The organism is Xaviernesmea rhizosphaerae, assembly GCF_001938945.1.
GTDB lineage: Bacteria > Pseudomonadota > Alphaproteobacteria > Rhizobiales > Rhizobiaceae > Xaviernesmea > Xaviernesmea rhizosphaerae.
On the sequence record NZ_MKIO01000039.1, the window covers coordinates 1 to 57671 of the forward strand.

The following is a 57671-nucleotide window of genomic DNA, read 5'->3' on the forward strand; positions in this document are numbered from 1 at the left end:
TGAAGGCTTTCAGCCCCCAAGAGTGCTCCAACTACCTCAGACATGCGGGGTACGGTTCAAACTAAAACTGACAGACTCTAGCCGATGGGCGAACCGCGAGAGAATTGGGCCGGAAAGTGGGACCCGGTTTTCGGAAACATCCGATGTCTGGAAACAGAAAGGGCGCGCCACCCGGCACGCCCTTTTTTTTGTCTTCACGAGGCGAGGAGGCGCTCAGGCGCCGCCCTTCACGCGGGCAAGCCCGGCGCGGGCCGGCTCGTATTTCGGGTCGAGCTGCAGCGCATGCGAATAGGAGCGCGCGGCCTTGGCCTTGTCGCCGCGCCGTTCATAGACCAGCGCCTGGTTCGCCCAGCTCTCGGCAATGTTGCCGTTGAGATTGATGGCGGTGTTGAAGTCGGAGAACGCGTTGTCGTCGTCGCCCAGCGCCAGATAGGAAATACCGCGGCCATTATAGGGCTCGGGCGAGGTGGAGGAGAGCGAGATCGCGGTCGAGAAATCCTCGATCGCCTGATTGTGCTGCTTGCGCGCCTGATAGATCAGGCCGCGATTGTGATAGGCGCGCGGATCGGTGGTCTCGTTCTGGATCGCCTGGTTGAAATCGGCGAAGGCCTGGTCGAGGCGGCCGGCTTGGCGATAGAGATTGCCGCGGCCGATATAGGCAACGTCATAGCGCGGATTGATTTGCAGCGCGGCGTTGTAATCCTTCAGCGCCGAGGCCTGATCGCCCATGTTGCGCTCCACCAAAGCGCGGTTGGCATAGGCCTGATAGAAGCGCGGGTTCAGCTCCAGCGCGCGGTTGAAGTCCGCCAGCGCGCGGCGGAATTCGCCGGCGCGGCCGTAAGCGGAGCCGCGGACGTTATAGCCTTCGGGATCGTTCGGATTGGCCGAGATGACCGAAGTCAGCGAGGCGATGTTCTGGTCCGAGCCCTGGGCACGGTCGACCTTCATCATGTCGCTTCCGGCGTCCGTCTGGCAGCCGGAGAGCAGGGCCGCGCCCAGAAGAAGAAGGCCGGCTGCTGCGGCTCTGGTCACGCGCGGTGCGCTGTCGCCCAGTCTACCGCCAAGAGTGCCGCTTCGGCCTGCAATGCCCACAATCGTCAAAGTCGATCCCTCGTGTCCGATCTTCCCGGCGCCGTCCTGCAGACGGTCGACCTCCACCCTGTCCTGTCCGATTGCGCCGCTTCGATCAAGCGTAAATCGCTCATGAACACGCGGCATCATCTCTTCACCGGCCCTGAACGCCTCAAGGCCCTGCGCCGGCTGGCCCGGATTGGTTCCGGCTCCGGCGAATGCGGCCAGTCATCCGGCCGCATCAGGCGATCGGTCCGACGCGCCGGCAGGCCGGGTTCTGGCCGGCTGGCGCCACGCGCGCACCCCTCATCAGGTCACGCGAAACGGACAGGCTCGTCGCCCGATCAGGCTCCAGGCGTCGATGCAGGAACAGCCTGCCGGCGAACCGGCACGTGCCATTCCCTTGCGAATCGCCTGTGACGCTTGCGGCGCAAAGGCGGCGAAATCCGGGCGGAGTGGCAGAATTCGCGAGCGCGACACCCTGAACGGCCAATCCTGCTGGCAAGGCCGCGCGGCGCACACCATTGCCGAATCGACAAATAAAAACGGCGACAAACGAAAACGGAGCGCCGCTGATGCACCTTTCGGTGCGCGGCGCTCCGTCATCAAAATGGCAATCGTGGCGCTTCAGCCGAAGCGCCCGACAGCGATCAACGGCTGCCCGGACGGCCGGCGCTGACGAGGCCCTCGCGCTGGGCGCGCTTGCGTGCCAGCTTGCGAACGCGGCGAACGGCTTCAGCCTTTTCGCGGGCGCGCTTCTGGGAGGGCTTTTCGTAGTAGTCCCGCATCTTCATTTCGCGGAAGATACCTTCGCGCTGCATCTTCTTCTTGAGAGCGCGGAGCGCCTGGTCAACATTGTTGTCGCGGACGAGTACCTGCACGAGAATCACGTTCCTTTAAAGTGGTTTGAATGGCCAAGGCCGAGTTCTGGCGTAAAGCAGCTCGCTCCGGCGATCTTCCCTGCCGTTCCGCCGCTGACGAAAACAAAAGAAAAGCGCTCGCGCGGGCACCTGCCTTGCGATTGGTGTGCGGAAATATCAGAACAGGTCGGCAGAGTCCAGACGCGATTAACCGGCTGATCCGAAAAAGCGCGCATTCCCGGGGCTTCCAGGGCGCATCGCCACGGGTTTTCGCGCGCGCGGGGTGCGTCGGGGCGAGTCCGGGCGCTTCCCCGCGTCAAGGAGCGGGCCGGGCAGACGGCTCGCCCTCCGTTTCCAGCGCCGCGATCGCTGCCTTCAGGGCGGCGCGGGCGCGGGCGCGCTCGCCGGGGTCGAGCCGGCTAAGATCGAGATGCAGGTCGAGGCCGTTCACATGCTCGCTGAGCACCCGGGTGGCCTCGCGCGCCTCGCTGAGGCCATCGACCGCATAGGGCACGACCTCCCGGGGAATGCCCTTCATGGTGATGGGCGCCAGCGGATGGGCGATGACGATGTCGGACACGAGCGAATAGGTCTCGTAGCTCATGACGATGCGCCCGCCCTCGGCAATCGCCTGAAGCCGTGCGGCCAGATTGGCCTCGGCGCCGATGATCGTATAGTCCATCCGGTCGTTCGAGCCGAAATTGCCGACATTGCAATAGCCGGTGTTGATGCCCATGCGCACCACGAAGGGCTGCTCCGTGCCGCGCCGGCGCCAGCGCTCCTTCAGCTCGCCGAGCCGCTGCTGCATGTCCACGGCCATGCGCAGGCAGGCCCTGGCGTCCTCCACCGGCCCGCGCGTCTCGGGGTCGCCAAAGAAGACCAGCATGGCGTCGCCGATGAACTTGTCCACCGTGCCGCCATGCTTGAGCGCGATGGCCGACATCTCGGTCAGATAGTCGTTCAGCATCTCCGTCAGCGCCTCGGGCTGCAGGCGCTCGGTGGTGGCGGTGAAGTCCTTGATGTCGGAAAAGAAGATGGTCAGCCGCTTGCGCTCGGTCTGCACCACCACATCCTTCTGGCCGGAAAAGATGCTCTTGTAGATCTGCGGCGAGAGGTAGCGGGAGATCTTCAGCGAGATCGCCGCCAGGAACTCGTTGGTGGTCTCGAGCTCGCGGTTGACGGCGCGGATCGTCGCGGTCTGGCGCTTCTGCAGGAAGACGACCGTGGCGCCGAAGGCGGCCATCAGCACGAAATAGCCGAGCAGGAATTTGAAGGCGAAGAGATTGGTGGCCAGCGGCTGGCGGATCACCACCTCCTGGATGCCGCGCACGTCGCCCACCTTCCAGTCGGTCTTCGGGCTTTCTGGATGGGTGTTGTGGCAGGCGACGCAGGCCGCACCCATGATGACGGGCGTGACGAAGCGCAGCGTGTTGGTCATGCCGCTGCGGGTCAGCTCCGTCGGCGTCTGCTTGGGATCGGCGCGCAAGGCGCGCAGTGCCTGATCCTCGAAGCCATCGAGATTGTGCGGTGCGCGGTTCTTGAACGGCAGGTCCGACACGAATCGGTAGGTGATGTTGGACTGCTGCTCGCGGATCACGTCGCCCAGTTCGAGCGACAGGGTGGCCGGGATCGGAATGGCGCCGGGGATCGCCGCGTAATTGTGGCTCAGCACCGTCTCCTGGCCGATGCCGCTTGCATGGGCGGCCTGGATGCGGCCGACGACATTGGTGGAATAATAGCCGCGGATGGAGCTGATCAGCGAGCTCATGTCGTGCGCCTGCCGGCTCAGGGCATTGCGGGACAGCGCGCTGATATCGAGCCAGACCGCGAGCGGCAGGCCCATGAGCAGCACCGTGACCATCAGGATCAGCAGACGCCCCTGTCGCCGGGCGACATGCGTGGTTTTCGGGTCGATCATCGTTTGGGCCTGTCCATGCCGAGACCACGCTGCGGCGACGCGGCGCAGTTCTCGCGTAGAGAGCATCTGACGTCGCCTCGGTCAATCGAACCGGGAGGATTCGTTCCGCGAACGGCTGTCTTGCCGGCCCTTATGTCGCCCTTGTCGAAACTTCGTCTTCGTCACGTCGCAAAAGAGACGGTGCGTCGCGAAAGGATCTGCGATGAGTAGCGTCAAGCAGCAGGCCGCGGGGTGCGCGCGCCGGCCGGCACAACAATCCTGCAGGATCAGCGAAGGAGATGGGGCGCATGCGCAAATATTCGGTTTTCGCCGTCGCGCGCGAGGCCATGCGGGCGCACAAGGGCTGGGAGGCGCAATGGACCTCTCCCGAGCCGCGCGCCCAGTATGATGTGATCATCATCGGCGGCGGCGCTCACGGCCTGGGTGCGGCCTATTATCTGGCCAAGGAGCACGGCATCACCAATGTTGCCGTGATCGAAAAGGGCTGGCTCGGCGGCGGCAATACCGGCCGCAACACCACCATCATCCGCTCCAACTATCTCTATGAAGAGAGCATGGACATCTATGAGCACTCGCTCAAGCTCTGGGAAGGGCTGAGCCAGGAGCTCAACTACAACGTCATGTATTCGCCGCGCGGCGTGATGATGCTGTCCCACAACATCCACGACCAGCAGGTGTTCAAGCGCCATATCCATGCCAACCGTCTCTATGGCATCGACAATGAATGGCTGACGCCCGAGCAGGCCAAGGAATTCTGCCCGCCGCTCGACATCTCGGCGAGCGCCCGCTACGCCATCAACGGCGCTGCACTGCAGCGCCGTGGCGGCACGGCGCGCCATGATGCGGTCGCCTGGGGCTATGCCCGCGCGGCCTCCGACCGTGGCGTCCACGTGATCCAGAATTGCGAGGTCAAGGGCATTCGTCGCGGGCCGGACGGTGCCGTCACCGGCGTCGAGACCACCAAGGGCTTCATCGGCGCCCGGAAGATCGGCGTGTCGGCCTCGGGTCATAATTCCATGGTGCTGGGCATGGCCGATGTCCGCCTGCCGCTCCATTCCGTGCCGCTGCAGGCGCTGGTCTCCGAGCCGCTGAAGCCGATCTTCCCCTGCGTGGTCATGTCCAACACGGTGCATGCCTATATCTCGCAGTCGGACAAGGGCGAGCTCGTCATCGGCGCCGGCACCGACCAGTACAATTCCTATTCCCAGACCGGCGGCCTGCAGATCATCACCCATACGCTGGATGCGATCTGCGAGCTGTTCCCGATCTTCCGCCGGGTCAAGATGATGCGGCAATGGGGCGGGATCACCGACAACACGCCGGACCGCTCGCCGATCCAGGGCGTGACGCCCGTGCCGAACCTGTTCGTCAATTGCGGCTGGGGCACCGGCGGCTTTAAGGCGACGCCCGGCTCGGCCCATCTCTTCGCCCATCTGATCGCGCGCGGCGAGCCGCATCGCCTGGCCGCCGGCCTGACGCTCGACCGTTTCCGCACCGGGCGGTTGATCGACGAAGCCGCCGCCGCCGCCGTGGCGCATTGACGAGACTGCTTCTGCCCCGCGCCGAAACGAATTGATCAGGATAAGCCCATGCTGTTGATCCACTGCCCCTATTGCGGCGAGGCGCGCGCGGAACTGGAGTTCCGCGCCGCCGGCGACGCCCATATCGACCGGCCGGCCAATATCGCCGCCATCTCGGATGAGGAATTCGCGGAATATTTCTTCCTGCGCGACAATCCCAAGGGCCTCATCTATGAGCGCTGGCGCCATATTCATGGCTGCGGCCGCTTCTTCAATGCGGTGCGCGACACGGTCAGCGACAAGTTCGTGATGACCTACAAGGCAGGCCAGCCCAAGCCGGACCTGAGCCCGGCGCCTGGCGCAGCGCCCGCGCTGCCGGCCGACAGCCGCCCCGTCGAAACCTATGAAGCCACGGAAGGAAGAGCAGAATGACGGGCGCCAACCGCATTGCCGGCGCGGGCCGGCTGACCCCCGCCAAGACCGCGCGGTTTCGCTTCGACGGCCGCGGCTTCACCGCACTTGCCGGCGACACCGTCGCCTCGGCGCTGCTCGCCAACGGCATTCACCTGATGGGCCGTTCGTTCAAGTATCACCGTCCGCGCGGCGTCGTGTCCGCCGGTCCGGAAGAGCCGAACGCGCTGATCAACGTCTCGCGTGACACTGCCCGCAGCCAGCCGAACGTGCGCGCCACGGTGCAGGAAGTGTTCGACGGCATGACGGTGGGGTCGCAGAACCGCTATCCCTCACTCGCCTTCGACCTCGGCGGCATCAACGATACGCTTTCGCCCTTCTTCGCGGCCGGCTTCTACTACAAGACCTTCATGTGGCCGAAGCAGGCCTGGGCCTCGATCTATGAGCCGCGTATCCGCGAGGCTGCCGGCCTTGGCGTGTCGCCCAAGGAAGAGGATCCGGATCATTATGCCTGCCGCTATGCCCATTGCGACGTGCTGGTGATCGGCGGCGGCGCGGCGGGTCTGGCCGCGGCCAAGGCTGCGGCGGCCACCGGCGCCACCGTCATCCTGGCCGACGAGCAGCCCGAGGTCGGCGGCGCCCTGCATTTCGACACCGGCGCCGAGATCGACGGGCAGAACGGCTATGCCTGGGCACAGGCCACGGCGGCCAGCCTCAAGGCCATGGACAATGTCACGCTGCTGACCCGCACGACGGCCTTCGGCTATTACGCGCAGAATTTCGTGGCCATGGCCGAGCGCGTCACCGACCACATCGACCGTCCGCAGGCCAATGCGCCGCGCGAACGGCTGTGGCAGGTCCGTGCCAAGCGGGTGGTGATCGCCACAGGCTCGATCGAGCGGCATATGGTCTTTGCCGACAACGACCGTCCGGGCATCCTGCTGGCCTCTGCCGCGCGCACCTATCTCAACCATTTCGGCGTGACGGTCGGCCGCAAGGTCGGCGTCTACACCGCCCATGATTCGGCTTACGAAGCCGCCTTCGACCTGAAGCGCGCCGGCGTCGAGATCGCCGCCATCGTCGACAGCCGCCTGCGCCCCGGCGACGGCCTGTTCGAAAAGGCCCGCTCGCTCGGCATCGAAGTGTTCACCGACCATGCTGTCATCGCCACGTCTGGCCGACTGCGCGTCGCCTCGATGACGGTGGTTCCGAATGGCGGCGGATCCAAGCGCAAGATCGCCGTCGACGCGCTGATCACCTCGTCGGGCTGGACGCCGTCGGTGCACATGTTCTCGCAGTCGCGCGGCAAGGTGGCCTATGATGCCGCCACCGGTCGCTTCCTGCCCGGCCACTACGTGCAGGACTGCGTCTCCGTCGGCACCTGCAACGGCACGGACGATCTCCAGGCGATCCTGGAAGAGGCAACCGCTGCCGGCGCGAAGCTGGCGGCGGAAGCCGGCCATGCCGAGGGTGCCGCACCAGTTCCGGCCGGCCGCAATGCCATTGCCTGGACCGGCGGCATGGCGGGTGCCGCGTATGGCGCCGGGCCCGACGACAGCGTCAAGGCCTTCGTCGACTTCCAGAACGATGTCTGCGCCAAGGACATCCGCCTGGCCGTTCGCGAAGGCATGCACTCGATTGAGCACATCAAGCGCTTCACCACCAATGGCATGGCGACCGACCAGGGCAAGCTTTCCAACCTGCATGGCCTGGCTATTGCAGCGGAAGCGTTGGGACGCGGCATTCCCGAGGTGGGGCTCACCACCTTCCGCGCGCCCTATACGCCGGTGACCTTCGGCACGCTGATCGGCCATGCCCGGGGCGATATTTTCGACCCGACCCGCAAGACGCCGATGCATGCGGTCGAAGAAGCCAATGGCGCCGCCTTCGAGGATGTCGGCCAGTGGAAGCGCGCCTGGTACTATGCGCGTCCCGGCGAGGACATGCATGCCGCCGTCAACCGCGAATGCCGCACGGTGCGCACCACGGCCGGCTATTTCAACGCCTCCACGCTCGGCAAGATCGAGGTGGTCGGCCCGGATGCGGCCGCCTTCCTCAATCTGATCTACACCAACAGCTGGGACACGCTGAAGCCCGGCCGCTGCCGCTACGGCATCATGCTGCGCGAGGACGGCTTTGTTTATGACGACGGCGTCGTCGGCCGCATCGCCGAGGACCGCTTCCACGTGACCACCACGACCGGCGGCGCGCCGCGCGTGATGCACCACATGGAAGACTATCTCCAGACCGAGTTCCCGCATCTCAACGTCTGGCTGACCTCGACGACCGAGCAATGGGCCGTCATCGCCGTGCAGGGTCCGAAGGCGCGCGAGATCATCGCGCCGCTGGTGGAAGGCGCCGACCTCTCCAACGAGGCACTGCCGCATATGAGCGTGGTGGAAGCCAAGGTCTGCGGCGTGCCGGCCCGTCTCTTCCGCGTCTCCTTCACCGGTGAACTCGGCTATGAAATCAACGTGCCGGCTGATTACGGCGCGGCGGTGTGGGAGGCAGTCGCCAAGGCGGCCGAACCCTTCGGCGCCTGCCCCTATGGCACCGAGACCATGCACGTCCTGCGCGCCGAGAAGGGCTATATCATCGTCGGCCAGGATACGGACGGCACGCTGACCCCTGATGATGCCGGCGTCGCCTGGGCCGTCGGCAAGAAGAAGCCCGATTTCGTCGGCATTCGCGGGCTGAAGCGGCCGGACCTGGTGCGCGAGGGCCGCAAGCAGCTGGTCGGCCTGCTGACCAAGGACCCGAAGGAGGTGCTGGAGGAAGGCGCGCAGATCGTCGCCGATCCGAACCAGCCCAAGCCGATGATCATGCTCGGCCATGTGACCTCCTCCTACTGGTCGGAGAATTGCGGCCGATCCATCGCCATGGCCGTGGTCGCCGGCGGCCGGGCCAAGGTTGGCCAGACGCTCTATGTGCCAATGCCTGACCGCACCATCGCGGTCGAGGTGACCGATACGGTGTTTTTCGACAAGGAAGGAGGCCGCATCCATGGCTGATCCGATCGCGATTGCCGCACGCCGCCCCGTGCTGGCCCCGCATGCCTCCGGCGCCGCGCGCGCCGCTCTCTCAGCCGCAGGGCCGGCGGCCCGCCTGTCGCTGCGCGCCAAGCCGGACGCCGTGGGGGCGCTCTCCGCCGCCCTCGGCCTGGACCTGCCGACTGCGCCGAAGCACGCCGCCCGCAACGGCGCGCGCCATGCGCTCTGGCTTGGCCCGGACGAATGGCTTGTCATCGACGAGGACGAGGCGGACCTGATGGCCGCCTTAAGCTCGGCCGGCGCGCTGCATTCGGCGGTGGACGTGTCCCACCGCAATGCCGGCATTCTCGTCACCGGCGCGGAGGCTGCAACTGTTATCAACAGCGGCTGCCCGCTCGATCTGTCGCTGACGGCCTTCCCGGTCGGCGCCTGCGCCCGCACGGTGCTGTCCAAGTCGGAGGTCGTGGTCTATCGCACGGCCGAGGATGCCTTCCGCGTGGAATGCTGGCGCTCCTTCGCGCCCTATGTGCTGGCCGTCCTTGCGGAAGCCGCTGCGGAGGCTTGAGCATCAGAGAGGGAGTCGGTAGGTGAAGCCCCCGTCATCTGCCTGCCGACATCCCGACCGGGGACGAGCCACGCGTCTCGTCCCGTCCTTCGGACCCCCGCTGGGGAGAAGGGACCCGCGGCGAGTGTGCTGGCCTCCACGCTGCCCAAAATTTGACTGCTGATGGCTGGGCGAGACAGAGGGCTGCGAATTGGGAGGAAGGGTCTGCCACTGGCCTCCTCTCCCCATCGGGGAGAGGGCAGGGTGAGGGGGCTGAGGCGAACCGCCCGTAATCCACACAGCAACGCCCGCCTGACGCTGCCTCACACCCCTTCCGGACGGTCCTTCGGGTCAAACTGGATGATCGTCTGCCAGAGCGCCGTCAGCGCCGGCTTCCTTTCGTTTTCGATCTCCACCGTTACGTCATAGGTGATCATCAGCATGCTCGCGCCGCGAAAGCGGGCCTGCGCCATGGTGAAGCGGCCGCGCACGCGCGCGCCGCTCTTGACCGGGGCGGCGAAGCGCACGGTGTCGAAGCCGTAATTGATGCCCATGGTCTGCTCGCGCACGCGCGGAAGACAATCGTAATTCATCGCCGACAAGAGCGATAGCGACAGGAAGCCGTGGGCAATCGTGCCGCCGAACGGCGTTTCGGCACGGGCGCGCTCGGGGTCCGTGTGGATGAACTGGTGATCGTTGGTCGCCTCGGCGAAGCGGTCGATCATCTCCTGCGAGACGGTGATCCAGTCGGACAGTCCGACCTCGGTGCCGACGAGGGCGGGCACGTCGGCAAGCCCGATCTCGCGCGGCAGGGTGCGCTTAGTGTTCATGCCGTCTCCACGAAAAAGCCGATGCTGCGGGCAGCCAGAAACGCTGGCGGCTCGCTCCCGCTCAAGCCATCCTGCCACTGGCCGGCAAGGCCGAGCGCGGTAGGGGCATGGGCGCGATTGATGGCGACTGCCAGGCGCGTGGCCCTGCCGGTGCGCGCATCTCGCGTCACCAGGATCATCACCAGCCCCTGCGTGCTGCCGCCGTCCCAGTCGGCGCCCGACATATCGCCGCCGTCGAGCCTTTTCCAGCTCACGTCACCATCCCCGGTGAGAAAGCCCGGGTCGCTCAGCGCCGGAAACCGGGCGCGCAGGGCGGAAAGCTCTTGCGCATGCGCCATGAGGACCGGATCGGCGGCCGACCAGTCCACCCAGGTGATGGCATTGTCCTGGGCATAGGCATTGTTGTTGCCCTGCTGCGAGCGGCCGAACTCGTCGCCCGCCGTCAGCATGATGGCGCCGCGGGTGGCGAAGAGGGTGGAGAGAAGCGCCATCAGGTCGCGCCGGCGCGCCTCCAGGATCGCCGGATCGCCGGTCGCGCCTTCCGCGCCATTGTTCCAGGAGTGATTGTCATTATGGCCATCGCGGTTGTTCTCGCCATTGGCCTCGTTATGCTTGCCATTATAGGCGACGAGGTCGGCCAGCGTGAAGCCGTCATGGGCGGCGATGAAGGTGACGCTGCGGGTCTCGCGCTCCCCATGCCGGGAGAAATGCGCCGACGAGCCGGACAGCGCCGCGGCCAGCGCGCCGATCTTGCCGGCATCGCCGCGCCAGAAGCAGCGGATGTCGTCGCGGGCCCGGTCGTTCCATTCAAGAAAAGCGGCAGGAAATTCGCCGAGCTGATAGCCGCCGGGGCCGATGTCCCAAGGCTCGGCGATCAGCAGCCGGTTCTTCAGCCAGGGGTCGGCGAGCATGGCCTTGAACAGCGGCGCCTCCCGGCGGAAACCGAACTGATCGCGACCGAGAATGCTGCCGAGATCGAAGCGGAAACCGTCAATGCCGGCGAAACGCACGAAATGGCGCAGGCTGTCGATGATCAGCCGCTCGACCACCGGATGGGCGCAGTCGATCGTATTGCCGCAGCCGGTGTCGTTGATCAGCGTCAGATCCGAAGCGTGGCGGTAATAGGTCAGATTGTCGAGGCCGCGCATGGAGAGCGTGGCGCCGAAGCGGTCGCTTTCGCCGGAATGGTTGAAGACGAGATCGAGAACCACGCCGATTCCCGCCTGATGCAGCGCCGCCACCGTCTCGCGCAGCTCGACGATGCCGCCGGGCACCAGCCGCGGATCGAGCGCCATCATGGCAACGGGATTGTAGCCCCAGCCATTGGTGAGGCCCAAAGGTCCGAGATGGCGCTCGTCGATCCAGGCGGTGATCGGCATCAGCTCGATGGCCGACACGCCGAGCGCCCGCAGATGGGCAATGATGGCGGGATGGGCGAGGGCGGCCACCGTGCCGCGCTGCGCCTCGGGCACTTGCGGATGCAGCATGGTGAAGGGGCGCACGGCCACCTCATAGAGCAGCCCGCCTTTGGTCCAGAAGGGCGGGGAGATCGGCACCTCCTCAAGCGCGGTGACGATGGCGCGCGGGACGAGGCCCGACGTGTCCACGCCATGGGCTGACAGCGCGGGGTCATAGTGGAAGGGGCGGTCCAGCGTCACCGCATAGGGATCGACCAGAAGCTTGGCGGGATCGAACCAGAGGCCGCGCTCCGGCGCGTAGATCCCGTCGGCGCGAAAGCCATAGGCGGTGCCCGCGGGTGCTTGCGTCCTGGTGCGCCAGACATGATCGGCGCCGCGCTGCATCGGTAGGCGGGTTTCGTGTCCGCCCTCGAACAGGCAGAGATCGACGCGGTCGGCATGGCGCGAGACCACGGAGAAGGCGGTGCCGTCGGCGGCGGGATGGGCACCTAGCGGGCTGTCGGTCATCGGATGCTCCAGGGGCAGGGGCGGGGGCGGGCGGTTTGCGCGGGGGCGGGCGGCGAGGCATCGACTATGCCGGCCAGGTCTTGACGCTTCGTTCCCTCCCGTTCACGCCGCATCCTTTGCGGGTCCCGAAGGGCTGCGATACAGTGGCGCAAAACGGCAAACCCGAGGAGGAGACGGCCATGCCCTACAGCATCACCCTGCATCGCGTTCTGCGCGCGCCGAGCGAGCGGGTCTATCGCGCCTTTCTCGAAGCGGATGCGCTGGTAAAATGGATGCCGCCCAACGGGTTCACGGCAACGGTCCATGCGCTGGACGCCAAGGTCGGCGGCGGCTTTCGCATGTCGTTCCGCAATTTCACAAGCGGGCAGTCGCATTCCTTTTCCGGCCGCTATCTCGAACTCCACCCGCATGAGCGCCTGCGCTACACCGACAGTTTCGACGATCCGGCACTGCCGGGCGAGATCGAGGTGGTGGTGACGTTGAAGGCGGTCTCGATCGGCACGGAGCTGACGGTAACGCAGAGCGGGCTTCCGGATGTGATCCCGGCCGAGGCGTGCCATCGCGGCTGGCAGGAATCGCTGGCGCTGCTCGCCGAACTGGTCGAGGCCGAAATACCGGGCTGAGCCGCCGAGCGAATTCAAAGGTCAGGAGGCCCGGCGCATCCAGGGAGGCGCCGGGCCTTGTCGTCCGATCAGGTAATGACGCTCGGCGTCTGGCGGCCGGTGCGTTCGCGGATGTCGGCGATTTCGTCGGCGGCCTGGATCAGGTCGGCCAGCGCCTCCTGCGTCTCGATGTCGTGGCGGGCCGCGTCGGGCTCGAAACGCTCGATATAGACGCGCAGCGTGGCGCCCGAGGTGCCGGTGCCCGACAGACGATAGACAACGCGCGAGCCGCCTTCGAACAGGATGCGGATGCCCTGATTGCTGCTGACCGAGTGGTCGACCGGATCGTGATAGGAGAAATCATCCGCCGTCGCGATGGTCAGGTCGCCGATCTTGGTGCCGGGGAAGGTAGCGAGCTTGTCGCGCAGCGCGCTCATCAGCCCGTTGGCAGCCGCGGAATCGACCTCTTCGTAATCATGGCGCGAATAATAGTTGCGGCCATAGATCATCCAGTGCTGGCGGGCGATCTCGACAACGCTTTCCTGGCGCACGGCGAGAATGTTCAGCCAGAGCAGAACGGCCCAGAGACCGTCCTTCTCGCGCACATGGTTGGAGCCGGTGCCGGCACTTTCCTCGCCGCAGATCGTGGCAAGCCCCGCGTCGAGCAGGTTGCCGAAAAACTTCCAGCCGGTCGGCGTCTCATAGATGCCGATGCCGAGCTTTTCCGCCACGCGGTCGGCCGCGCCCGAGGTGGGCATGGAACGGGCGATGCCGGCCAGCCCCTTGGCATAGCCGGGGGCCAGATGGGCATTGGCGGCCAGCATGGCCAGGCTGTCGGACGGGGTGACGAAGATGCCGCGGCCGATGATCAGGTTGCGGTCGCCGTCGCCGTCGGAGGCAGCGCCGAAATCGGGCGCGTCGTCGCCCATCATCTGGTCGTAGAGCGCCTTGGCATGGACGAGGTTCGGGTCGGGATGATGGCCGCCGAAGTCCGGCAGCGGCACGAAGTTCAGCACCGAACCCTTTGGCGCGCCGAGACGGTTTTCGAGGATTTCCTTGGCATAGGGTCCAGTCACGGCACTCATGGCGTCGAAGACGACGCGGAAGCCGTTCTGCAGCAGCGCGCGGATGGCGTTGAAGTCGAACAGCTCTTCCATCAGCGCGGCATAGTCGGCGACCGGATCGATCACGCTGACCTGCATGCCGGCGATCTCATGCGTGCCTTCGATGTCGAGATTGACGTCGGCCACATCGGCGATCTTGTAGGCGTCGATTACCTTGGTGCGGGCATAGATCGCATCGGTGATCTTCTCGGGCGCCGGGCCACCATTGCCGATATTGTACTTGATGCCGAAATCCTCGGTCGGGCCGCCGGGATTGTGGCTGGCCGACAGGACGATGCCGCCGAAGGCCTGGTATTTGCGGATGACGTTGGAGGCCGCCGGCGTGGAGAGAATGCCGCCCCGGCCGACCAGCACGCGGCCGAAGCCATTGGCGGCTGCCATCTTGATGGCGATCTGGATGACCTCGCGGTTGAAATAGCGGCCGTCGCCGCCGATCACCAGCGTCTTGCCCTGGAAGTCCTCCAGCGAGTCGAAGATCGACTGGATGAAGTTCTGCGCATAGTTTTCCTGCTGGAACACCGGCACCTTCTTGCGAAGGCCGGAGGTGCCGGGTTTCTGGTCACTATAAGGCGTTGTGGCAACGGTCTTGATCATCGGGTTCATTCAGCCTTTCGCGCAAAGTTGGGAATAGAGCGCGGCATAGCGGCCGGCGCTGGCATCCCAGGAAACATCCGTTTTCATGCCTTGTACCTGCAGGCGGGCCCACAGGCGCGGCTCATTGAACAGTTTGAAGGCCCGCTTGAGAGCCTGTTTGAAAGCATCCTCGCCGACCGGCGAGAACAGGAATCCCGTCGCGGCCTGCGCAAGCATCGCCGCCTCGTTGGCGTCGATGATGGTGTCCGCCAGGCCACCCGTGCGCGCCACGATCGGCACGCAACCGTAGCGCAGGCCATAAAGCTGCGTCAAACCGCAAGGCTCGAATCGGGAGGGGATAAGAATGGCATCGGCGCCGGCCTGCAACTGATGCGACAGGGGCTCGTCATAGCCTTTCACCAGGCCGACCCGGCCGGGATAGGCGAGCGCAGCCTCCTCGAACAGGGCTTCGAGCTCCGCATCGCCCGAGCCGAGCACGGCAAGCGAGCCGCCCTGCGCGATGATGTCGGGGATGACGGCGGCCAGAATGTCCATGCCCTTCTGCAGGGTCAGGCGGCTGATGACGCAAAAGAGCGGGCCTTCCGGCGCATCCAGCTTGAAGCGGTCGAGCAAGGGCTTGCGGTTGGCACGCCGCGCCTCCAGCCGGGCCGCGTCATAATGCGCGGCGATCATCGGATCTGTCGCGGGGTTCCACACCTCGGTGTCGATGCCGTTGACGATGCCGGAGAGCGCATTCTGGCGCGCCGCCAGCAGGCCCTCCAGCCCGAGGCCGAATTCCGGCGTCAGGATTTCCTCGGCATAGGAGGGGCTGACGGTGGTGATGGCATCGGCCGCGCGCATGCCGCCCTTGAGGAAGCCGAGATGGCCGTAATATTCGATCCAGTCCATATGCAAGGCCGCCCAGGGCAAGGCCAGTTCCTGGAAGATATCGGCAGAGAACTGCCCCTGGAAGGCGATGTTGTGGATGGTGAGGACGACAGGCGTTTCCGGCCGGCGGCCGAAGCGCAGATAGACCGGCGTCAGCGCCGCCTGCCAGTCATGCACATGGACGAGGTCGGGCACCCAGTCCTTGAGGCAGCCTTCCGCGATCAGGGCGGCGGCCAGCGAGAGCGCGGCGAAGCGGCGGAAATTGTCCGGATGATCCTTGCCGCTCGCATCGAGATAGGGGCCGCCCGGCCGGTCGAACAAAGCGGGGCAGTCGACCAGCAGCAGGTCAAGCCCGTGATGGCGCGCCGAAAGGATCCGGCCGGGATGGCCGAACAGCGTGTCGAACACATGCACTTCCTGCGTCTCGGCCAGCTTGGCGAGAACGGCGGGATAGGCCGGCATCAGTGTTCGCATGGTCACCCCATGCGCGGCCACCGCCTCCGGCAGCGCGCCGGCGACATCGGCCAGCCCGCCGGTCTTGATCAGCGGATAGACTTCGGAGGCAACGGAAAGAACCTGCATGGCCGGAATGCCCTTGTTGTTCGTTTGGAAGACCCGCGTCTCGACCCGTCAGCAGATAGCCGGGCGAAAGCCCGGATGACGCGGCTGGCTGCTCCTTCCGCCAAAGACAGCTGGCCCGCCGCCCGATGTCTTCCGATGCTTCTGGATCAGCTTCACATGAACGGATGATGACAGAGGGCGCGCCAGCCTAGGAGGCAGGGGTGCATCCCCGTCACGACGTGTCGGGACCTGCCTGGACGGCCAGCACGTCATCCACCCCTCGACACGGCAGGGGGCGGGCGCTGCGCAAAACAGTCTGGGCGGCGCCGCATCCGCCGGGGCCGCCCAGTTTTCCGATGTCAGAGCATCAGCCGGTCGATCATCGGCTGGGTGATCAGGCAGATGCCGCCTTCGGAGCGGCGGAAGCGCTTGGCGTCCAGCTCCGGATCCTCGCCGACCACCAGCCCCTCGGGAATGACCACGCGGGCGTCGATGACGACATTGCTGAGCTGGGCGTGCCGGCCGATCTTCACATCCGGCAGCACGACGGAATTCTCGACGCGCGAATAGGAATTCACGCGCACGCCGGTAAACAGAAGGCTGCGGTTCAGCGAGGCGCCCGAGATGATGCAGTCGCCCGAGACCAGCGAGGAGACGGCCGAGCCGCGGCGATCGTCGTCGTCATGGACGAACTTGGCCGGCGGCTTGATCTCGGCGAAGGTCCAGATCGGCCAGGTGCTGTCATAGATGTCCAGCTCCGGCGTGATGTGCGTCAGGTCGATATTGGCCTGCCAATAGGCGTCGATCGTGCCGACATCGCGCCAATAGGCTTCGCGCTCGAAATTGGAACGGACGCAGGAGCTGGTGAAGCGGTGGGCGATCGCCTTCCCGTGCTCGACGATATAAGGGATGATGTCCTTGCCGAAATCGCGGCTCGACTTCGCGTCGGCGGCATCGCGGCGCAGGATGTCCATCAGGAATTTCGTGTGGAAGACGTAGATCCCCATGGAGGCCAGCGCCACCTCGGGATTGCCGGGAATGCCCGGCGGATCGGCGGGCTTTTCGACGAAATCGATGATCCGGTCGTTCTCGTCGACATGCATGACGCCGAAGCCCGTGGCTTCCATGCGCGGCACTTCCAGGCAGCCGATGGTGACTTCTGCGCCGGAATCCACGTGCTGCTGCAGCATCAGCTCGTAGTCCATTTTGTAGATATGGTCGCCGGCGAGAATGACCATGTATTCGACGCCGTAATCCTCGATGATATCGGCGTTCTGGTAGACGGCGTCGGCCGTGCCCTCATACCATTGCGTCTCGGAGACGCGCTGGCTGGCCGGCAGGATGTCGAAGCTCTCGTTGCGCTCCGGCTGAAAGAAGTTCCAGCCGCGCTGGAGATGGCGGATCAGCGAATGCGCCTTGTACTGGGTGGCGACGCCGATGCGGCGAATGCCGGAATTGAGCGCGTTCGACAGCGCGAAATCGATGATGCGGGCCTTGCCGCCAAAATAGACCGCCGGCTTGGCGCGACGGTCGGTCAGCTCCTTCAGGCGGCTCCCCCGGCCGCCGGCCAGAACATAGGCCATGGCGTCTCGCGCCAGAGGTTGCGTGCGTTTCTCCATGGTCGTGCCTCCCAGTATCCCAATGCTCCGGCAGCGCTCGGCGGAGCGCCTCGTCTCTTGTTTTATATCATGGTTGCGAATGCGCCAGCCTGTGCATCCGCTCGTCTGTCCCCCGGAAAATGGCGGCCTGGCGCCATGTTCCCCGCATCATTTTCCGGTCGCTCCCCTTGCGGCGCGCACTTCGTCATCTCCGGTCAGATCGCGCCCGAAGCGCCCGGGGCCTGCGGCGTGTCGGCCTCTTCCTCCGTGCTCACCTCCTCGAACATCACGGTGGCCAGCGGCGGCAGGGTGATGGCGGCATAGATCGCGCCGGAGCCGAGGCGCACGGCCTCGATCAGGCCGCCATTGCCCTTGCCGCTGCCGCCATAGATCTCGGCATCGGTGTTGACGATCTCCCGCCATTGCCCGGTCTTGGGCAGCGGGATGGAATAGTGCTCGCGATAGACGGGCGTGAAATTGCTGACGACGGCAATGCGCTTTTCGCCCGGCGCCTTGCGCAGCCAGGCGAAGACCGAATTCTCGCGATCGTCGGCGATCAGCCAGTCGAAGCCTTCGCCCTCGCAGTCGCGCGCATGCAGCGCGGGCTTGGTGCGATAGGTGCCGTTCAGGTCGCGCACCAGGCGGCGCATGCCGGCATGCAGCGGATATTCCAGGAGATTCCAGTCAAGCGCACGCTCATGCGACCATTCGCTCCACTGGGCGAATTCCTGGCCCATGAACAGCAGCTTCTTGCCCGGATAGCCCCACATGAAGGCATAATAGGCACGCAGATTGGCGAATTTCTGCCAGTCGTCGCCCGGCATCTTGGCGATCAGCGAGCCTTTGCCATGCACCACCTCGTCATGCGAGAGCGGCAGCACGAAGTTTTCCGAGAAGGCATAGACCAGGCCGAAGGTCAGGTCGTGATGGTGATATTTGCGGTGAACAGGCTCGCGCGACAGATATTGCAGCGTGTCGTGCATGAAGCCCATGTTCCACTTGAAGCCGAAGCCCAGGCCACCATCATGGACAGGCGCGGACACCTTGGGCCAGGAGGTGGATTCCTCGGCGATCGTCAGGATGCCGGGATGGCTGCCATAGACGTTGCGGTTCATGGCCTGCAGGAAGCGCACCGCCTCCAGATTCTCGTTGCCGCCATATTCGTTCGGCACCCATTCCCCATGCTTGCGGGAATAGTCGAGATAGAGCATCGAGGCGACCGCATCGACGCGCAGCCCGTCGAGATGGAAGGTCTCGGCCCAGTAGAGTGCATTGTTGACCAGATAGGAGAAGACTTCGGCCCGGCCGAAATTGTAGATCGCCGTGTTCCAGTCCGGGTGAAAGCCCTGGCGCGGATCCTGGTGCTCATAGAGCGCCGTGCCGTCGAAATGGCGCAGGCCATGGGCATCGACGGGGAAATGCGCCGGCACCCAGTCAAGGATCACGCCGATGCCGGCCTTGTGCGCGCCGTCGACGAAACGGGCAAGGCCCTCCGGCTCGCCGAAGCGGGCGGTGGGGGCATAAAGGCCGGTGGTCTGGTAGCCCCAGGAGGGGTCGTAGGGATATTCGCTGATCGGCAGAAATTCGATATGGGTGAAGCCCATATCAACGCAATAGGGGATCAGCCGGTCGCCCAGCTCGTCCCAGCTCAAGAACTCGCCATTGTCGCCCTTCTGCCAGGAGCCGGCATGCACCTCGTAGATCGAGATCGGCTGGCGTCGCGCATCGGCCGAGGCCCAATGCGCCCGGTGGGCGGCATCCTGCCAGTCATGGTCGATGACGGGGGCGGTGATCGAGGCGGTGGCGGGGCGCAGTTCGGATCGCCGTGCGAAGGGGTCGGCCTTGAGCGGCAGCAACTCGCCCTGCGCGCCGATGATCTCGAATTTGTAGGGGGAACCGGCGGTGACCTCGGGCAGAAAGATTTCCCAGATGCCGGTGTCGCGGCGCAGGCGCATCACATGGCGCCGGCCATCCCAGGCATTGAAATCGCCGACGACGGAGACGCGCCGCGCATTGGGCGCCCAGACGGCGAAATGGAAGCCATCCACGCCCTCATGACGCAGCGGATGCGCGCCCATCTTGTCGAACAGGCGCAGATGCGATCCTTCGCGGATCAGGTAGTCGTCGAGCGGGCCGAGAACGGGCCCGAAGGAATAGGGGTCGATGACCCGCCACTGCCCGCTTTCATTGGCGGCGCGGTGGACGAGCGGCTGGAAACGATCGGCCGCAAGCACGCCTTCAAACAGGCCGGCATCGTGGATTCGGGTCAGCGTGCCGAGCGGCGCACCATCGAGGCTTTCCACGCTGACCGTCTCGGCGCCGGGCAGGAAACAGCGGGCGATCAGCCCGCTCTCCCCCTCATGCGGCCCCAGCACGGCGAAAGGATCGCCGTGCTGACCGTTGACGATGGCATCGATCTCTTCTTGCGGAAGCGATGATTGGGTTTGCGTCGCGTCCGCGATTGAGATGATCATCCTGCTCTCCAGATTTCCTTGGCATATTGGCGAATGGTCCGGTCGGAGGAGAACCAGCCCATGCGCGCGGTATTGAGAATGGTCTTGCTGTACCAGGACTCGGTGTCCGTCCACAGCGCGTCCACCTCGCGCTGCGCCTTGGCATAGGCATCGAAATCGGCGGCGACCATGAACCAGTCGTGGCTGTAGAGGCCATCCACCAGGCCGGCGAAACGGTTGCGGTCGTCGGGCGAGAACACGCCCGAGGAAATTGCCTGCAGCGCCTGCGAAAGTTCGCGCGAGCCTTCGATGATCGCCCGGGGGTTGTGGCCCTCGGCGCGCGCCTTGGCAACTTCATCTGCCGTCATGCCGAAAATCTTGATGTTGTCCTCCCCGACATGGTCGCGCATCTCGACATTCGCCCCGTCCAGTGTGCCGATAGTCAGCGCACCGTTCAACGCAAATTTCATGTTCCCGGTTCCCGAAGCCTCCATCCCGGCTGTGGAAATCTGTTCCGAGAGGTCGGCGGCCGGCACCATCACCTCGGCCAGCGAGACATTGTAGTTGGGAACGAAGACCACCTTGAGCAGGCCGCGCACCGCCGGATCATTGTTGACCACGCGGGCCACGTCATTGGCAAGCTTGATGATCAACTTGGCATTGTGATAGCTCGGCGCCGCCTTGCCGGCGAACAGCTTGACGCGTGGCACCCAGTCCATTTCCGGATGCGAGCGGATCTGGTCATAGAGCGAGATCGCCTCGATGATGTTGAGGAGCTGGCGCTTATATTCGTGGATGCGCTTGATCTGGATGTCGAACATCGCCGCCGGATTGATGCGGATGCCCATGCGGGTCTGCACCAGCTGGGCGAGCTTGACCTTGTTGTCGCGCTTGATGGCGGCAAACCGGGCCTGGAACTCCTTGTCATGCGCGAAGGCGTCGAGCGCCTTCAGCTCCTCGGCATCGTCCATGAAGGCATCGCCGATCGCCTCGCGGATCAGGCTGAACAAAGCGGGATTGCACTGCATCAGCCAGCGGCGCGGGGTGATGCCATTGGTCTTGTTGTTGATGCGCTCGGGATAGAGCCGGTGCAGATCGGCAAAGACCGTATCCTTCATCAGCTCGGTGTGAAGGGCGGAAACGCCATTGATCGAATGCGAGCCGACAAAGGCGAGGTTGCCCATGCGCACGCGCCGGTCGCCGCTTTCGTCGATCAGCGAGATCGTACGGATGGCCTCGTCGCTGGAGCCCTTTTCCTTGCGGGCCTCGATCAGGATCTTGGCGTTGATCGCATAGATGATCTGCATGTGGCGCGGCAGCAGGCGCTCGAACAGTGGCACCGGCCAGGTTTCCAGCGCTTCGGGAAGAAGCGTGTGGTTGGTATAGGAGAAGGTGTGGCGGGCAATGTCCCAGGCCTGGTCGAAGCTCAGCCCGTGCACATCGGTCAGAAGCCGCACCAGCTCCGCCACCGAGACGGCGGGATGGGTGTCGTTGAGCTGAATCGAGACCTTGTCCGGCAGCGAGGTGAAATCGGGATATTGCTGCAGATGGCGGCGCAGAATGTCCTGCAGCGAGGCGGAAGAGAAGAAATATTCCTGGCGCAGGCGCAGCTCCTGGCCGGCCGGGGTGGCATCGGCCGGATAGAGCACGCGGGCCAAGCTCTCGGCCTTGTTGCTTTCGCGCAGGGCACCGATATGGTCGCCGGCATTGAAGGCGTCGAGCAGGATCGGATCGATCGGATAGGCGGTCCACAGGCGCAGCGTGTTGGTGCGCTTGGCGCGCCAGCCGACAACCGGCGTGTCGCAGGCCGTGGCGATCACGCGCTCGCCCGGCTTCCAGACATAGCGGGTCACTTCCTCGTCGATGTTGACCGTCTCGACAGAGCCGCCGAAGCCGATCTCATAGGAGCTTTCGCGCCGCTCGAACTCCCAAGGGTTGCCGTGGGTCAGCCAGGTTTCCGGCAGTTCCACCTGCCAGCCATCGGCCATCTGCTGGCGGAACAGGCCGTGGACATAGCGGATGCCGTAGCCATAGGCCGGAATGTCGACGGTGGCCATGGATTCCATGAAACAGGCCGCCAGACGCCCCAGGCCGCCATTGCCGAGTGCGGCGTCCGGTTCCAGCTGGGCGATGACGTCGATATCGACGCCGTAGGTCGACAGCGCCTCGCGCAGCGCATCGGCAATGCCCAGATTGGTGATGGCATCGCGCATCAGCCGGCCGATCAGGAATTCCAAGGATAGGTAATAGACGCGCTTGGCGCCGGTCTCATAGGTGTTGCGGGTCGAGTCCATCCAGTTGTCGGTGATGCGGTCGCGCGCCACGAGGATGGCGGCCGTCAGCCAGTCATGCGGCTTGGCGACCTTCGGGTCCTTGCCGATGCGGTAGGTCAGGCGCTCGATGATTTCCTGCGCCAGGATCTTCGGATCGGACGCGCGCGGCTCCGCCGCGGGAACGTTCTCATTCTCGACTCGTCTGTTCATGAACCGCAACCCCTCGTCGCTTGGAGCATGCCGCGCAGAGCCCGGGAGCGGCTGTGCCGACATGCAGGAAACAGGAACCCAGGGCCCTCGCCACCTTCTGAAAGGGAGGCGAAAACCTGGAGTCAACAACAAGCGGGTCAAGGCCATCTCACACCCGCGTGATGGCCATAGTTATGCATTGATGTGAAAACCGTGCAACGGGAATGGGCTGTTCAAAAACGGCACAATGCGCGGGTGGTGAATGCTTTGCGAAAGCTTCCCCGCGCTGATGGCATTTTATCGAAGCTACTGGTTTTCCGATATGTTTTCTTAAATAGTCGCGTGGATAGTCGACGGCCGGATCATTGCGTCAGCCGCACGCTCAGGCTCGCCGCATTCATGCCGATCGTCTTGAAGGCGGCGATCAGGCTTGCTGCGTTTTCGGCCGCGAAGAAATGCGCGCTGTCGGTGGCGCAGGCCGAGAGAAGCTTCTTGCCGGCATCGGGCGCCTTGAACGCGACGGTATAGACCTCCATGCCGTCCTTCTTGGCCTGGCTGCAGCTGTTGAGCGTGGCATTGTCTGAGGCGCCGGACGTGTCCTTCTTCTTGTTGTAATAATTGTTCTCGCCATCGGTCATGAAGACGATGAATTTCTTCGGCGTCAATCCGGTCCGGTTCTGGTGCGCCTCGTTTTCCGAATGGGCGCCAAGAGCCTGGTAGGCGGCGGCGAATGCACCGCTGGAATCGGTGTTTCCCTTGGGCGCGAGCGCATTGGTGTAGGTCATTGCAGCGCTCGTGCCCCAGTCGAGCGCACTTGGCTCCATCATGGCCGTGCTGTAGGACACGGCGCCGGTGCGCACATAGGCCTTGTTGGCGTCATTGTTGTTCAACTGGCCGAAGAGGTCGGCGACGGCGAGTTTCAACGAGGCCATCTTGCTCAGATAGCATTTCGCAGCCTTGTTGCCATCCGCGCAGTTGGCGGCAGGATCCCGTTGATCGGTCGGTTCGCCCATCGAGCCGGACTGATCGAGGACCAGGAACATCGACAGCGCGTTCTTGGTGACCGTCGATCCCTTGGAGACGCTTCGGGCATGCACCATTGCATCGCTCGCGCCGATCAGCCGGGTGAGACCGTTGATCTTGACGGGCATGGTGGAGGCGATCGTCACGGTATAGCGCGTGCCGTTTCCGGGGATCGCCTCTTCGCTGACATTGACGTCGAGATCCTGCGCAAGCGTCTCGCCGGCCACCTGTTCCTCTGTCTGGGAGGAGCGGAACCAGTTGCGCATCTGCGTCTTGAAGAAGTCCCGCGCGGCAAGCTTGGCTTCGTCGACGGTCATGGTCTTGTTGGCAAGGCCTGAGGAGGCGGCGAGCGACGCCGCGTCAGCGGCATCCTGGAGATGGGTACGGGCGCGTGCCATATTGGTCACGTCGATGGCCACGCCACCGGCGCCGAAGGCGACCGGCAGCAGCAAGGCCGCCGTGATCGCGAAGTTCCCCCCATTTGACGCGAGCAGAGACCGCATCTTGCGTCGCGGCGCCTGTCTTCCCGGCATGATGCCTCCTTCTCCTCGGCAATGCATCAGCCACTTTTACAAGAAGAAGATTTCACGCTGCTTTGAAAAATCGGTCAAATGCGATGGGAAGTCGATTGCGCCACGGCGGGAAGAGCAATGCAGGCAAAAAGCGGTTGGCGGCTTGTCGGCGCATTGCTCCAGCCGACGCCAGCCGGAGGCCTGCCTGATGCCGGCCTTCAGCCGCCGATCTTGACTGGGATGACATCGACCGCCTGATGGGTTTCGTGGCTGCCATAGCTCTTGAGCACGCCGATGACGGGCGCTACGTCGCTATAGTCGCGCCCATAGGCGACGACGATGTGATCGCTGCCGGCGGCCATGTCGTTGGTGGGGTCGAGTTCGATCCAGCCCAGCGTGGGCCCGCACCAGACGCGCACCCAGGCATGCATGGCGTCCGCCCCTTCCAGCCGCTCCTTGCCCGGCGGGGGCAGGGTGCGCAGGAAGCCGCTGACATAGCCGGCCGGAATGCCGAGCGCGCGCAGGGCCACGATCATCACATGGGCGAAGTCCTGGCAGACGCCGCGCTTGATCTTGAAGGCGTCGCGCGGTGTCGAATCCACCGTGGTGGCCTTGGGATCATAGGTGAAGTCGGTATGGATCGCGCTACAGAGACGACGGGCGATCTGCAGCACGCTCATATCCGCCTCCACTCCCTCGCGCGCATAGGCGGCGATGGCCGCATCTTCGCCCAGACGCGGGCTGGTACCGAGGAAATGATGCGGCGAGTCCGCCGTCATCGACCAGACCGCGTCGAGATCGGCGCCCAGCAAGGCCAGCGGGGGCGAGAGATCGACGGTTTCGGTCTGGCTCTCCACGACCACGCGCGACTGCATGCGCAAGACAAGCTTCTCATGCGTCTTGCGCAGCAGCAGGCCGGTGACGGCATTGCCGAAGAAATCCTGGCGGTCATAGCGTTCGTCGGGCAGCGGCGTGGCGGTTAGCGAACCGGCGATCAGCCGCTGCCGGCCGGGAATCGACAGGGGCATGGCGCGGATGACGTGACGTCCGCCGGAGACGGGCACTTCATAGCGATAGGTGATGCGCAGCGTGATGTCGTAGAGCATTGTGGATTGCTTCAGCGCCCGGCCGTCGATCGGCCCTGCCGGCGCGCGCGGGTTCGTCCGGCCGGGTTCGTCCGGGGACATGCGGGTCGAAAATGCTTCATCGATGCCCTTGGCATCCATAGCCTCTCTCCTGGTCGCCGACGATGTGCCCTCTCACGCGAAAGCTCTGCGGATCACTCTAGCCGGACGACCCTAAAATCTCTTTCACGGTCGCAAACAAAGATCGCGCCGGGCTTTCCGTCCTGGTCGATCTCCTCCGGCGGGCGATCCGACCCGGCAGAGGCTCCCGTTGCTTCAGCGCCCTTTGTTCTCTCCGTCTGCGGGCGGGCGCTGGCCGCGTCCGGACGGTGTCGATCGATTTTGGACGCCAGATCCGGCAGGCCGCTCGTTCAATTGAGATAGGTCTGGGCGAGAATTCCGGAAAAGCGCTCCAGATCGTTTTCCAGCCGCGTATACAGCGCCCGGTCCACCGCCTCCGTCGTCGTCACTGCCAGACCCGAATGCAGCCGCATCGCCTCGCGATAGACCGGCGACATATGGCCCTTGGTATAGGCCTCGGGCAGTTCCTCGACCTGGGCGCGGATCTCGTTCAGCTGATAGAGGATCGAGCGCGGGTTCAGGGGATCGAGCGCCAGAAGGTCCGTCACCGTCAGCTGCACCGTGTTGACATTGTAGCGGCGGCGATGGGTCATGACGCTGTCGCCGATCTCGAGGAGCATGTCCAGCGTGCCGTCGGGGACATCCGGTTCGGACATATGGCCGAGCAGCCGCGTCATGTGCATGCCGCGCTCCAGATAGCGGCCGATTGACAGGAAGCGCCAGCCGGTGAAACGGTACATGTTTTCATGCACGAGACCGGCAAAGCCCGCGAGCTTGCGCAGAAGCACGGTCATGGCGTGGGTGGCGTCGTCTCCTGCCTGGACATGCGCCTGGAACATGCGCACGGTCTTCGACAGGTCGTTGAGCGCCAGCCAGCCATCGGCGGAGAAGCGGTCGCGGATGTTGCTGGCCGAAAACAGCGCGCTGTCGATATTGGCCATCAGGCTGTCGGGCACGGGCTGGCGCGTGTCGATGTCCACGGCGGCCAGATAGTCGGTGAACATCTTCAGAAGCGGCATGGAGCTGTCGGCCGATTCGGCATAGCGCCCGTGCCAGGCGCGCAGGATACGCAGCGCCCCCTCCGCCCGCTCGATATAGCGGCCGAGCCAGAAGAGATTGTCGGCCGCCCGGCTCGGCAGGCTGCCGGGCATGGTGCGGATGAAGCTTTCTTCCGGCGGCAGGAGCGAGATGCGCTCGACCGGCTTGTCGCTGACAATCCAGACATCGGCGGCGCTGCCGCCCGCCTGCATGGTGATCGCCGCCGCATCCTCGCCAGACGAGATGCGGCCGAAACCGCCCGGCATCACCTGCCAGCCGTCGCGCGTGCGCGCGGCATAGACGCGGAGGCTCATCGGCCGCGGGATCAGCTTGCCATTGACCCAGGCCGGCGTGGTGGACAGCTTCACCACTTCCTGGCCGACCAGCTTGACGCCGTCGCTTGCCAGCCATTCGGCGATCGAGGCCTTTGCGGTGTCGCGCAGCGAGGCGCCGAGCACGGACTGGCCGTTGTCGTCGAAGAAGGGGCGGGTGGAATAGGCCGGGCCGATCACCATCTTCTCGAGCTCGGCGGCCACATGCTGGCGCTCGGGCTGCTGGCCGCACCACCAGGTGGCGATGCTGGGCAGGAGCAGCTCCTCGCCGAGCAGATGCCGACAGATACGCGGCATGAAGGCGAGCAGCGCCCGGGTTTCGAGAATGCCCGTGCCCAGGGCGTTGACGAAGGTCACGGTCTGGTCGCGCAGCGCCTCGAGAATGCCCGGCGTGCCGATATGCGAGCGCTGGTTCAGTTCCAGCGGATCGGCAAAGACGGAATCGAGGCGGCGCCAGAGCACGCCGACGGGCTTCAGCCCGGCCACGGTGCGCACCATCACCTTGCCCTCGACCACGGTCAGGTCCTCGCCCTCCAGCAGCATGAAGCCGAGGTAGCGGGCGATATAGGCGTGCTCGAAATAGGTCTCGTTGGCCACGCCGGGGGTGAGAACGGCGATGCGGTCGTCGGGATGGCGCTTGCCGGCCTGCAATGTCTCGCGGAAGGAGCCGAAGAAGCTCGCCAGCCGGTGGACATGGGTCTCTGCATAGATGTCGGAGAAGGCGCGCGCGGTCGCCACCCGGTTTTCCAGCGCGAAGCCGGCGCCGGAGGGCGCCTCGGTGCGATCCGACAGGACCCACCAGTTGCCATCGGGCCCACGGCCGATCTCGAAGGAGCAGAAATGGAGGTAATGGCCGTCGGCTGGCGGGATGCCCACCATGGGCCGGAGAAACTCCGGATTGCCCGCCACCAGCGACGGCGGCAGGAAGCCCTCTGCCACCAGCCGGTTCTCGCCGTAGAGATCGGCGGCCATGCGCTCCAGGAGCTCGGCGCGCTGGACGATGCCACGCGACAGCACCTGCCACTCATTGTCAGCGATCAGGATGGGAATATAGGAGAGCGGCCAGGCGCGCTCGGAATTCTCGGTGCTGCCATAGGCGCGGTAGAACACGCCGGCATCGCGCAGATAGCGATCGGCGCGCGCGAAACGGTTGGCGAGCTCGGCCTCATCCATGCGGCCGAGCGCGGCCAGAAGCGGCCGCCAGACCGGGCGTACCGCGCCTGTCGTATCCATCATTTCGTCGGCAATGCCGGGCAGGCTCTTGTAATCGGCGCCGGGATCGAGCTTTGCCGCGACGGGCTTTTCCGCGGGCTTGCCGCCGGCGGCTGCAGGGCCAGGCTTCGCCGCTCCGGCCCCGGCGGCAGCTGCCGGAAACGCGGTCTGCGCCGCCTTTGCCGATGCCTTGCCGCCTGCCAGCGCGGAATCGGCCGGTGGCGGTGCATCCGTTGCGTGAGGGGACGCCTTGGGCGTCATCGGGTCCGACATCTCTTACAATCCGGGCGGCCTGCGCATGTCGAGCGTCAGCGGAAATTCCGCCGCTGGCTGCTCGCGCATCAGAATATACGGGCCCGCACGATGGCCCCAAGGTTCGAAACGCGCAAGCCGGCGCGCTTCCGCTTCGTTTCCGTTGACCGGGAAGGTGTCGTAATTCCGGCCGCCGGGATGGGCGACGTGATAGGTGCAGCCGCCGATCGCGCGGTTCGACCAGCGGTCGAAGATGTCGAAGGTCAGCGGGGCATGGACCGGCAGGACCGGGTGCAGGCCCGAAGCCGGATGCCAGGCCTTGAACCTCACGCCGGCGACGGACACGCCGCTCCTGCCCGTCGGCTTCAGCGGCACCGGCCGGCCGTTGCAGGCCACGGTGTAGCGCTCGGGATTGATCGTTTCCAGCGTCACCTGCAGCCGCTCGACCGAGCTATCGACGAAGCGAACCGTGCCGCCGATCGCGCCCTGCTCGCCCATCACATGCCAGGGTTCGAGCGCTTGGCGCAGCTCCAGCCGGGCGCCGTCATAGTCGACCTCGCCGCAGAAGGGGAAGCGGAATTCGAGCTGAGCCTCGAACCATTCGGAGCGGAAATCGAAGCCGTTCTGCCTGAGGTCGCTCAGCACGTCGAGGAAATCGGCCCAGACATAATGCGGCAGCATGAAGCGGTCGTGCAGGGTCGTGCCCCAGCGCGTCAGCCCGCCTTCGGCCGGCTTCTGCCAGAAGCGGGCGATCAGCGCGCGCACCAGCAATTGCTGGGCCAGCGACATGCGCGCATTTGGCGGCATTTCGAAGCCGCGGAACTCGACCAGGCCGAGCCGGCCCGTCGGCCCATCCGGCGAAAACAGCTTGTCGATGCAGATCTCGGAGCGGTGGGTGTTGCCGGTCACGTCGGTCAGAAGGTTGCGGAACAGCCGGTCCACCAGCCAGGGCAGGGGCGGCAGGCCCTGGCCGGGCGCGGGCACCTGCGCCATGGCGATTTCCAGCTCGTACAACGCGTCATGGCGCGCCTCGTCGATGCGCGGCGCCTGGCTTGTCGGGCCGATGAACAGGCCGGAGAACAGGTAGGACAGCGAGGGATGGCGCTGCCAGTGCAGGATCAGGCTCTTCAAGAGGTCGGGCCGGCGCAGGAAGGGGCTGTCGTTCGGATTGACGCCGCCGACCACCACATGATTGCCGCCGCCGGTGCCGGTGTGGCGCCCGTCGATCATGAACTTGTCGGTGCCGAGCCGGCTTTCGCGCGCTTCTTCATAGACGGCGCTGGTGATCGCCACGCACTCCTGCCAGCTGGCGGCCGGATGGACGTTGACCTCGATCACGCCCGGATCGGGCGCGACGCGCATGACGTTGATGCGCTCGTCATGCGGCGGAGCGTAGCCCTCGATATGCACCGGCTTGCCGATCCGGGCCGCGGCGCGCTCGGTGGAGGCGATGAGATCGAGATAGTCCTCGACGGACGCGGTCGGCGGCATGAAGACGCAGAGCCGGCCATCGCGTGCCTCGACGCTGATGGCGGTGCGCACGAAGCCGTCGATTTCCAGAACCGACTGCTCCATCCGCACCTGCTGGGCGGCGGACGGCTGGAAATGCGCTGTTCCGAGCGTGCGCCCGTCCTCCTGCGCGAAATCGGGCAGCGGGGCGCGCGGGATGCTGGGGTCCAGCGGGTTGATATAGGGATATTGCGAGGGGGAGATCCAGGTGAGCGAGGTCAGCGGCAGGCGATAGCCGACCGGGCTGTCGCCGGGCACCAGGAAGATCCGCCCGCGCCGGGTGCGCCAGCGCTCGCTGATCCAGCGCCGCCCGCCGGCGCGCGCGTTCCAGGGCTGCACCGGCAGAACATAGCCCGACGGCTTGGTCAGGCCGCGCTCGAACACCTTGACCATGCGGGCGCGCTGCTCGACATCCTCCAGCTTGTTGTTGGAAGGATCGAGATTTTCGGGAAGATTCGCCTCCTTGAGCACCCATTGCGCCGGGTCCTCATAGGCCGGCAGCACATTCTCCGAGGGCACATCGAGCTCCTCGGCGATGGTGGCCAGCAGCAGGCCGGCATCGTCGTCGGTCACGCCATAGTCCCGGCCTTCCTGGGCGATCAGGTCGCCATTGCGCCAGATCGGCAGGCCATCCTTGCGCCAATAGAGCGAGAAGGTCCAGCGCGGCAGGCTCTCGCCCGGATACCATTTGCCCTGGCCGTAATGCAGGAAGCCGCCGGGGGCGAAGCGGGTGCGCAGGCGGCGGATCAGCGCGTCCGCCTTGGCCCGCTTGGTCGGCCCCACGGCGTCGGTGTTCCACTCGCCCGACTGGAAATCGTCGATGGAGACGAATGTCGGCTCGCCACCCATGGTGAGGCGCACGTCGCTTGCGCGCAGAACCTCGTCGACATCCTGACCCAGCCGGTTCAGCGCGTCCCAGCTCTCGTCGGAAAAAGGCTTGGTGATGCGCGGATGTTCGGCCACGCGCGTGACCTTCATGTCGAAGGCGAATTCGGTCTTCGCCTCGCCGAAGAAGCCGCCGGAAATCGGCGCGGCGTTGCGGTAATGCGGCGTGGCGGCCAGCGGAATGTGGCTCTCGCCGGTCAGGAGGCCCGAGGTCGGGTCGAGGCCGACCCAGCCGGCGCCCGGTAGATAGACCTCGCACCAGGCATGCAGGTCGGTAAAGTCCACCTCGGTGCCGGAGGGGCCGTCCAACGCCTTCAGGTCCGGCGTAAGCTGGATCAGATAGCCGGAGACGAAGCGCGCGGCAAAACCCAGATGGCGCAGGATCTCGACCAGAAGCCAGCTGGTGTCGCGACAGGAACCGAGCGCCTGGGTCAGCGTCTCTTCCGGCGTCTGCACGCCCGGCTCCATTCGGATGACATAGTTGATGTCGCGCTGCAGCTGGGCATTGAGATCGACGACGAAATTCACCGTGTTGCGCGGCGTGCGGTCGATCCGGTCGAGATAGGCCTGGAGCGCCGGCGTCGCGGGCTCAGGCTTGCGGTAGATCGAGAGGTCATCGACCAGCGCCTCGGCATAGTCGAAGGGCCAGACTTCCGCCTCTTCCTCGACGAAAAAGTCGAAAGGATTGTAGACGGTCATGTCGGCAATCAGATCGACCTCGATCTTCAGCTCGGTGACCGGCTCGGGAAAGACATAGCGCGCCAGGAAATTGCCGTAGGGGTCCTGCTGCAACGTGACGAAATGGTTCGACGGCGAGACTTTCAGCGAATGGCTGAGCACCTTGGTGCGCGAATGCGCGGCCGGCTTGAGCCGGATCACCTGCGGGCCGAGCTGGATCGGCCGGTCATATTGATAATGGGTCAGGTGATAGATGCTGGCTTTGATCGACATGCTGCCTCGTACTCGCCCCTCTTCAACGGTCTTTAGCCGTCCTCGCCGCGATTTTGTGCAATGCGAAGGGAGAAAGCAAGCGGGATCAGGCAGGGTGTGGAAGAAGCCGCGCGCCGGCCCTAAAGCGCGTGGCGACCTTTCGGATCCGCTGATCGCGCTTTAGGGCCGGGTTTGCCGCATCCTTTCACTGCAAAACCGGTGCCCCTTTTTGCGCGACAGGCTCCGGCTGTGCAGCCTCTTCGGGCCTCCCTCGGCCTATACTGTGGTCAGCGCGCCATGGAGACCAGCGAGAAGGAGGCGCCTTGCGGATCGAGGCAGGGGATGATCCAGGCGCCGCCGGGCACTTCCATCGGCTGGCCAAGCAACTGACCGCCACCCGCCGTGACCCGCTCGCCGGCGCCATCGAGACCTTCGACGGTGAAGTAATATTGCCAGCGGTGTGGCCCCGGCATTTCCGGCGGCTTGCGCATCATGCCGCCAAGGCCGACGCCGCCCACGGCAAAGATCTGGTAGGTGCCGAGCGGGCCCATATCCATCGCCGTGTCCTTCTGCCAGTCGTAGAGCCGGTGATAGAAGGTCATCGCCTCCTCGACATCCCCGCACATCAGCTCGTTCCAGCCGACATGGCCTGTCGCCATGGGCTGCGTCGGCGCGCCGGGCGTGCTGGCGTGGAAAAGGCAGTAGACGGCGCCCTGCGGGTCGGACACGACAGCGAAGCGGCCGACGCCGGGAATATCTTCAGGCGCGCGATGAACGGCGCCGCCCTCGGCGGTCAAGCGCGCCGCGGCCGCATCCACATCGTCCACGCCGATATAGCCGAGCCAGTGCGGCCTTGCGCCGCTTTCCGCCAGGTGCGGGGGCATGTCCATGATGCCGGCGACCATATCCTTGCCGGCGCTGGCAATGCGATAGTCAAGCCCCGGCATGCCGCTGTCCTCGACCGTCCAGCCGACCACCTGGGCATAGAAGGCGGCGGCCGCCGCCGGATCGCTCGTCATCAGCTCGTGCCAGACGAACCGTCCGTGAATTTCGCTCATCCCCATTCCTCCTGTGATGATCTCATTCGGCAGATGATCCGGAAGACGCGCGGACCGCCGCCGCTTGACGATTAGGTTGATATCAACATAAATGGACCATGTCAAAGCAGCAGATGATTCCCTTTCAGACGACACTCCTTGTGAAGGACACCTGTCTCTGCCTGCATGCGCAACGCGCAGCACGTGCTCTGGCGCGCCTCTTCGATGACGCGTTGAAGCCGCATGGGCTGACCAATGGTCAGTTCTCGCTGATGATGTCGCTGAACCGCCCCGTTCCGGCCGGCATGGCCGATGTGGCCAGCCTGCTCGCCATGGACCGCACGACGCTGACGGCGGCGCTGAAACCCCTGGAGCGGCGGGGGCTGGTGCTCGTCGCTGCTGACGAGAAGGACAAGCGCCGTAAGGTGCTGCGCCTTACTCCTGCGGGGGAAGCGCTTCTGGCCGCCGCCCTGCCGGCGTGGCGCAAAACCCATGCCACGCTCGATGAACGCCTGCCGGATATCGAGCGGCTGAGGGCGGATTTAAGGGCGGTGTCTTAAGCAGAGTGCCAGCGCAGCCTTGCCGCCGCGCCGGTCGGGCTCGTCAGATGCTGCTCATTCCTCGCCGGGCAAAATCCGCACGGCGCCCTTGTCGGCGCTCGATGCAAACGCGGCATAGGCCTTGAGCGCGGTCGTCACGTTGCGCTTGCGCGGTGCAACCGGCTTCCAGCCGAGCTTGTCCTGCTCGGCGCGGCGGGCGGCAAGCTCGGCATCGCTGATGGCGATGTTGATCGTGCGGTTCGGGATGTCGATCTCGATGATGTCGCCCGGCTTGACCAGGCCGATGGCGCCGCCCTGGGCGGCCTCAGGCGAGGCATGGCCGATCGACAGGCCCGAGGTGCCGCCGGAGAAGCGGCCGTCGGTGATAAGCGCGCAGGCCTTGCCGAGGCCCTTCGACTTCAGATAGCTCGTGGGATAGAGCATTTCCTGCATGCCCGGACCGCCCTTTGGGCCTTCATAGCGGATGACGACGACGTCGCCGGCCTTGACCTCGTTGCCCAGAATGCCCTTCACGGCTGCATCCTGGCTTTCATAGACGACAGCAGGGCCGGAGAATTTCAGGATCGATTCGTCCACGCCCGCCGTCTTCACGATGCAGCCGTCGAGCGCGATGTTGCCCTTGAGCACGGCCAGGCCGCCATCCTTGGAGAAGGGATGTTCGACCGAGCGGATCACGCCCGTTTCGCCATCGGTGTCGAGTTCGTCCCAGCGCGCTTCCTGGCTGAAGGCGACCTGGGTGGGGATGCCGCCCGGGGCCGCGCGGAAGAAGGTGCGCACGGTCTCGGAATTGGTGCGGGTGATGTCCCAGCGGTCGATGGCGTCGCCGAGCGATGCGGCATGTACGGTCGGGCTGTCGCGGTTGATCAGGCCGCCGCGCTCGAGCTCGCCCAGGATGCGCATGATGCCGCCGGCGCGATGCACGTCTTCCATGTGAACGTCCTGCTTGGCCGGCGCCACCTTGGACAGGCAGGGCACGCGGCGCGACAGGCGGTCGATGTCTTCCATGGTGAAGTCGATGCCGCCTTCATAAGCGGCGGCGAGGATGTGCAGCACCGTATTGGTCGAGCCGCCCATGGCGATGTCGAGCGACATGGCGTTTTCAAAGGCCTGCTTGTTGGCGACGTTGCGCGGCAGCACGCTGGCGTCCTCCTGCTCGTACCAGCGCCGCGTGATGTCGACGATCAGGTGGCCGGCTTCCACGAAGAGGCGCTTGCGGTCGGCATGCGTTGCGAGCGTCGAGCCGTTGCCTGGCAGCGATAGGCCGAGCGCTTCCGTCAGACAGTTCATCGAATTGGCCGTGAACATGCCCGAGCAGGAACCGCAGGTGGGGCAAGCCGAGCGCTCGATGACCTTGACGTCCTCGTCTGAGACCTTGTCGTCGGCGGCGGCGACCATGGCATCGACCAGGTCGAGCGCATGGGTCTTGCCGTGCAGAACGACCTTGCCGGCCTCCATAGGCCCGCCGGAGACGAAGACCGAGGGAATGTTGAGCCGCATGGCGGCGTTCAGCATGCCGGGGGTGATCTTGTCGCAATTGGAAATGCAGACCATGGCGTCGGCGCAATGGGCATTGACCATGTATTCGACACTGTCGGCGATGATTTCGCGGCTCGGCAGCGAATAGAGCATGCCGTCATGGCCCATGGCGATGCCGTCATCGACGGCGATCGTGTTGAACTCCTTGGCAACACCGCCGGCCTTCTCGATTTCGCGGGCCACCAGCTGGCCGAGATCCTTCAGGTGCACGTGGCCGGGCACGAACTGGGTGAAGGAATTGACGACGGCGATGATCGGCTTGCCGAAGTCGCCGTCCTTCATGCCGGTGGCGCGCCACAGGCCGCGGGCGCCGGCCATGTTGCGGCCGTGGGTGGTGGTTCTCGAACGGTAAGCAGGCATGGTCATGTCCTTAGACGCTGCTAAAGCGCGTCGCGATCTCTCGAATTCGCTTCCCGCACTTTAAGTCCTTGTTTTGTCGCATGTCGTGATCGCAAAACCGCTGACCATTCCCGCGCGACATGTTCCAGAGCGAACTGTCGGAGAGCGTGCACGGCTCTCGTTTGAAATCCTGCTCTGATTTTCCGATTTCGATCATGACTGCGATTCAAGGCCGAACCCGTCTTCAATCGTCATGATCCAGGCGGCGCGTCTTCAAGGCAAAGGGCGGCCTCCTCGGTCGTCATACCCTTCCGGCTGCGCGCGTTTTGGCGGCGTTCCTAGCGCAAAAGCATGCCCGCGTCACCTTCTTTTGCCGGAGCTTCCGTTTTCTTCCGGAACGGCCAGCATGGAGACGCCTGGCGGAGGTTTCCCCCATGACTCGCGCCGCGCCGTGGCCTTGCGGGACGATGATGATGGCACTACGAGCCGCACTCTCAGGTTGTTTCTTTTCGTCGCTATCAGCAACGGGTGTATTTTTAACATCTCTGTGCAATTCACGGCTTTCAAAGAAGCGCGTGTTTTTTTAATCTCTTGTTCAAGACAATCCTGTCCTACGCCACAGCATTCACCGGTTCGATGAAAGTTTCATCCGCGATGTTTCCATGTTGATCGGCTCGCATAATCTCTTGGAAAATTTAGCCGTTATGGCCTCCGCGGTGCCGTTTTGCATCAGCCTTTGCTCCTTTCTCGCTCCCTTGACTGAGACCTGCCAGAAGGCCGTCTTCGGTGTGGCGATGGGGCTCAGTGTCGCGGTCCTGCTGCTGGTCGGCTTCCCGCATCGCATCGACTTTCTCATCCACCTGCCCAATGGCCTCATCGTGCTTGCCGCCTTTTTCGGTGGCCTTCCGGCGATTGTACCCGCACTGATTGTGGTTGCAGGCGTCGCCGGCGCGCAGGCTGGCACGATGGCCGGATTAGCCATGGGGCAGGCGCTGCTGTCCGGCGCCATCGGCATCATCTTCCATTGCCTTCGCCGCAGACTTGCTCCGACGGCGCTGGAGATGGCAGGCCTTTCCTGTCTCGCCGCCCTCACTCTGGTCTTCTGCGGACTGGTGGAGGGCGATGCGGGCGAGCGCAGGCAGGCCGAGATTCTCGATCCCGCTTTGCTTCTGTTCCTGACCACATTCCTGTCAATGGCGGGAATGGGCCGAGAGATCACGCGCAACCGGCGTCTCGGAGAAGCGCGGCTTCTGCGCACCATCATCGATGCGCTGCCCGACAATTTGCTGGTGAGCGATCGAACGGGACGGTTCATCACCGCGAATCCGGCGGCCGCCACCTTTCTCGGACGCGCGGCGAAGGACCGTCTCGCGCAGGCGCAGCTCGCCGACTTCTTTGACGGGCAGACCCTGCGCGCGATCACCGCGCATCAGCAGGCGGTGATCATCGAGCATGCGCCGAGACTGCGCGATTATCCGTTCGTGCTGAAGACGGGGCAGGCCGGCTGGCTTTCGTCGATGAAGGCACCGATTCTCGACGATGATGGCCGCCTTGTCGCGATCATCTCACTCGATCGCGATATCACCCAGGCCAAGGAGATCGAGCTGCAGCATGTGCAGACCGAGGCAATCCTGCGCGAGGCTATCGGCTGCATGGCCGACGCCATGGTGGTTCTTGATGAAGACAACCGGATTCTTCTGATCAACCAGCAATATTCCGCTTTGTTCGCACAGACGGAGATGATCATTGGTTGCCATATTGAGACGGTGCTGCGCCGTGCCGCGCCGCTTTACCATGCGGCTGGCGAGGATGCGCAGGCCTTCTCCGCCCGCGTCCTGGCGATGATGCGGGTGGAGGGACGGTCGGACCTGACGCTCGGGCCGGATTTTCATGTCTCCATGACCGTGCGGCAGATGGCGAATGGCTATCGGCTGGTGGTCCTTTCCGATATCAGCGCAGCGCGGGCGGCGGAGCGGGCGATGCTGTCGCTGAACAACCGGCTGGAGCAGCTGGCGCGCATCGACGAGGTCACCGGTCTGTTCAACCGGCGCATGCTGAACCAGCATCTCGATCATCTTCTCGGCGACAGGGACGGGGCGGAGCCGGCTTTGACGGTGATGCTGATCGATGTCGATCACTTCAAGTGCTATAACGACACCTACGGCCATCTCGCCGGGGATGCCTGTCTGGCCGCGATCGGCGCCTGTCTTACCGGGCTTGCCGGTGAGCTGCCCCTGGCGATCGCCGCGCGTTATGGCGGGGAGGAGTTCGCCCTGGTGCTTCCAGGCATTCGCCGGGTCGCGGCCGCCTCCATCGCCGATGTGGTGCGCCGGCGCATTCGCGATCTGGCCATTCCGCACAAGGCCAGCGTCTTCGAGGTGGTCACCGTCAGCATCGGCCTTGCCAGCGGCCCCATGCAGGGACTGTCCGATGCCGCCAGCTATCTTTCGGCCGCAGACCTTGCCCTTTACAGGGCGAAGGCCTCCGGCCGCGATTGCGCCTTTACCTTCCATGCCAACATGCTGCCGCCGCCGACAGCCTGAGCGTTTCGGGCCCGTGCATGGCGCCTCTTTTCCGGGATGGCCCTTCGGGCGAGAGAGTGCTTTCGGCGGAACAAACCTGTCCCTCGCGTGGTTTGCGGGCTGAAGCCGGTTTTCGACCATCGGAGAGGCAGCCATGACCACGTCGTCGACAACAACCGACCACCAGACCATTCGCGACTGGGCGGAAAGCCGCGATGGCCATCCCGCAAAAGTGAAGGGCGCCAAAGACGGCGGCATTCTGCGCTTCGACTTCGGCGAGCCCGAGGAAAGTCTGGAACAGATTTCCTGGGACGAATTCTTTGAGATCTTCGACGGCAATGGCCTGGCCCTCGTCTATCAGGACGAGACCGCCGACGGAAAAACCAGCCGCTTCTGCAAGTTCATCGACCGGCATTGAGCACAAGGTGCCTGTCTCTGACCAAAAGCTCCCACCTGTTCACTGTCAAGAAGACGCGGCGGCGGTTTCTCGAACGCACAATCGAAGAGATCCGGAAGCCGGTTTCTGAAAACCCGTTGCAGAAACAAACACGGGAACATCGGACATTGTCCCGTTTTCTATCCCCTGCCTGAGCGCGCGCGCCCGTCAGGATCCGGCAAGCTGCTGCTTTCCCCAAACCCTTATTTTTTCATCCGCCCGCGTGGCGGATGTCTTCCGTTGAAACAGATCCTTTCTTCTCCGCCGTTCCCTTCCCTCCGCGAATGCGCGTTCCAGATCCACACCTGATCCTCGCAACCCCAGACTCTGAACCCAGCACAAGGCGCTTCTGTCCATGACCCGCCCCCTTTCTTCCCGTCCGCTTTCCACCTATCGGCTGCAGTTTCGCGAGGGCATGACCTTCGACAAGGCGGCCGAGCTGGCGCCCTATATCAAGCGGCTCGGTGTCAGCCATCTCTATGCCTCGCCGATCTTCGCCGCGACCAGCGGCTCGACCCATGGCTATGACGTGACCGATTCCAACCGCTTCGATCCCGATCTCGGCGGGCAGGAGGGCTTCGACCGGCTTTCCGCTGCGCTCAAGGCGGAGGGGCTGGGGCTGATCGTCGATATCGTCCCCAACCACATGGCCTCCTCGCTGGAAAATCCGTGGTGGCGCAGCATCGTCGAATGGGGCGCGGACAGCCCGCATGCCCGCACGTTCGACGTCGACTGGTCGCGCCCTTTGACGCTGACCGTGCTTGGCGGCAGCTTCGAGGAGGCCGTCGAAAAGGGCGAGATCAAGCTGGGCCTCGATGCGCAAGCCGGCGTGATCGGCCTTTCCTATTATGAGCAGGTCTTTCCGCTTGCGCCTTCCACCTATGCCCAGGCGCTCAAGACGGTCGATCTGCCGCTCGCCCGGCATCTGGAAGCTCTGGCGGCGAAGGCCGATCCTGGCGGAGAGGATGACTTCCATGCCGCCGTCCGCCAGGCCTTCAGCGAGGATGCGGCCGGTACCTCGGCTCTTGAAGAGGCCCTGGCCGCGCTCGCACCCGCACAGATCACCGAAATCGCCGAGGCACAGCCCTACCGGCTGATGGACTGGAAGAAGGCCGCAAGCGGTCTCAGCTATCGCCGCTTCTTCGAGATCGCGGGCCTGGCCGGCCTGCGCGTCGAGGACGAGGCTGTGTTTACCACCTCCCATGCCCTGATCCTCGACCTCGTGGAAAAGGGCGTGGTGCAGGGCCTGCGCATCGACCATGTCGATGGGCTCGCCGATCCCAAGGCCTATCTCGAGCGGCTGCGCGCGGCCGTCGGTCCTGACGTGCCGATCGTGGTGGAGAAGATCATCGAGGAAGAGGAGCGCGTGCCGGAAGACTGGCCGGTCGAGGGCACCACCGGCTATGAATTCATCGCCGCGCTCGCGCGTCTCTTCACGGTGAAGGACGGGCTCGACACGCTTGCCCGCGCCTATGACCGCTTTGCCCCCGGCGATCCCTACGAGACTCTTCTGCACGATGCAAAGATGCTGATGCTGCAGGAAAATTTCGAGGGCGAGGTGAGCACGCTGACCCGCATCGGCCGAGAGGCTGCCGGGGCGGGCGTGGAGAGTAACGAGACCTTTGCCGCCGCGCTGCGCGCGCTGGTCGCCGGCTTCACCGTCTACCGCACCTATGGCACGACCGGCGCGCTGAGCCCGGCGGACGAGACGGTTCTGGATGACGCGCTCGCTGCCGCCGCCATCGATCTCTCCACGCAGGAGCGGGAGGCGCTCGGTGCGATCGAAGCAATCCTGAAAGGTCGGAGCCCAAGCGCGGCTGCAACGGACTTCCGAACCCGTTTCCAGCAGCTTTCCGGTCCCGTCATGGCCAAGGCCATGGAGGACACGGCTTTTTACCGCCACAACCGCTTTCTGGCGCTGAACGAGGTGGGCGGCAATCCGGTCGAGCCGCACCTCACCGTCGATGCCTTTCACGATGCGATGATCCGGCGGGTGGTCGAGCAGCCGGAGGCGCTGTCCACCACCTCCACCCATGACACCAAGCGCGGCGAAGACAGCCGCGCGCGGCTCTATGCCCTCTCCCAGGCGCCGGAGCGGTGGATCGAAGCGGTCCAGCGCTGGCATGGCCAGAATGCCGGCGCGGTTCAGGCGCTCAAGGAGGGTGCGGCACCCGAGCCGGCGGTGGAGTGGGGCCTCTACCAGGCGCTGGCGGGTGCCTGGCCGGTGGGCCTGAAGACGGATGACGCCAAGGGCATCGAGGCCTTCGGCACCCGGTTTGCCGCCTATGTCGAAAAGATGATCCGCGAGGCCAAGCTGCGCAGCTTCTGGGCCGAACCCAACGAAGCCTATGAAGCCGCCGTGCAGGATTTCGTGCGCGGGCTCTTGTCCTCACCGGAATTCCTGCGCGACTTCGCCGCCACGCTCGGGCCCTATGCGCTGACCGGGCTCTATAACGGGCTGGCGCAGACGCTCGTCAAGATCGCCGCACCTGGCGTTCCGGACATCTATCAGGGGTCGGAGACGGAGGATCTGAGCCTCGTCGATCCCGACAATCGCCGCATGCCCGACTTCGCACGGCTAGCGCGCCTGGCGGAAGGCCCGGCCAGGATGCGGCTCGATTTCGACGCGCTCGAAAGCGGCGCGGCAAAGCAGTCGCTGGTGCGGCTCGGCCTTGCCGCCCGGCAGGCGCAGCCGGCGCTGTTCCTGGAGGGCGACTATCGGCCGCTGACGCTGTCGGGCGATCACGCCCATCGCTTCGTCGCCTTTGCCCGTGTGTCGGGGACGCAAGCCGCCGTGGTGGTGGCGCCGGTGCGCATTCACGAGCTCTTGGAAGCCTCTGGCGCGCAGGGGCTCGATATCGCCGCCGGCGAGATCACGGTGCATCTGCCGCAGGATCTGGCAGGCCGCGTGTGGCAGGACCGGCTGGGCGAGCACGGCGGAAGCATGACGGCGGGCGATGCGCTGGCCTTGTCCGCCTCGGCGGCCGCGCCTTTCCTGCTGATGACGACGGGCTGAGAATGAGGCCATTGCGCCTCACGCCGTGAGCGTCACAGGGCTGATATGCCGGCGGAACAATTGACAGGCGAAGACGTTAACGGGGCACCGCCCCGTTGACCTTTTTCCTGCGTTCGCCATGGGGCAGAGCGGGCAGGGCTCGGTGAGGGGTAAAAGCGGCGGATCGTCCCAGCGCGGGCGCCATCCGCCGCGCTCATGCATCACGCGCAGCGCCCCGGTCCGCCATCCTTTCCGGTGCGGCGGGGCCGTCCGAGGGGAAACATCTTGTCACAACGCGGTTCCGTTCTTTCCCGTGCAACGTCCGCTTTCGGCCGGCGTGGCGGCATCATCCGCGTCGGCGAAAATGCCTGGCGCTCGGTGAAGGCCGAGCGTCTCGCCTTTCTGATCGATGCCGCCCGCTATTATCAGGTGCTGGACGAGAGCCTGCGGCGCGCCGAGCGCGAGATCCTGATCGTCGGCTGGGATTTCGATCCCGACATCTGCCTGCGGCCGGATCTGCCGGACAGTCCGACGCTGGGCACCATCCTCGAAAGCCTGGTGGACGCGAACCCGCTGCTGCAGGTGCGCATTCTCGTCTGGGCCATGGGGCCGATCTATTCCGGCAAATCGCTGAAACTGTTTCGCCGCAGCGGCTGGCCGCAGCATCCGCGCATCGAGCTGCGCTTTGACGGCCGCCACCCGATCCGCGGCTCGCATCACCAGAAGATGGTGTCGATCGACGACCGCATCGCCTTTCTCGGCGGCATCGACCTGACCGCGCGGCGCTGGGACGACGATCGGCACCTGCCGGACAATCCCTTGCGCGTCACGCCCAAGGGCGAAGCTTATGAACCTGTGCATGACATGCAGGCCATGCTCTCCGGCCCGGCCGCCATCGGCGTCGGTGATCTGATCCGCCTGCGCTGGCGCGGCGCGGTCGGCCCGATCGAGGCGCCCGGCCTTGCCGCGCCGGACGCCGTGGAAGCGGCCGATATCTGGCCCGACAGCATCAAGCCCGACCTCACCGACTGCCGCGTCGCGATTGCCCGCACCGAGCCGGACGGACCCGACCATGACGGCCATCAGGAATCGATATCCCTCCTCAAGGACGCGCTGAAGGCGGCGCGCAAGCATGTCTATATCGAGGCGCAATATCTCGCCTCCTTCGGCATTGCCGACATCATCGCCCGACATCTGGAAAATCCGGAAGGTCCGGAAATCCTCATCGTCGTCAGCCGCATCTCGCATGGCTTCATCGAAAAAATCATGATGGGCAACAACCGCGACCGGCTGATCCGCCAGCTCAAGCGCCGCGACCCCTATGACCGTTTCCGCGTGATGTATTCGGTGGTGCCGAAGGCGGGCGGCGGCGAGCAGGAGGTGCTGGTCCATTCCAAGCTGGTGGTGGTCGACGATGTCTTCCTGCGCATCGGCTCGTCCAACCTCAACAACCGGTCCGAAGGGCTGGATACCGAGGCTGATATCGCCGTAGAGGCCGTCAGTGAGACGCATCGCCAGGCGATCACGGCGCTGCGCGACCGACTGCTGGCCGAGCATCTCGACGTGACGCCGGAGGCTGTCTCCCGGTCGATCGCGGAAACCGGCTCGCTGCTCGACGGTGTCGAAGCGGTCAATCACAATCTGCGGGGCCTGCGCCATTTCGATGTCGACGTGGCCAAGGGCGCGGTCGATCCCATTCCCGGCACGGCGATCGTCGATCCCCACAGGCCGTTCCGCCCGGTCAAGGCGGTGCTGACCGGCATGAGCCAGCTCGCCCGCAAGCTCAGAACTGCGGTGTTCTGACAGTCCTCGACAAGTCCCACGAAAAATCCCGCCTATCCTTCCGGACGGCGGGATTTTTGTGGCTGACGCAGGCCGGCGGGCGAGCCACGCAGGCAAAGGAGACAGGGATCAGGCCGGGTGCGCGTGCCCTTCCGGCGCCTCGTCTTCATGGCGCGGACGGGCCTTGTCGCTCTTGCGGATCAGCATCTCGCTGCCGATCAGCAGCGGCAGGCCGATGGCAAGCGGGATGAAGTAATAGGCGACGCGGAAGGCGATGACGGCGGCGACCGATTGCGCGCCCGGCAGAATGTGCGCAACCGTGGCCTCCAGCACGCCGATGCCGCCCGGCACGTGGCTGATGATCGCCGCGACATTGGCGATGATCGAGACGGCGGCGACCTTCAGGTAATTCGCCTCGGAAAAGGCCGAGAGCATCTGGTGCAGGCTGGCGGCGACGCAGGCGAAGTTGAGCGTGCCGAACAGGACCTGGCCGAGCGCCAGCCGCAGGCTGGGCATGGTGAAGCTCCAGCTGCGCAGCTGCAGCGGCTTGCGCAGCGTGGCGGCCAGGATGACATAGACCACCGGCAAAAGCGCCGAGACGATGGCCAGCGTGAAGACGGCGGAGCTGGACAGCCCTGTCATCTGCACGGCTTCCTGCGGCCGCAGGAACAGGCCGAGAGATCCCAGCGTCATCAGGCCGATGCCGACGGTGACGCCGCAGAACAGCACGATCTTGGCAACGTCCTCTGCCGTCAGTCCCCAGCGCGCGTAATAGCGATAGCGCACTGCGCCACTGCTCAAGGCCGCGACGCCGACATTGTGACCGATCGACAGCGACACAAACGACGTCAGCAGCGTGCGGTGAAAGGCCAGCCGCTTGCCGGCGTAGCGCACGCCCATGGCATCGAAACAGGACAGGCAGAAATAGGAGGCGAAGGCGAAAGCCAGACTGGCGGCGAAGTGGCTGAGCGGAATGCTGCGCAGCGCCTGCAGGATCTCGTCGAGCGAATATTCCCGAAGCGTGCGGACGAGCAGGTAGACCGCGGCGATGATCGCGACGATCATGACCGCGCGCAGGAGAAGACGAAACGTCATGGGTTCAGTCCAGCTGGGCCCGGCGGGGGCAGGGCGCGTGTCCTCGAGGTGGTATCGCGCTGCCGGACCCTTCTCCGGCAAAACGATGTCACGGAACGAAAATGCCCCTCATCGGGTTCCGTGCCATGTCCAGAAAGCCTTCCAGCATGACGACTGCCTTCCGCCTGATCACCTACAATGTCCATAGCTGCATCGGCACCGACCGCCGCCATGACCCGGAACGGGTGGCGGAGGTGATCGCAGCCGCGCGACCCGACATCATTGCGCTGCAGGAGCTGGATGTCGGCCGGCTGCGCACCAAGGGGGTCGATCAGGCGCAGCGCATCGCCGATCATCTGAAAATGACCGCGCATTTCCATCCGGCCATGCATGTGGAGGAGGAGCAATATGGCGATGCGATCCTGACGGCGCTTCCCTCGCGCCTGCGCCGCGCGGGCTCGCTGCCCTCGATTGGTGAGCCGCGCGGGGCGATCTGGGTGGAAATCGCTGTGGCGGGACGGCCGGTGCAGGTGATCAACACCCATCTCGGCCTGCGCGGGCGCGAGCGCAGCCTGCAGGCGCAGGCGCTGCTGGGGCCGGACTGGATGGGGCATGCCGATTGCCAGGCCGGTCCGGCGATCCTGACCGGCGATTTCAATGCCGTTACCCGCTCGCCGGCCTTCCGGCGTCTCAACCGTGCCCTGCCGGCGGCGGCCGATCCGCGCACAGGGCGGCTGGCGCCCACCTTTCCGTCACGCTTCCCGCTGATGCGGCTCGACCATGTCTTTCCCAATTCGGGACTGACCGTGACCGCTTGCGCGCCGATCGCCAATGCCCAGACGCGCCTCGCCTCCGACCATCTTCCGCTGCTGGCAACGCTGGATTTTGCCGAAGCGGCCGATCGACAGAGGGACCAAGCGAACGGAACATCGCAGGCATCCGCTCGTTAAATCTGCAACGGTGTTCGTCGCTCGAGCACCGGCCAAAACAGCAAAGGAGTTTCCGATGCCGAACCGCGACCCCATCCCGACACCCGACGCCGAAACGCCGCGCGGGCCGATTGCCACGCCGGGCATTCCTGACCGCGCTCAGGATCGACCGCAGGACCCACCGGTTCTCAATCCCGGTGACAGCAAGAACCCGAACGATCCTTCCCTGAAGGATCCGGCCCTTCTGCCGATCGGCGATCCCGCCGCCATGGCGTGAGCGGGTTGACCCGCCGGCGAGCGCTCACAGAGTGAGCCATGTCGCTGAAAAGATGAAAAGATAAGGCGGCACAGATCGACCCGATCGGGTTTGGTCTGTGCCGCCTCCTTTTGTAGGTGGTGAGAACCCTTGCGAGCATCGGCCTTATAAAAGATCCGGGAGATCACGTCCGACTTTGAGATCCCTGGCATAGGTGACCATCACGCGCGACGTCATCCTCGGGCTTGTTCCGGGGATCTGCCCTGGTCAATAAGTCGTAGAGATATCAAGACCTTGCAGATATCGGGGTCAAGCCCGAACATGACGAAACGAGGAGTTTGCCGTCTTTCAGAAAGCTCCGGATATCGCGCATCGATCAACCGGATTTCGTAGGACAATCGGACGGGTCATGATTTTCCGCCCGAATGCGCATAGCCCGGCCTGACAGCGGAAAATCAGCAAAGAGCGAGCGCGCGTCCGATCATTGTCAGGCTGTGCTCAGGCGCGCCGGCGAGCACGCTGTCCGACAGGTCGATCTGGCGGATCGCATCGCTGGCCAGAAGGCTCGCGGTCCCATGCATCGTCGCCCAGATAAACAGCGCATGCCGGTCCAGCTCTTCCGCATCCACCGGTCGATGCCCGGCAGCATGAGCAGCCTTCAGGTTTTCCCGCAGCAAGGCGAAGGCATGGCGTGCCTGGCGCATCATCTCAGGGTGATCTGCCGGCGCCGGCAGCGGCGTGCCGAACATCAGCCGGTAGTTCAGCGGCTGTTCCAGTGCGTAGGTGAGGTAGGCTCGCCCCATCGCTCCAAAGTCCTGCGGTGGCTCGCTCTTCTGCGACCTTGTGTCCAGCGCTTCGGCAAAGGCGGCAAAAGCGCGGGCAACAATTTCCGCCAGCAGATGATCGCGGCTTGGGAAGTGGCGGTAGGGTGCTCCATGCGACACGCCCAGCCGCCGCGCCACCTCGCGCAGGCTCAATTTCTCCAGGCCGTCTTCAGCAACGATCGCACGGGCTTCCTCGACACAGGCCTCGCGCAAATTAGCCGGCCGATCCTTGACCTCCCTCATCCTTCATCCCCTATGCTGATTGTATGGCCTGATCCCTCGTCCAGCGATGCAGTCCGTGTGCCCTGCCACGCGCATGCGATCGGCCAAGTCCGCGCCCTACCCATTCCTCCTGGACACGAGCGCATCCCCTTCCGATCGGCATGTAGACAGTGTCTACTTTATCGGGTAGAGGCTGTCTATAGAGCCAGTCAGGAGGCGCGGATGGACAGGCACGCGGTGGACTTGTGGTGGTGGACGGTGGCGGTGTTGCTTGGCCTCTTCGTCGCGACATCGGTTCTGTGCTGGTTCGACGGCCGGCAGATCGACGGGGCAAGCGTCTGGGCCAAGCCGATCAAGTTCCAGCTCTCGCTCGCCTTGCATTTCGCGACGCTGGCCGCAGTGACATCTTGTCTTGGGCAGGCCTGGCGCGATGGCGCTTTTCTGTGGTGGGTTGCCGTTGCGGCCGTCGCGTGCACGGCATTTGAGGTCGGCTACATCATGCTCCAGGCCGCGCGCCAGCAGCCATCGCATTTCAATGTCGGTACGCCTCTCTATGCTACGCTCTATGCGATGATGGCGGCCGGTGCGGTCGTCCTGACGGTGGCGGCCGGCATTGTCGGGCTCGTCGTTCTTCTCGACCGGGCGGCGGCTTTCGACCAGGCCACGCGTCTGGGCACGGGACTGGGACTGATCCTCGGCACGGTGCTTACCCTGATCGTCGCCTTTCGCATGGGAGGCGCGCTGAGCCATCATGTCGGCACGGAGCTTCCCGGGGCCGCGCGCATGCCGCTGACCGATTGGTCGCTCAGCGTCGGCGACCGGCGCGTGCCGCATTTCTTCGCAACGCATTTGATGCAGGCGGGCCCGCTCGCGGGCCTTGCCGCCGGCAGTCTGCTGCCGCGCGGCCCGGCTCTTGCCGTCACCTTGGTCGTGCTGGCAGCCGGCACGGCCCTGACGCTCTGGACCTTCGCAAGGGCCAATGCCGGCTTGCCGATCCCGCGGATCTTCTAGAGAGTCAGACGGAAAAGTCGCAACCGATTTTCGATCCGACCGCCCGAGGCGATTGTCGGCCTCGACCCCATGGTTCTAGAGCATCAGACTGAAAATCGCACGCAATCCGATGCTCTAATTTTTTGTTTTTGCATCGGATTTTTCCGAAAACCGGTTCCCACTTTTCGGTCCGATGCTCTAATCCAACAAAGCGTCAGAGACGACCCTCGCCCTTGAAGTAACCGGGATATTGCACGCGTTCCGGATCTGGCTGGCTGGGGTCGGCCTGGTCGTCTGCCGGGGGCGGCGAGGCGACCGGCTCCGCCTGTCTGTGTGACGCGAGCCCCGCGCGCAGGAGGGCGCTCAACGCCTCGTCGCGCGAGAGGCCTTGCTGGGCCATGAAAAGGCCCAGCGCCTCTTCGAGATCTTGGGGCAGGGACGTCATGAGGCTCTCCCGAGAGGATGATGGTTCGCACAGCCGCCAGCGCGGCTGGAGCCTCTGCCGCCAGCGCGGCTTTGGCTGCGACGCTCAAGCCATGCGGTCTGTCCGTCAACGTGGGACAACGCCGGCGGGTTCCTTGAGCCGGGCGGCGGCAAAGCTGCGCATGTCGCAGTCACGCCAAAAATCCGGCTCCTTTATGCAAGCCAAGCCGTCACTCTACTTGCAGTAGCTCGTGCCGTTGCCATCGACATAACAGCGGGAGTGCGTCTTGCCGGCATTGTTGTTGCGCCTGGCTGCGGGCGGCAGGCGTTGAGAATCGACCTTGGCGCCGCCCAGTTGCAGCGAGCGCGACGTGCCGCTGCAATCGAGCTGGAAATTCTGGTTGCCATAGGTTCCCTGCGCGCCGCAGCGGCCCGTTGGCGTCACCTCGTAATTCTTGTACTGCGCCTGTGCCGCGATCGGCGTCGCGGCAAGCGTCACGCAGAGCGCGATCGTCTTGAACATGATGTGCCTCCCGCCCGGTGAAACATGCGGGCTCTCTCAATGTAGGCGCTGCGCGCCTGCCGGAAAAGCGGCGGCCTGGCGGGATTTGGCGTGATGCCCGCATAATCCCGCCGCCGGCCCGGTCCATCTGCGTTGGCGCAGACGATATGTTACGAAAAAAGGCGACGCGATGATGAGGATCGCGCCGCCCTTTCAGAAGGCATCGGACTGAAAATCAGATGCAGTTCGATGCTCTCAGAGGCGTGGAGGCCAAACTGTTCCGTCGGCCTGTCGAAAGGCGATCAATCCTTCAGATCGACCCGGTCGAGGATCTGCATCAGCGTGTCGGTGCAGGCCTTCATCGGTTCGTCATCGGCGCATTTCACCTCAACCTTGGTGTCGCCTTTCTTGATCTCGAAATGGGCGCCCTTGGGTGGACGCGGCGGCATGGGGCGGCCCTCTTCCATCCAGGGACGGCCCGGACCCTTGGGCGGACGGCCTGCTTCGCCCGGCGGCGGGGGCGGGGGCGGCGCAGCCTCTCCGGCGACCGGCGCGGGGCCGCCCGGCGGCGGCGGCGGGTCCTGCGCCAGGGCCGAGCCGGCCAGGGAAAAAGCGAAGGCGGCGATCAGCAGCGACTTCATCCTGTGTCCTTTCACATTTCGCAGACGCCGAATTTCAGGAACGGCGCATTTCAGTAACGGCGGATGAATGAGATCGCACGCAATTCGTTCCCCCGGGAGAGCAACATGACAGAGATTTCATCTTGGCGGGCAGGCCGTCCCACACAGGCGGTCTGACGGCGCCAGGGCCGGCTGTGAATTTCTGTCGAAACCGATCGAGCGATTGCTGTCCTGTTGCCAGCGCGCGGTTCGGGCATCTAATCCTGGCCCGAGGCCGCTCGATGCTGCGACCAAGATCCTGCGCCTGAGCCCTCGGGGATGCCCGCGCGATCAAGCCCGCGCCATGCCGGAGGCTGAAACGCGAAAAGGTCTCTCGATTTCTCGAAAGACCTTCTCAATCAGGCAATTAGGATGGTGGGCGTGACAGGGATTGAACCTGTGACCCCTACGATGTCAACGTAGTGCTCTCCCGCTGAGCTACACGCCCATCCGATGAGCGGCATAGACCACAAAACCCTTCGCGCCGTCAAGAGCCGATGTGAAGGTTTTTTGTGATTTTTTTGACAGCCTTATGCCGCCAGCATCTTGTTGACCTCATCGACGAGGTCGCGCAGGTGGAACGGCTTGGAGAGGACCTTGGCATCCTTGGGCGCCTTGGAGTCCGGATTGAGGGCGACGGCGGCGAAGCCGGTGATGAACATAACCTTCAGGTCCGGGTCGAGTTCGGTCGCCCGGCGGGCCAGTTCGATGCCGTCCATTTCCGGCATGACGATGTCGGTCAGCAGGAGCGAGAAGGGTTCTTCGCGAAGCCGGTCATAGGCGCTGGCGCCATTGTCGAAGGACAGAACCTTGTAGCCTGCCTTTTCGAGCGCCTTCACGAGGAAGCGGCGCATATCGTTATCGTCTTCTGCGAGGAGAATCTTGGTCGTCATGGATTTCCAGCCGTTGCTGTCCTAGGTCTTCATGATCTCGGGGGCGCGACGCGCCTCCCGGCTATGACGTCGGAAAATGGTTAAATATCCCGTGACGGCGCGCGATCACACGACACCCACGGGGCCCCGTACTGACTATGGACACAGATGCCTTCCACTGGCAACATGGCAGACTCTCGACATGGCGACATGGTAAAAAGGAATGTGATGTCCGCAGCCTCCGGGGAGACGATGTTCGAGGTCCTGGAGCCGGACCAGCAGCGCCTTCCTCTCGTTCTCAATTCGCCGCATAGCGGGCGCGTCTATACGGCAGACTTCCTGGCGCAGTCGCGGCTCGATGCGCTGTCGATCCGCCGCTCCGAGGATCCCTTCGTCGAAGAACTGTTCTCGGCCGGTCTGAGGCTGGGTGCGCCCATGCTGAAGGCCCATTTCCCCCGCGCCTTTCTCGACGTCAACCGCGAGCCTTACGAGCTCGACCCGCGCATGTTCGACGGCTCCCTGCCGTCCTATGCCAATATCGGCTCCATGCGCGTGGCCGGCGGGCTCGGCACCGTGCCGCGGCTGGTGGCGGAAAACATGGAGATCTACCGCAGCCGCCTGCCGGTCGATGTGGCGCTGGCGCGGATCGAGGAGATCTACAAGCCCTATCACGCCTGCCTGCGCAAGCTGATCGCGCGCACCCATGTGCGCTACGGCTTCGCCGTGCTGGTGGACTGCCATTCCATGCCCGGCAATATCCGCGTCGCAGGCGGGGCGAGCCGACCGGATTTCATTATTGGCGACCGCTATGGCACCAGCGCGGCCGGCGAACTCAGCCGCGCGGCCGTGGAGATCCTCGAGGATCTCGGTTTTTCCGTCGCCCGCAACAAGCCCTATGCCGGCGGCTTCATCACCGAGCATTATGGCCGGCCGAGCCGGGGGCTGCATGCGCTGCAGATCGAGGTCAACCGTGCGCTCTATATCGACGAGGCCACGCTGGAGAAGCGGCCGGAATTTCCCTTCATCCTGAAAATGATCTCGCTCTTTCTGGAGAGCTTCACATTTCACATGATGAAATATGCCGAAAGCCTGCCGCTGGCGGCCGAATAGCGTCCTTGCAGGCATATTTTTAACGGGTCGACATCGGCCGGCCCGCGGGATGTACGATCTTTCCGCCACCAGGTCGAGGACAAAAAAAACCGCGCTTGCGCGCGGTTAAGTCTAGGGAGGAAACACCCAAGGAGGGTATTTACAGCCACGAGTGACTGTACTGTGACAGTAATATTGCATTGCACAAGTGTCAACACGGTTTTGCCGCATTTGACCGATTTCTGCATGAAAAACGAGCTTTCGACAGAAGTGCTCAAATTGAAAGCAAGCTGATGGAGCTTTTGGCAGAGGGGTGACGCTGCCCGGAGCCAGGACGGCAAGCGGCCGGCATCCCCAGATGCGGCTGTGTTGATGACGGAAGCCTGGGCGAAGGGATCGGCCCGGCATCGTCTTACCGCTGATCAACGCATCGGCCGCAGGGGAACGCTTCCCCGACCTGCAAAAGTCTGACATGAACAAGCCCGATGTTCCCTTAAAGGATCGGTCTCCGGTCGCGCATTTTGCACATGCGGCGTCGGTGCGATCCACGCCTTTGCCGCCGGCATTCTTCGTCTGATCGCCGGTCGGTGCCGTCATCCATCCTGCGCGCCTCAGAGGTTTTGCGAATGATCCCCGATCTTGCCTTTCTCAACCGCCTGGCGGATGCCGCCAAGGCCGAGACCCTCCCGCGTTTCCGCACCGGGGTGGCCATCGACAACAAGTACAAGGTCGGCTTCGATCCGGTGACGGAGGCCGATCAGGCGGCCGAAGCGGCGATCCGGGCGCTGATCCAGGCGGAGTTTCCAGATCATGGCATTCTGGGCGAGGAGCATGGCGGCGAAGGGCTCGACCAGGATTATGTCTGGGTGATCGACCCCATCGACGGCACCCGCGCCTTCATCTCCGGCCTGCCGGTCTGGGGCACGCTGGTCGGCCTTTATCACCATGGCCGCGCCATCATGGGGCTGATGGACCAGCCGTTTACCGGCGAGCGCTATCTGACGATCGGCGAGGGCACCTATTATCGCGGACCGGAGGGCGAGAAGCGGCTGACCACGCGCGCCTGCGTCACGCTCGGCGAAGCGACGATGTTCACCACTTCGCCCTTCCTTTACGCACCCGTCGCCGCCGCCTCCTACAAGGCGCTGGAGGCGCAGGTGCGGCTCGCCCGTTACGGCTGCGACTGCTATGCCTTCGCGCTTCTGGCCGCCGGCCATGTGGATCTCGTCTGCGAGGGCGGGCTGAAGCCCTATGACATCGCCGCGCTGATCCCGCTGATCGAGCAGGCGGGCGGCGTCGTGACCGACTGGAAGGGTGGACGGCCCGAACAGGGCGGCGACATTCTGGCGGCGGGCGATCCCGCCCTGCATGCGCAGGCGCTGGCGCTGCTGGCAAGCGCCGCACCCTGAGCCTTTATTCGTCGCATCCCGCGCCAGCACCCGGGCAGCGCGGCCGTCGTCAGACGGCGGTCGCCTCCTCGATCTGTTGCGGCAGGCCGCTGTCGACCGAGCCGGGAAAAAAAGCCTCGATGGCCGCGAGTGCTTGGTCGCGATAACGGTCGGCCTCCTGCAGCACCTCGTGGCGTGCCCCGACGATCGGGATCAGCGTGCATGCGCGAAATTGCGCGGCCAGCGCTTCCAAGGCGGCGTAGGGAACCAGCGGGTCGCGCGTCGGCGCGAGGATCAGCGTCGGGATGGTGATCGCGGTCAGATGCTCCTGCCGCCGCACGCGGCGCATGGCGCTGAGTGTCTCATAGAGCCAGCGGGCGCTGGGGGGGCCAAGCGCCAGATGCGGATGTGCCTCGGCCAGTCCTTCGCCCCGGGCGAAGCGCAGGGGATCCGATGTCAGCGGATTGGCGGAAAAGGGCCGCGGCCCCCGGTCGCGCGTCAGCGGAAACGTGCCGAAGCCCAGCAGGCTGGCGGTGCCCGCCAGCGCCACGACCCGGCCCTCGTTCAAGGCCTGGCCGCCGAGCGCCACGAAAGGGGCTGACAGGACCATGCGGTCGATCCGGCCGGAAAGCTTCGGCGCCTGCGACAGCGCCACGAGCCCGCCCATGGAATGGCCGAGAAGGAAGAAGGGAAGCCGGGTGTCGGGCAGAACGACCTGCTCGAGAAAGGCCTCGAGATCGCGCTCGTAATCGGCAAAGCGGCGCACATGGCCGCGCCGCGGCAGGCGCTCGATCAGCCGGTCGGAAGCGCCCTGGCCGCGCCAGTCGAAGGTGGCCACCCAGAGGCCGCGTTGCAGAAAGCCACCGATCAGCTCGAAATATTTCTCGATCGCTTCATTGCGCCCGTGCAGCAGCACCACCGTGCCCCGCACCGGCCCCACCTCGCCGCGAAAGACGGCGTAGCGCAGGCGCCGGCCGTCCGCACCCTGGAAATGGCCGACCGTGGCTTTGCCCGGCAGGGGATTGTCGGGCGTGGGGTAGAGTTCGGCATCCTGGCTCATGCGCTGACCGCAATCCTGCCGGCGCATTGGCCCGAAAGGCCGGTTCCCACTTTTCGGCCCGATGCGGGCCGGGCCGGTTTGCGAAGCCAAGTCATCAAGAGTTCCTGTCGGTAAGGCCGCCATGCCCGGTCAAAGGCTGGCGGTATGGGAAAAGCAGTGCCGATCATGGCGGCAAGCGCCTTCAAGTCATCTTAATCCTTGACGGGAAAGCGTCCAGAATTTTGACCTGACAGAGAGGAAGCGGGGGAAAGACGGCTCTGTTTCGCCGCAAGAAAAGGGGCCGGAATGCCACGGGGTTGATCTGCATTCCGGCCCTAGAAGAGGCGCATCAGCGTTAAAGGAACCGTCCGGTGCCAAAGGGGGACGTCACCATGGCGACCCACGGTTCCCGCTCATGCGATGATGCCTTTGTAAGGGGGCGAGCCTGAACGACAGCGGAACCGGCCGTTCATCCTGCATTCATCTTCAGCGTCTGTGCGAGACCCGCGCGATGCCATCGATTTTTTCGTTTTGCCAGGCTTGAAGCGGCGAAAAACAGCTCCCATCTCCTCGTTGCAGGCGCCGAAGACGGGCCTGCAAGACCAGTCCATCCGTTGCCGGCAGCCGGGACGGAGGGGCTCCCAGAGACCGCAATTCGTTGCTCCAAGGAGGACACCATGCGTCACGTTGATTTTTCGCCGCTCTATCGTTCGACCGTCGGTTTCGACCGCCTGTTCACCATGCTGGACAGCCTCGGCCAGCCCGACCAGTCGCAGAGCTATCCGCCCTACAACATCGAACGCACCGGCGAGAACACCTACCGCATCACCATGGCGGTTGCCGGTTTCGACGAAACCGAACTGTCGATCGAAGCGCGTGAGCACACGCTGACGGTGAAGGGTGAAAAGGGCGAGGACAAGACCCCGGAAAACCAGTTCCTGTATCGCGGCATTGCCAAGCGCGCCTTCGAGCGCCGCTTCCAGCTGGCCGAATATGTGGAAATCCAGTCTGCTTCGCTGAAGAACGGCCTGCTTCACATCGATCTCTTGCGCGAGATCCCGGAAGCCGCCAAGCCGCGCCGGATCGAAATCACCGCCGCGAACTCGGCACCCAAGCAGATCGAAGCATCCACCATCCAGGGCGCTGCCGTCTAACAGTCTATCCAATAAGCGCCGCTGGCCGACTGCAAATGGCAATTTCTGTGCTTCCGGTGCTCACGTACTTTAAGTACGCTGCGCTCCGGTTCTCGAAATCACCATTTTCGTCAGGCCAGCGGCAATTCTTGAACAGACCGTAAGGCAGTGCCAGCAAGAACAGGGCCACCTTATAGAGTCTTGGCAGAATCGACGGCGTCCGGTTTCGGTCGCCGTTTTTGTTTGATGCGAACGTGGCCCGTTACAAAGCTGACCAGTTACAAAGCTGACAGGAATCGATCCACGTCGTCCGGCTGGGTGGCAAAGCTTGTGACCAGGCGATACATGCCCTCATCAGGCCCGATCTCATGCGCCATGTCGCGCGGCGGGTGCCAGTCGTAGAAGACGGCGCCCTGATCCATCAAGGCCTTGGCGCGGCTGCGCTCGATGATGACGAAGAGCTCGTTGGCGTCCGCCGCCCAGCCGAGCCGGGCGCTGTTGGAGCCCTTCAGGCCCTTGGCCAGCCGCGCGGCCATGGCGTTTGCGTGGCGGGCCATGTCAAGCCAGAGCCCGCCTTCGAAATAGGCCTCGAGCTGGGCGGAAACGAAGCGCGTCTTGGAAAAGAGCTGGGCCGAGCGCTTGCGCAGGTAGGGGAAGCCTTCCGCCATGGCGGGATCGAAGAACACCAGCGCCTCGGCACACCAGCAGCCATTCTTCGTGGCGCCGAAGGACAGGATATCGACGCCGCGCTTCCAGGTCATCTCGGCCGGTGTGGTGTCGAGCGCCACCAGCGCATTGGCGAAGCGCGCGCCGTCCATGTGCAGCGGCAGCCGGTGCCGCCTGGCAATGGTGGAGACGGCCTCGATCTCCGTGAGCGTATAGACCGTGCCGGCCTCGGTGGCCTGGGTCAGGGTGATCGCCATCGGCTGCCCGCTATGGACGACGCCGGGGGTGAAGCGACCGATCTCGGCGGCAAGCTTGCCGGCGTCCATCTTACCGAACGCGCCATCGACCGCCGCCATGCGCGCGCCGAGCGAGAAAAACTCCGGCGCATTGCATTCATCGGCATTCACATGGGCCTCGCGGTGGCAGAACACATGGCCACCCGGCTTGGACACGCTGGCAAAGGCCAGCGAATTGGCGGCCGTGCCTGTGCCCACGAAGAAGACGGCGACCTCGCGCTCGAAGAGTTCGCTGAACAGACCCTCCACCTTCCTGTCCAGATCGCTCGTGCCATAGGCGGCGGCAAAGCCGCCGGCGGCCTTGAGCAGGCTTTCGGCAATCCGGGGATGGGCGCCGGCCCAATTGTCGGAGGAAAAGATCATGGAACGGTCCTGAATGCGAACGGGAAAGAAATGGTCTGTTTCGGCGGTGCGGCGTGCGGTGCGTCGCCGCGCCAGGGGTCGGTCACGACAATAGAAACAAGCGTCCGCTAAGCCAAGGTAGTCGAGCCCGGCATGGCCGAGGCCGCCGGCTTTCGACAGCAAAGATCGCCGGACGGCTGGTTTGCGCAAGAAAATTACGTAGCTATGCGGTGCTGCGCAAGGAAACGACAGGAGCTATGCGTTTTTCCAGGCTTGCCTCTTGCAGGCGCAGGGTGTTTCTGTCATAGAACAGCGGAAATAGGACAGTCTTGCTGTCCTATTTCGTGCGGACGCTGTCTCGCGCAGACAAGGAGCGGCGCCTTGGCCAGCCGACGCGCGCTTCATGCCCGCAATCCGATAATGTGCAGCGGCCCCGGACAGGCGATGTCTTGTCCTGAAGGCGCGGCGCGCAATGTCTTTGATCGGTCCGGTCGCTTGGGGGCGTGCCGGCGGGTCGCAAGGGTGGTCGTGCTGCCTGGGTGAGGGAACATGGTTTCCTGCCTCGGCCGAGCGACAAAACGGCACAGATCGGACCTGCCGAAAGCGGCAAGGCTTCATTTGCGGCCGAAACGAGATCATGCAACCATAGGGGCGGGGCCGCCGGTCGGAGAGGGACGTTCTCCTGCGGTGGCACCTCGGCTGCGGCAAGGCCTGGCAGGTGTCCGGGCGCAACTGGGAGAAGACCAATGACGGATCATACGCCATTCGAAAGCATCGAGACTGCTGGCGCCGTGAAGAAAGCCGTCGCCGCGCGACAGGCGTCCGGTCTTCCGGCGCGCCAGGGCCTCTATGACCCCACCAATGAACACGATGCCTGCGGCGTCGGCTTCGTGGCCCATATGAAGGGCCAGAAGTCGCACCAGATCGTGCGCGACGGCCTGTTCATCCTGGAAAACCTGACGCATCGCGGCGCTGTCGGCGCAGACCCGCTGATGGGCGACGGCGCGGGCATTCTCGTGCAGATCCCCGACCGGTTCTTCCGCGAGGAAATGGCGGCCCAGGGCGTCACGCTGCCCAAGGCTGGCGATTACGGCGTCGGCTACCTGTTCATGCCGCAGGACGAGGCCCAGGTCGAACACTTCAAGAAGGTGATCGCAGATGTCGTGGCCGAGGAAGGCCAGAAGCTGCTCGGCTTCCGCGACGTGCCGGTCGACAATGCCTCTCTCTCCAAGGCGCCCGACATCGCCGCTACCGAGCCGCGCCATGTGCAGGTCTTCATCGGTGCCGGCCGCGATGCCGCCACACAGGACGAATTCGAGCGTCGTCTGTTCACCCTGCGCAAGGTGATCTCCAACCGCATCTACGACGCTTTCGAGGGTGCCGAGACCGGCTTCTACCCCGTCTCGCTGTCCTCCAAGACCATCGTCTACAAGGGCATGTTCCTGGCCTATCAGGTCTCTGCCTATTACAAGGACCTGGCCGATCCGCGTTTTGAGAGCGCGGTGGCACTGGTGCACCAGCGCTTCTCGACCAACACCTTCCCCTCCTGGAAGCTGGCGCATCCCTATCGCATGGTCGCCCATAACGGCGAGATCAACACGCTGCGCTCCAACGTCAACTGGATGGCGGCGCGTCAGGCTTCCGTGTCCTCGCCGCTGTTCGGCGACGATATTTCCAAGCTCTGGCCGATTTCCTACGAAGGGCAGTCGGACACGGCCTGTTTCGACAACGCGCTCGAATTCCTGGTGCAGGGCGGCTATTCGCTCTCGCATGCCGTGATGATGCTCATTCCCGAGGCATGGGCCGGCAACCAGCTGATGGCGCCCGAGCGCAAGGCCTTCTACGAATATCATGCCGCGCTGATGGAGCCGTGGGATGGTCCGGCCGCCGTCTGCTTCACCGATGGCCGCCAGATCGGCGCCACGCTCGACCGCAACGGCCTGCGTCCCGCCCGCTATCTCGTCACCGACGACGACCGCGTCATCCTGGCGTCGGAAGCCGGCACGCTGCCGGTGCCGGAGGAGCGCATTGTCAAGAAGTGGCGGCTGCAGCCGGGCAAGATGCTGCTGATCGACATGGAGCAGGGCCGCATCATTTCCGACGAGGAGGTGAAGTCCTGGCTCGCCGGCAAGCATCCCTATCGCCAGTGGCTCGACAACACCCAGCTGATCCTCGAGGATCTGAAGCCGGTGGAGCCGCGCGCGCTGCGCCGCGACGTGTCGCTGCTCGACCGCCAGCAGGCCTTCGGCTACACGCTCGAAGACACCAAGATCCTGATGTCGCCGATGGCGACCACGGGCCAGGAAGCTGTCGGCTCCATGGGCACGGATACGCCGATCTCGGCCATGTCCGACAAGCCCAAGCTGCTCTACACCTATTTCAAGCAGAACTTCGCCCAGGTGACCAACCCGCCGATCGACCCGATCCGCGAGGAACTGGTCATGAGCCTCGTCTCGTTCATCGGGCCGCGGCCGAACCTGCTCGACCATGTCGGCGCCTCCCATGCCAAGCGGCTGGAAGTGCGCCAGCCGA

41 protein-coding genes, 1 tRNA gene and 1 pseudogene (1 of these 43 running past the window's edge) are annotated in these 57671 nt (G+C 64.6%); 18 read left to right on the plus strand and 25 right to left on the minus strand.

Annotation, left to right across the window (positions count from 1 at the left end):
* Positions 1-213 precede the first annotated feature (213 nt).
* Positions 214-1032 carry a tetratricopeptide repeat protein gene (locus BJF92_RS18175; RefSeq protein WP_245294821.1) on the minus strand — a complete coding sequence of 273 codons (819 nt, stop codon included), beginning with the start codon at positions 1030-1032 and terminating at the stop codon, positions 214-216.
* A 400-nt stretch (positions 1033-1432) separates the two neighbouring features.
* Here BJF92_RS18175 and BJF92_RS25305 point away from each other — a divergent pair, with 400 nt between their 5' ends.
* A complete protein-coding gene (locus tag BJF92_RS25305) occupies positions 1433-1750 on the plus strand; it encodes a hypothetical protein (protein WP_143524089.1) in 318 nt (105 codons plus the stop codon).
* Here BJF92_RS25305 and rpsU read toward each other — a convergent pair.
* Both rpsU and BJF92_RS18185 read right to left on the minus strand, forming a co-directional pair.
* Complete coding sequence (rpsU, locus tag BJF92_RS18180; protein ID WP_075636390.1) at positions 1722-1952, minus strand: 30S ribosomal protein S21; 231 nt, start codon at positions 1950-1952, stop codon at positions 1722-1724. The two genes, BJF92_RS25305 and rpsU, sit on opposite strands and share 29 nt — an antisense overlap.
* 295 nt (positions 1953-2247) lie before the next feature.
* Positions 2248-3849: an adenylate/guanylate cyclase domain-containing protein gene (locus tag BJF92_RS18185; RefSeq protein ID WP_075636181.1), complete on the minus strand. Its 1602-nt coding sequence runs from the start codon at positions 3847-3849 to the stop codon at positions 2248-2250.
* Between the two features lie 287 nt (positions 3850-4136).
* On the opposite strand from BJF92_RS18185, the gene BJF92_RS18190 reads away from it, so the two are divergent.
* From BJF92_RS18190 to BJF92_RS18205, 4 genes are read left to right on the plus strand one after another with little or no spacing between them, the layout of a single operon-like run.
* Positions 4137-5390, plus strand: a complete 1254-nt coding sequence (locus BJF92_RS18190) for a sarcosine oxidase subunit beta family protein (RefSeq protein ID WP_075636182.1) — start codon at positions 4137-4139, stop codon at positions 5388-5390.
* Between the two features lie 48 nt (positions 5391-5438).
* Positions 5439-5801, plus strand: coding sequence for a sarcosine oxidase subunit delta (locus BJF92_RS18195; RefSeq protein ID WP_075636183.1), 363 nt, complete (start codon positions 5439-5441; stop codon positions 5799-5801).
* Positions 5798-8791 (plus strand): sarcosine oxidase subunit alpha, encoded by a 2994-nt coding sequence (locus BJF92_RS18200; protein ID WP_075636184.1) that lies wholly within the window; start codon positions 5798-5800, stop codon positions 8789-8791. Before BJF92_RS18195 ends, BJF92_RS18200 begins: the two co-directional genes overlap by 4 nt.
* Positions 8784-9335 carry a sarcosine oxidase subunit gamma gene (locus BJF92_RS18205; protein ID WP_075636185.1) on the plus strand — a complete coding sequence of 184 codons (552 nt, stop codon included), beginning with the start codon at positions 8784-8786 and terminating at the stop codon, positions 9333-9335. The genes BJF92_RS18200 and BJF92_RS18205 overlap by 8 nt, the downstream gene beginning before the upstream one ends.
* Before the next feature lie 302 nt (positions 9336-9637).
* Here the strand turns inward: BJF92_RS18205 and BJF92_RS18210 are convergent, their stop codons facing one another.
* Both BJF92_RS18210 and glgX read right to left on the minus strand, forming a co-directional pair.
* Entirely contained in the window at positions 9638-10126 is a 489-nt protein-coding gene (locus tag BJF92_RS18210) for a MaoC family dehydratase (protein ID WP_075636391.1), read from the minus strand.
* 14 nt (positions 10127-10140) lie between these two features.
* A complete protein-coding gene (glgX, locus tag BJF92_RS18215; protein WP_075636186.1) occupies positions 10141-12069 on the minus strand; it encodes a glycogen debranching protein GlgX in 1929 nt (642 codons plus the stop codon).
* Between the two features lie 179 nt (positions 12070-12248).
* On the opposite strand from glgX, the gene BJF92_RS18220 reads away from it, so the two are divergent.
* A complete protein-coding gene (locus BJF92_RS18220) occupies positions 12249-12692 on the plus strand; it encodes an SRPBCC family protein (protein WP_075636187.1) in 444 nt (147 codons plus the stop codon).
* 68 nt (positions 12693-12760) lie between these two features.
* On the opposite strand, the gene BJF92_RS25310 is transcribed toward BJF92_RS18220, so the two are convergent.
* The 10 genes and pseudogenes from BJF92_RS25310 to BJF92_RS18265 form a co-directional block, all read right to left on the minus strand.
* Positions 12761-14389, minus strand: a complete 1629-nt coding sequence (locus tag BJF92_RS25310) for an alpha-D-glucose phosphate-specific phosphoglucomutase (RefSeq protein WP_143524090.1) — start codon at positions 14387-14389, stop codon at positions 12761-12763.
* A 9-nt stretch (positions 14390-14398) separates the two neighbouring features.
* On the minus strand, positions 14399-15838 hold the full coding sequence (gene glgA / locus BJF92_RS25315) for a glycogen synthase GlgA (RefSeq protein ID WP_143524091.1): 1440 nt from the start codon (positions 15836-15838) through the stop codon (positions 14399-14401).
* Positions 15839-16176: 338 nt separating this feature from the next.
* The gene (glgC, locus tag BJF92_RS18230; protein ID WP_075636188.1) at positions 16177-17436 is read right to left on the minus strand and encodes a glucose-1-phosphate adenylyltransferase; all 1260 of its coding nucleotides are present in this window, start codon (positions 17434-17436) and stop codon (positions 16177-16179) included.
* Between the two features lie 194 nt (positions 17437-17630).
* Positions 17631-19889 carry a 1,4-alpha-glucan branching protein GlgB gene (gene glgB, locus BJF92_RS18235; RefSeq protein ID WP_075636189.1) on the minus strand — a complete coding sequence of 753 codons (2259 nt, stop codon included), beginning with the start codon at positions 19887-19889 and terminating at the stop codon, positions 17631-17633.
* Positions 19886-22351, minus strand: a complete 2466-nt coding sequence (locus tag BJF92_RS18240; protein WP_075636190.1) for a glycogen/starch/alpha-glucan phosphorylase — start codon at positions 22349-22351, stop codon at positions 19886-19888. The genes glgB and BJF92_RS18240 overlap by 4 nt, the downstream gene beginning before the upstream one ends.
* Positions 22352-22692: 341 nt before the next feature.
* Complete coding sequence (locus BJF92_RS18245) at positions 22693-23886, minus strand: vWA domain-containing protein (RefSeq protein WP_158032247.1); 1194 nt, start codon at positions 23884-23886, stop codon at positions 22693-22695.
* A gap of 197 nt (positions 23887-24083) precedes the next feature.
* Complete coding sequence (locus BJF92_RS18250; protein ID WP_075636393.1) at positions 24084-24971, minus strand: transglutaminase family protein; 888 nt, start codon at positions 24969-24971, stop codon at positions 24084-24086.
* A 389-nt stretch (positions 24972-25360) separates the two neighbouring features.
* Positions 25361-27706, minus strand: a pseudogene (locus BJF92_RS18255) (circularly permuted type 2 ATP-grasp protein); the annotation flags it as partial.
* Positions 27707-27928: 222 nt separating this feature from the next.
* Positions 27929-31249, minus strand: coding sequence for a transglutaminase family protein (locus BJF92_RS18260; protein ID WP_075636191.1), 3321 nt, complete (start codon positions 31247-31249; stop codon positions 27929-27931).
* Positions 31250-31515: 266 nt separating this feature from the next.
* Entirely contained in the window at positions 31516-32277 is a 762-nt protein-coding gene (locus BJF92_RS18265; protein WP_075636394.1) for a VOC family protein, read from the minus strand.
* 107 nt (positions 32278-32384) lie between these two features.
* On the opposite strand from BJF92_RS18265, the gene BJF92_RS18270 reads away from it, so the two are divergent.
* Positions 32385-32825: a MarR family winged helix-turn-helix transcriptional regulator gene (locus BJF92_RS18270; RefSeq protein ID WP_075636192.1), complete on the plus strand. Its 441-nt coding sequence runs from the start codon at positions 32385-32387 to the stop codon at positions 32823-32825.
* 54 nt (positions 32826-32879) lie between these two features.
* Here the strand turns inward: BJF92_RS18270 and ilvD are convergent, their stop codons facing one another.
* Positions 32880-34721 (minus strand): dihydroxy-acid dehydratase, encoded by a 1842-nt coding sequence (ilvD, locus tag BJF92_RS18275; protein ID WP_075636395.1) that lies wholly within the window; start codon positions 34719-34721, stop codon positions 32880-32882.
* A gap of 734 nt (positions 34722-35455) precedes the next feature.
* Here ilvD and BJF92_RS18285 point away from each other — a divergent pair.
* The 4 genes from BJF92_RS18285 to BJF92_RS18300 all read left to right on the plus strand — a co-directional run bounded on the left by BJF92_RS18285 (position 35456) and on the right by BJF92_RS18300 (position 42456).
* Positions 35456-37243 carry a sensor domain-containing diguanylate cyclase gene (locus BJF92_RS18285; protein ID WP_158032248.1) on the plus strand — a complete coding sequence of 596 codons (1788 nt, stop codon included), beginning with the start codon at positions 35456-35458 and terminating at the stop codon, positions 37241-37243.
* A gap of 133 nt (positions 37244-37376) precedes the next feature.
* Positions 37377-37640, plus strand: a complete 264-nt coding sequence (locus BJF92_RS18290; RefSeq protein WP_075636195.1) for a hypothetical protein — start codon at positions 37377-37379, stop codon at positions 37638-37640.
* A 373-nt stretch (positions 37641-38013) separates the two neighbouring features.
* Positions 38014-40674 carry a malto-oligosyltrehalose synthase gene (gene treY, locus BJF92_RS18295; protein WP_075636196.1) on the plus strand — a complete coding sequence of 887 codons (2661 nt, stop codon included), beginning with the start codon at positions 38014-38016 and terminating at the stop codon, positions 40672-40674.
* Between the two features lie 264 nt (positions 40675-40938).
* On the plus strand, positions 40939-42456 hold the full coding sequence (locus BJF92_RS18300) for a phospholipase D-like domain-containing protein (RefSeq protein ID WP_158032249.1): 1518 nt from the start codon (positions 40939-40941) through the stop codon (positions 42454-42456).
* Positions 42457-42564: 108 nt separating this feature from the next.
* Here BJF92_RS18300 and BJF92_RS18305 read toward each other — a convergent pair whose 3' ends face one another.
* Positions 42565-43530 (minus strand): lysylphosphatidylglycerol synthase domain-containing protein, encoded by a 966-nt coding sequence (locus BJF92_RS18305; protein WP_075636197.1) that lies wholly within the window; start codon positions 43528-43530, stop codon positions 42565-42567.
* Between the two features lie 146 nt (positions 43531-43676).
* Between BJF92_RS18305 and BJF92_RS18310 the strand changes: the two genes are divergently transcribed.
* Both BJF92_RS18310 and BJF92_RS18315 read left to right on the plus strand, forming a co-directional pair.
* A complete protein-coding gene (locus BJF92_RS18310) occupies positions 43677-44459 on the plus strand; it encodes an endonuclease/exonuclease/phosphatase family protein (RefSeq protein ID WP_075636198.1) in 783 nt (260 codons plus the stop codon).
* Between the two features lie 55 nt (positions 44460-44514).
* A complete protein-coding gene (locus BJF92_RS18315) occupies positions 44515-44715 on the plus strand; it encodes a hypothetical protein (RefSeq protein WP_075636199.1) in 201 nt (66 codons plus the stop codon).
* 434 nt (positions 44716-45149) lie between these two features.
* Here BJF92_RS18315 and BJF92_RS18320 read toward each other — a convergent pair whose 3' ends face one another.
* Positions 45150-45761 (minus strand): TetR/AcrR family transcriptional regulator, encoded by a 612-nt coding sequence (locus BJF92_RS18320; protein ID WP_075636200.1) that lies wholly within the window; start codon positions 45759-45761, stop codon positions 45150-45152.
* Between the two features lie 201 nt (positions 45762-45962).
* On the opposite strand from BJF92_RS18320, the gene BJF92_RS18325 reads away from it, so the two are divergent.
* Positions 45963-46751: a hypothetical protein gene (locus BJF92_RS18325; RefSeq protein WP_075636201.1), complete on the plus strand. Its 789-nt coding sequence runs from the start codon at positions 45963-45965 to the stop codon at positions 46749-46751.
* 193 nt (positions 46752-46944) lie between these two features.
* Here the strand turns inward: BJF92_RS18325 and BJF92_RS18330 are convergent, their stop codons facing one another.
* The 5 genes from BJF92_RS18330 to cpdR1 form a co-directional block, all read right to left on the minus strand.
* Positions 46945-47175: a hypothetical protein gene (locus tag BJF92_RS18330; protein ID WP_075636202.1), complete on the minus strand. Its 231-nt coding sequence runs from the start codon at positions 47173-47175 to the stop codon at positions 46945-46947.
* A gap of 213 nt (positions 47176-47388) precedes the next feature.
* Positions 47389-47676, minus strand: coding sequence for a hypothetical protein (locus BJF92_RS18335; RefSeq protein ID WP_075636203.1), 288 nt, complete (start codon positions 47674-47676; stop codon positions 47389-47391).
* 281 nt (positions 47677-47957) lie between these two features.
* Positions 47958-48296, minus strand: a complete 339-nt coding sequence (locus BJF92_RS18340; RefSeq protein WP_075636204.1) for a hypothetical protein — start codon at positions 48294-48296, stop codon at positions 47958-47960.
* A gap of 391 nt (positions 48297-48687) precedes the next feature.
* A tRNA-Val gene (locus BJF92_RS18345) sits at positions 48688-48762 on the minus strand.
* Between the two features lie 82 nt (positions 48763-48844).
* Positions 48845-49207: a response regulator CpdR1 gene (gene cpdR1 / locus BJF92_RS18350; protein WP_075636205.1), complete on the minus strand. Its 363-nt coding sequence runs from the start codon at positions 49205-49207 to the stop codon at positions 48845-48847.
* A 189-nt stretch (positions 49208-49396) separates the two neighbouring features.
* On the opposite strand from cpdR1, the gene BJF92_RS18355 reads away from it, so the two are divergent.
* Entirely contained in the window at positions 49397-50296 is a 900-nt protein-coding gene (locus BJF92_RS18355; protein WP_143524093.1) for an N-formylglutamate amidohydrolase, read from the plus strand.
* 605 nt (positions 50297-50901) lie between these two features.
* Positions 50902-51684 (plus strand): histidinol-phosphatase, encoded by a 783-nt coding sequence (gene hisN, locus BJF92_RS18360; protein WP_075636207.1) that lies wholly within the window; start codon positions 50902-50904, stop codon positions 51682-51684.
* Positions 51685-51733: 49 nt separating this feature from the next.
* Here the strand turns inward: hisN and BJF92_RS18365 are convergent, their stop codons facing one another.
* Positions 51734-52723: an alpha/beta fold hydrolase gene (locus BJF92_RS18365; RefSeq protein ID WP_075636208.1), complete on the minus strand. Its 990-nt coding sequence runs from the start codon at positions 52721-52723 to the stop codon at positions 51734-51736.
* Between the two features lie 656 nt (positions 52724-53379).
* Between BJF92_RS18365 and BJF92_RS18370 the strand changes: the two genes are divergently transcribed.
* Complete coding sequence (locus BJF92_RS18370) at positions 53380-53856, plus strand: Hsp20 family protein (protein WP_075636209.1); 477 nt, start codon at positions 53380-53382, stop codon at positions 53854-53856.
* Between the two features lie 257 nt (positions 53857-54113).
* Here the strand turns inward: BJF92_RS18370 and BJF92_RS18375 are convergent, their stop codons facing one another.
* On the minus strand, positions 54114-55160 hold the full coding sequence (locus BJF92_RS18375) for a threonine aldolase family protein (protein ID WP_075636210.1): 1047 nt from the start codon (positions 55158-55160) through the stop codon (positions 54114-54116).
* A gap of 725 nt (positions 55161-55885) precedes the next feature.
* Between BJF92_RS18375 and gltB the strand changes: the two genes are divergently transcribed.
* On the plus strand, positions 55886-57671 hold the 5' portion of the coding sequence (gltB, locus tag BJF92_RS18380; protein WP_075636211.1) for a glutamate synthase large subunit. It continues 2930 nt past the right edge of the window; the window shows 1786 of its 4716 coding nt (coding positions 1-1786); its start codon is at positions 55886-55888; its stop codon lies off the right edge, out of view.

What these genes read in the sequence shown, in the direction of transcription:
- BJF92_RS25305 (WP_143524089.1), top strand. Translation starts at nt 1,433, where the DNA reads ATGCAGGAACAGCCTGCCGGCGAACCGGCACGTGCCATTCCCTTGCGA.
- BJF92_RS18185 (WP_075636181.1), bottom strand. Translation starts at nt 3,849, where the DNA reads ATGATCGACCCGAAAACCACGCATGTCGCCCGGCGACAGGGGCGTCTG.
- BJF92_RS18190 (WP_075636182.1), top strand. Translation starts at nt 4,137, where the DNA reads ATGCGCAAATATTCGGTTTTCGCCGTCGCGCGCGAGGCCATGCGGGCG.
- BJF92_RS18195 (WP_075636183.1), top strand. Translation starts at nt 5,439, where the DNA reads ATGCTGTTGATCCACTGCCCCTATTGCGGCGAGGCGCGCGCGGAACTG.
- BJF92_RS18200 (WP_075636184.1), top strand. Translation starts at nt 5,798, where the DNA reads ATGACGGGCGCCAACCGCATTGCCGGCGCGGGCCGGCTGACCCCCGCC.
- BJF92_RS18205 (WP_075636185.1), top strand. Translation starts at nt 8,784, where the DNA reads ATGGCTGATCCGATCGCGATTGCCGCACGCCGCCCCGTGCTGGCCCCG.
- glgX (WP_075636186.1), bottom strand. Translation starts at nt 12,069, where the DNA reads ATGACCGACAGCCCGCTAGGTGCCCATCCCGCCGCCGACGGCACCGCC.
- BJF92_RS18220 (WP_075636187.1), top strand. Translation starts at nt 12,249, where the DNA reads ATGCCCTACAGCATCACCCTGCATCGCGTTCTGCGCGCGCCGAGCGAG.
- BJF92_RS25310 (WP_143524090.1), bottom strand. Translation starts at nt 14,389, where the DNA reads ATGATCAAGACCGTTGCCACAACGCCTTATAGTGACCAGAAACCCGGC.
- glgA (WP_143524091.1), bottom strand. Translation starts at nt 15,838, where the DNA reads ATGCAGGTTCTTTCCGTTGCCTCCGAAGTCTATCCGCTGATCAAGACC.
- glgC (WP_075636188.1), bottom strand. Translation starts at nt 17,436, where the DNA reads ATGGAGAAACGCACGCAACCTCTGGCGCGAGACGCCATGGCCTATGTT.
- glgB (WP_075636189.1), bottom strand. Translation starts at nt 19,889, where the DNA reads ATGATCATCTCAATCGCGGACGCGACGCAAACCCAATCATCGCTTCCG.
- BJF92_RS18240 (WP_075636190.1), bottom strand. Translation starts at nt 22,351, where the DNA reads ATGAACAGACGAGTCGAGAATGAGAACGTTCCCGCGGCGGAGCCGCGC.
- BJF92_RS18245 (WP_158032247.1), bottom strand. Translation starts at nt 23,886, where the DNA reads ATGCCGGGAAGACAGGCGCCGCGACGCAAGATGCGGTCTCTGCTCGCG.
- BJF92_RS18250 (WP_075636393.1), bottom strand. Translation starts at nt 24,971, where the DNA reads ATGCTCTACGACATCACGCTGCGCATCACCTATCGCTATGAAGTGCCC.
- BJF92_RS18260 (WP_075636191.1), bottom strand. Translation starts at nt 31,249, where the DNA reads ATGTCGATCAAAGCCAGCATCTATCACCTGACCCATTATCAATATGAC.
- BJF92_RS18270 (WP_075636192.1), top strand. Translation starts at nt 32,385, where the DNA reads ATGTCAAAGCAGCAGATGATTCCCTTTCAGACGACACTCCTTGTGAAG.
- ilvD (WP_075636395.1), bottom strand. Translation starts at nt 34,721, where the DNA reads ATGCCTGCTTACCGTTCGAGAACCACCACCCACGGCCGCAACATGGCC.
- BJF92_RS18290 (WP_075636195.1), top strand. Translation starts at nt 37,377, where the DNA reads ATGACCACGTCGTCGACAACAACCGACCACCAGACCATTCGCGACTGG.
- treY (WP_075636196.1), top strand. Translation starts at nt 38,014, where the DNA reads ATGACCCGCCCCCTTTCTTCCCGTCCGCTTTCCACCTATCGGCTGCAG.
- BJF92_RS18305 (WP_075636197.1), bottom strand. Translation starts at nt 43,530, where the DNA reads ATGACGTTTCGTCTTCTCCTGCGCGCGGTCATGATCGTCGCGATCATC.
- BJF92_RS18310 (WP_075636198.1), top strand. Translation starts at nt 43,677, where the DNA reads ATGACGACTGCCTTCCGCCTGATCACCTACAATGTCCATAGCTGCATC.
- BJF92_RS18315 (WP_075636199.1), top strand. Translation starts at nt 44,515, where the DNA reads ATGCCGAACCGCGACCCCATCCCGACACCCGACGCCGAAACGCCGCGC.
- BJF92_RS18320 (WP_075636200.1), bottom strand. Translation starts at nt 45,761, where the DNA reads ATGAGGGAGGTCAAGGATCGGCCGGCTAATTTGCGCGAGGCCTGTGTC.
- BJF92_RS18325 (WP_075636201.1), top strand. Translation starts at nt 45,963, where the DNA reads ATGGACAGGCACGCGGTGGACTTGTGGTGGTGGACGGTGGCGGTGTTG.
- BJF92_RS18330 (WP_075636202.1), bottom strand. Translation starts at nt 47,175, where the DNA reads ATGACGTCCCTGCCCCAAGATCTCGAAGAGGCGCTGGGCCTTTTCATG.
- BJF92_RS18335 (WP_075636203.1), bottom strand. Translation starts at nt 47,676, where the DNA reads ATGTTCAAGACGATCGCGCTCTGCGTGACGCTTGCCGCGACGCCGATC.
- BJF92_RS18340 (WP_075636204.1), bottom strand. Translation starts at nt 48,296, where the DNA reads ATGAAGTCGCTGCTGATCGCCGCCTTCGCTTTTTCCCTGGCCGGCTCG.
- cpdR1 (WP_075636205.1), bottom strand. Translation starts at nt 49,207, where the DNA reads ATGACGACCAAGATTCTCCTCGCAGAAGACGATAACGATATGCGCCGC.
- BJF92_RS18355 (WP_143524093.1), top strand. Translation starts at nt 49,397, where the DNA reads ATGGTAAAAAGGAATGTGATGTCCGCAGCCTCCGGGGAGACGATGTTC.
- hisN (WP_075636207.1), top strand. Translation starts at nt 50,902, where the DNA reads ATGATCCCCGATCTTGCCTTTCTCAACCGCCTGGCGGATGCCGCCAAG.
- BJF92_RS18365 (WP_075636208.1), bottom strand. Translation starts at nt 52,723, where the DNA reads ATGAGCCAGGATGCCGAACTCTACCCCACGCCCGACAATCCCCTGCCG.
- BJF92_RS18370 (WP_075636209.1), top strand. Translation starts at nt 53,380, where the DNA reads ATGCGTCACGTTGATTTTTCGCCGCTCTATCGTTCGACCGTCGGTTTC.
- BJF92_RS18375 (WP_075636210.1), bottom strand. Translation starts at nt 55,160, where the DNA reads ATGATCTTTTCCTCCGACAATTGGGCCGGCGCCCATCCCCGGATTGCC.